The following is a 57,671-nucleotide window of genomic DNA, read 5'->3' as shown; positions in this document are numbered from 1 at the left end:
CCTCGCCCGCCTCGACGGCCTTGACCGCCACCCACGGATCGGCGGCCCGCAAGGTGACCACATCAAGCTTGAGCCCGGGATGCCCCCGCCAGTAGTCGTGCAACACCACAGCCTGGGCGCTCCGCAGCCCGAGAACATCGATCCGCAGCGCCCGCAAGCCCGGCCGGACCGCCGCCACAGCCCGATCGGCGCCGACCACGAGACCACGCGCGTGCGGAAGAAAGGCCTGGCCGTCCGGGGTCAGTTCAACCCCTCGGGCGGTACGGACGAAAAGCCGTACCCCCAGCTCCCGTTCCAGCGTCGCGATCCGCTTCGAAACCGCCTGCTGCGTCACGCCAAGCTCCGCCGCCACCCGCCGCAGCTGCCCGAGCTCAGCCGCCCGCACAAACGACCGCAGCCCCTCCGTGTCCACCGAAAGATCGTACGGACGTACAACCGATGATTGTCGCTCTTCGCGAAGCCGGTTGTCCTACGCGTCCCCATCCCGCTCGCCGGTGAGGTGGGAGCCGACGGGATCCACGTCGACGGGGAACACGGACCTGCGTCTGCCGTGGTACGGCCCGGGCTGCGCCGCGGTGCCGCGCGGGGTGGTCCGCTGGCGGTGAGTGACCAGCAGGTCGTGACCGGCGAAGCCGCTGCTGAGGCCGCGGGGCGGGATTTGGATGGCGGGAGCCGTCAGTTCTTCAAGTGGCGGTCCAGCCAGGCGTACGCGGCGTCCTGCATCTCGGCGGCGAAGACGTGGCCCAGGCCGGGCCAGGTTCGGGTGGCCAGGCGGTCGGTGGCCCCCTGGGAACGCCAGACGGCGCGCATCTTGTCGTAGGCGACGGCGACTCCGGCCGGGGTGAAGAGCGGGTCGTCGGCGCCGTCCGTCAGGAACATGGGCCGGGGTGCGGCGATCGAGGCGACGTCGGGGATGTCCAGGTGGCGCCAGAGGCCCGGGTGCAGCATGTAGAAGGCGGACTGGCCGCGCAGCGTGTTGTTGCCTGGGACCATCATCTCGCGGAGCCCGGTCATCCAGCAGGCCGAGACGGTGGCGGCGACATGGTCGGACAGGGCGGCCACCTGCCACGCCCGGAAGCCGCCCATCGAGAAGCCGACCGCGGCGACACGGCGGTGGTCCACCTCGGGGCGGGAGGAGAGAAAGGCCGCGGCCCGTACGTCCTCGCGCGCCACCAGGCCGGCCAGGGAGGAGCCGAGGTTGTAGAAGTTGCCGGCCAGGGCCTGCTGGTTCTCGTAGACGAGCCCGCCGCGGTCGCCCCAGCCGAGCGCGTCGACGGCCAGGACGGCGTAGCCGCGGGCGACCAGCTCGGCCCCGATGAACCGGCGGCTGAAGTACTTGTCGGCCCAGGCCTGCGCCGACACGCGCCGGGTCTCGTCGTACCAGGGCTCGATCAGCTTCTCCTTGCCGATGTCGAACCGGGCGCCGTGATCGTGCAGCAGCAGCGCCGCCGGGAAGGGTCCGCGGCCGTCCGGCACCAGCATCGACGCGCGCACCCGGCTGTGCCGCGTGACGTTGAACAGCAGCAGCCGCCGGCGATACCCGTCGGCCCGTTGCTCGTCGACGACTTCCGCCTCGAAGGGCGTGTCGTCCCGCGGCTGCCAGAGCAACTCCTCGACCTTCGCCCGCGCGGCCCGCCGCCACGCCCGGAAGTCCCCGCGGCCGCGCCAGGCCAGGGGAAAGGTCAGCTCACTCCGGAGCTGGTCGGCGAAGACCGGCAGGTTCCCGGCCTCCACTCCCGGACTCTCGAACCCGGCCGCCGCCCGCGCCTCGGGCAGCCCCACCAGGCGCGCCCCGAGCGCCGCCGCCGGTAACCCCATCACCGCCCGGCGCTTCATACATTCTCCTTCGTCGATGTCCCTGACGGTAGGAGCGCTCCCATCGGCTGTCAACGCGGGCGTCGACGTTAGGTTCGGTGCGAACGTTTCCGGGCGGTCGCGCGTCTGGGAGGCATGACAAGTGAAAGGGCCCTTCATGGGGCGCGGTGATGCGGAGTTCGCGGAGTTCGCGGCCGGGTGTTTTCACCGGCTCCGGCGGGCGGCGGTGCTGCTGACCGGGGATGCCGGGCAGGCGGAGGACGCCGCGCAGGCGGCGCTGGTGAAGACGTACGCCGCCTGGCGGAGGGTGCGCAGGCAGGACCCGTACGCGTACACGCGGCGGGTCATGATCAATCACCTCAAGGATCAGTGGCGGCGGCCGCTGAAGGAGGATCCGTACGAGCAGGAGCGGATCCCGGAGCGGCCGGCCGCGGCGGACGTGGCCGACGACGTCACGCGGCAGCAGTGGCTGATGGCGGCGCTGGGGAAGCTGGCGGCCCGGGAGCGGGCCGTGGTCGTGCTGCGGCACTACTTCGACCTCAGCGAGCAGCAGGTGGCCGCCGAGCTGGGCGTCGCGGTCGGCACCGTGAAGAGCCTCAACTCGCGCGCGCTGGGCAAGTTGCGCATCACCCTGGACCCGGCCGAGCCGGTGACGAACGGAGTTTCGCTGTGACCGACCTCGACACCTTCCGCGACGAGTTGCGCGGGCCCGCCGACGGCCGTCCGCCGGCGCTGGACGACATCATCGGCGCCGGTCGCCGGCTGCGGGCGCGGCGGCGGTTCGCGGGCGCGACGGTCGCCGCCGTGGTCGTGGCCGCGGTGGTCTCGACGGTGACCTGGTGGCCGGCCCAGACGCCGGCGCCGGGCGGGGCCTGGCCGGCGGCCGCGGTCGACGCCGAGGGATCGTGGGGCCAGGCGGTGAGCACCGGCATCCGCCAGGACGACCGGGAGATCGTGGTCACCGCCTTCCACAACGAGAACCCGGCCTACCCCGACATCAAGTTCGGCGTACGGGCGTGCGCGGCGGCGATCGACGGCAAGCTGGGCACCTGCGTCAACACCTTCGACGACGTGCCGCCGGACAACAGTCCCGGCTTCCACAGCATCGAGCTCCCGGCCAACGTCGAATACATCGACTTCCCGGCGTACGGCTATTACGTCGGGCCGGCCGAGACCATCACCGCCACCTCGCGCGGCCGGAAAGTCACGGCGAAGCTGGTCCCGTGGAGCGAGGACCCGAATGTGGTGCTGTTCTGGTTCCCGTTGGAGCAGGTCTACCAGAAGGCCGACAAGAACGACCCGGCCTACCAGGAGGGCAAGGTCACCAAGGGCCAACTGCCGGACCTGACCGGCCTGACCGCGCAGGACGCGGCCGGCCGGACCCTCCCGGTGGGCAAGCCCTTCATCATCGGCTGAGGACGGGCGGGCGGCTCGCCGGTCATGGGGCCACTCTCATGGTGCCGGCTAGCAGCGCTTCAACCCGGGTGAGCAGGTCGGCGGGCTGGAAAGGCTTGCCGAGGTAATCGTCGGCGCCGGCCTGGCCCGCGGCGTCGCGTTCGGCGGGGTACTGGTGCATACGTCGTGGTCCGCGCGGCGCAGGATGCGCACCAGCGCGTCTCGGATGTCGGTCACTTGCTCGGCGACGAGGATGTCGGCCATGGCGTTGTCTCCGTAGCGGTTATGGCGTCGCGGGCCGGCGTAGTGGGAAGCGGACGACAACCGCGGTACCGCGAGGCTGATGGTCGGTGACGGTGATGGAGCCGGCGTGCAGGTCCACGATGGCGCGGGCCAGGCTGAGACCCAGCCCGCTGCCGGGTGTGCCCTGGTGACGGACGTTGCTGGCCCGGTAGAAACGGTCGAACAGGTGGCCGAGCTCCGCCGGGGGCACGCCGATGCCCTCGTCGGTGATCGTCAGTTCGGCGGTGTCGCCGTCCGGGCGCAGCCGCAGGTGCACGGCGCCGCCGTCCGGGCTGTACTTGATCGCGTTGGCGAGCAGGTCGTCGACGAGCTGGCGAAGCCGGGCCGGGTCGCCCACGATGACCAGCCGATCGGGCCGGTCGGTGCTGAGCCGGACCCGGTTGGCGGCGGCGGCGGGCCCGGCGGCGGTCATGGCCTCGGCCACCAGATCGACCAGGTCGGTGTCGCCGAGAGTGAGGCCGAGGTGGCCGGACTCCAGGCCGGCGAGCTCGAGCAACGTGTCGACGATGCTCTGCAGGACGGCGGTGTTGCGTTCGATCGAGCGCACCATCTCCCGATCGTCGTCGGGCAGAGCCGCCGCATCCTCGCCGAGCATCGTGGCGTTGGCCATGATCGAGGTGAGCGGCGTCCGCATCTCGTGCCCGACCAGCTCCAGGAAGTCGTCGTGGGACCGTTCGAGTTGATGGGTTAGGTGGGCCGCCTGGCGCAGGGCCACGAAGACAGCGAACTGGGCGGCGACGCCTTCGAGCAGCACAGTGAGCACGTCCTCGTGCGGTTCCGGGGCGCCGGCGTAGCCGCTGAGCACGCCCAGCAGGGTGTCGCCGTCCTTGATCGGCACGGACAGCACGGTGCCGACGCCGCGCTGCCGCAGCGCTTCGACCCGGGAGCGGACCTGGGGCGGATGCGAGCGGTCCACGTTGAGATCCGGTACCCACATCGACTCTCCGGTGGCCCAGACCTGGCCGGTGATGCCGGCGCCCTTGACGACGTGGTGGTCGACGAGGCTCTCGAAGCCGGGCTCGGTCCAATGCCCGACCGACTCGAGCCGGGTGCCGCTCGGGTCGAGCAGCCACAGCTCCGCGTACGGCCAGTCCAGGTTGGCGGCCATCGTCCGCAGGACCGCCGGCGCCGCCTCGCTCGGCGAGGCCGCCTCGGCCAGGATCCGGGCCACGGCGGCATGGCAGCCGCGGAACCGTTCGACCCGGCGTACGGCGGTGACCTCGTGCGCCGCCACCACCGCGCCCAGCCGGCGCCCGTCCTCGGCGGTGATCGGCCGGGCGGTGGCCGCGAACGTCCGCAGCCGGTGGCCGGGAACCCGGACGAGGATGTCGGTGTCTTGGACGTGCTCGCCCCGCAGCGCACGCATCAACGGCGCCTGATCCCACGGGATCGGCGTCAGGTCGGGGCGCATCAGCAGACCCGAGGTGGTCTCGGCGAAGTCGGCCGGCACCGGGCCGCCCGGCGGCAGGCCACGCATCTCGCGCAGCACGCGATTGATCAGCACCACCTGCCCGTGCTCGTCGCAGGCGATCACGCCGACCGCGCGGCTGTCCAGCAGCGCGGCCAGGAACTGGCCGTTACGCTCGGCGGCGTTCTCGGCGGCGACCTGAGCGGACAGGTCGGTCACGAACACGGCCGCCAGCGGACCGGTCGCCGCCCGCACCACCGACAACGACACCCGGGCGGTGATCCGATGACCGTCGCGATGCCGCACGCTGACGGTTCGTGCGACCGGACGGTGCGGGGCCGCCGTGAACAGCCGGGCCAGCGCCGCCCCGACCGGCTCCCCGCCGTAGTCGGGCAGCAGGCTCGCGTGCAGGTGCCGGCCGCACACCTGCGAGCTGGTGAATCCGAGCAGTTCCTGCGCGGCCCGGTTGAAGCTCACCACCACGCCGTCGCGGTCCACCGCGAGGAACGCCTCCTGAATGCTGTCCAGCAGCGACAGGTCATCGATCCCGGTGGGCGCCGGGGCCGGCGACCCGGCGGGCAGACTCGGGCCCAGTAGTCCGGCCGCCTCGGCCAGGAGGGCCGTCTGCGCCTCGGACCAGGCCCGGACCTCGGTGTCGAGCACCGTGAGCGCCCCGACCGGGCGGCCGTCACCGTCGCGCAGGGGCGCCGCGAGGAACGCGCGTATCCCGTGCCCGGTGACCAGCGGGTGCTCGCGGAGACGGCGGTCATGGTCGCCGGGCATGTCGCCGCATTCGACCGGTCCGCCCGCGCTGACCACGTACTGGCCCAGCGCGGAGGCAAGCGCCACCCGGCCGGATCCCGTCGAGCCCGGCGGCAGGCGATGCGTACCGAGGAACGTCTCCCACTCATCGCCGACCACCGACACGGCCGCCATCGACGCCCCCGACAACTGGCCGGCCAGCGCGGCGATCGCATTCATGGCCCCGGCCGGCCGGGACAGCACCTCGCGAGCCCGCTCGACTGCGGCCAGCCGCGCCGAATCACCCAGCGCCGCCTCATCAACCGTGACCATCGACCCACCCAGAGCAAGACGCGCGCTTGGTCTCCCCACCCGGGAAGGCTGACGGGGTACCCGATATTGCGAATTTAACCCCTTTTGGGGGTGCGGGGCGGCCGTCAGGTCTGGATCGAAGGGTGGTAATCGTCGGAGGTCAGTCCGAAGGTCCAGGCGACGCCCTCGCGGGCGGTGCGGGTCTGTGGGGGCACGCGGAGCCAGTAGATGCGGCTGGTGCCGTCGGGTTCGGGGGTGGAGTTGACCACCTCGACCATGACCAGGGGCTCGTCGCCGTCGAGGTCGAGGCGCCACAGGGTGCCGGTCTCGTCGGAGCCGATGTCGCGGGCGCCGGCCTCGCGCAGGTAGCGCTCGTAGCCGAAGTGCTCGAGCATGACCCGGCGGAGCTCGGCGTTCTGCTCGCTCTGGATGCGGGCGACGGTCAGAGTGGGCAGCTCGGCGACCAAGCCGGGCGGGATTGGCATGCCGCGCCAGGCCCACAGGCCGTAGCCGTCCGGGAAGTCCATGGCCGGGCCCTCGCCGCGGTGCAGACGCCCGACGTTGTCTCGGGTCAGCGTGGTGGGCCGCTCGGTCAGGACGGCGAAGCGCTCGGTCACCCACCACCAGCCGGTCTGCCGGGAGACCAGGGCCAGGCCGGTCAGACCCGCGAGCAAGCCGGCCGAGGGCGCCAAGCGATCGGCCGCCTCGAAGGTGGCCAGCCAGGTGCCGTCGTGCTGGCCATAGATGGCATCGAGCACGGCCCTCCGCAGCGGCCGGGCAGCGTCGCCGGGGAAATCGGTGGCCAGGTCTTCGCTCAGCCGCGACCGAACCCGGCCGGCCACCAGATCCATCACCAGCGGCCAGGAACGCCGCCCGGCGGCGGCGCTGAGCTGGGCCCAGCCGTCGTTGCCGAGCGCCTCGACCACGGCCTTACGGGCCGCCGCCCACGGTTCCGTGCGCACCCGCCGCCGCAGCGACGGACCAGAGAGCTCACCGGGAACCCACCCCTGCCGGCGCAGCTCCGCCTCCACCTCCGCCACCCAGCTTGGCCACTGAGCCCCGGAGGAGGCGGCGCCGGAGGTGGGCACGGCGGCGGAGGAGGGGGCGGAGGAACGGGCGGCGGACGAGGAGACGCCGGAGGAGGAAGTGGTCGGTGGGAGGGCGCCGGAGAGCAGGGCGATGGCGGCGGCGCCGGCGCGGGGGGAGCCGAGCCAGAAGATGCGCTCGGGCGGGGTGGCGCCGGCCGAGCGGTAGGCCTGGCGGACGCCGGCCTCGGCCGTGGAACGGTCGGCCGGGGTGGTTTCGAGGGCGGCGGCGAGCCACTGGTCCTCGATCGCGGCGGCCATGGCTTCCTGGGCGGGGGTCAGCTGCATCGATCCTCTGCCTCTCAGTCCGCGACCGGGCGGAAGGCGCCGGGGATGTACTCCCGTTGGCGGACCACGCGGTAGTGGCCGGGTGGCAGGGAGATGGGGCCGTGCTCCTCGTGGCTCACCCGGCCGTGGGTGGGGACCTCGATGAACATCCGCTCGAGGTCGTCGACGTCGGCCAGCAGCTGCAGGCCGGGGCCGCCGACGACATGCGCGTGACCGGTGGCCTCGCCCCGGGCCAGGACCATGCGGCCACGGCGGTCCCGGGGGACGGGAGCGCAGACGGGCACGTCGGTCTCGGCCACCGAAATGATCAGCACATCACCTTGCCTGTACATCAAGCCTCCCCGTTCATCGACTCGGTGCGGGAACGCTATCGCCCGGGTACGACACTTCTCCGCGAGCCGGCGGCCAACCTGCTGGAATCCGCTCGAGCAGCCCCGCCCCGTACGTCTCACGCAGTCGCAGGGGCTCGAGATGCACATAGCCGATGTGGCAGTCGCAGAGCGAGTTGCTGCAGGCGCGCGGCCGCAGGCCGTCGCGCCACGAGCCGTCGTAGAGGTTGCCGATCGGCGCCGGGATGAAGTGGCAGCGCCGCACGGTCCCGTCGCCGATGACCGAGATGGCGTCCTCCCCGGCCCGGCACGGGCGGCCGAGCGAGGCGTGCGGCCGGACGCTGTCGCCGAAGCGCGGATCGATCGCCGTCCACCGCTCTTCCTCGGCCGGCGTGTACACGTGTCCCTCCGCCGCGTTGACCCATAGATACACGGAAGGCGACAGCTCGGCCCGCAGCGCCACGGCTTCGTCGTAGTGCGCGGGCAGCCCGACCACCCCGACCGAGTAGCGCACCCCGAGCGCGTCGAGCTCCCGGCACTTGGCCAGGAAGCGGGACCGCGTCACCTGGCCCGGATGATAGGTCGCCCACAAGGCGGCCGCGGGGGAAGCCTCAGCCAGCCAGCCCGTTCGCGCCGCCAGATTTGTCTGGACAGCCACCCGAGCCACGTGCGGCAGGTGGGAAAGCCGCACGATCGCGTCCCGGTACCAGGACCGGGTCAGTCCTTCGCCCCACGGTGTGAACAGCACCGACAGCCGCCGGTCGGTCGTCGCCGCGACCCAATCGGTGAAGCGCGCCAGATCGGCTCGATCGGCCCGCAGGAGTGCGGGCGGGTCGACCCGCTTGGCGAACGGGCAGTACGGGCAGTCGTAGTTGCACGAAGCAAGCGGCCCGCGGTAGAGCACGTACAGGTCATTCATCGCGTGACGTACGCTCCCATCGCCTCGCGGACCGTCCCGGAGACCAGCCACGGCCCGATGGCGTCGGAGTGCGCGAGGCCTTCCGCGGTCAGCGCGTCGCCGACGAGCCAGCCCCGCTCCACGAGCACGCGCAGCTGCGGAAAGTCCTCCGTGTACTCCGAAAAGAAGCGTTTTCGGTAGGCCGCGGCATCGACGCCTTCCGTACGCAGCAACGACTTCAGCAGCCACCGCCGCCGCTGCTCGGCCGCGTCGAGCCGGAAGCCGATCTCCGCGTAATCGAAGTCGGACGCCGGCCGGGCCAGGTAGTCGTCGATCACCGCCCGCACCTCGGAGACCGAAACGGCGTAGTCGAACGAGTAGTGCAGATCCGAGGTGTACGACCGGGCGCCGCACCCCAGCCCGACCGTCCCATCGTCCTGGCAGCAGTAGTCCGGCCCCTCCGGCACAGGCGCGCCCGCGAGCCGGAACTGGCGCATCGAATGCTGCTCGTACCCGGCGCCGGTCAGCACCTCGACCGCCTGCCTGTACAGGGCCAGACGCTGCTTGTCCCAGTCGGCGCGGGCGTGGGCCCGCCGCCCGAGCCCGGTCAGCGGCCGCACGTAGAGCGGATAGAGATAGAGCTCCTCGGGCCGCCGGCGCACCGCCTCGTCCAGGGAGTGCTGCCACGTCTCCGCCGTCTGCCCGTCGATGCCGTAGATCAGGTCGACGTTGAGCACCGGGATGCCCGCCTCCCGGATCGCGTCGAGCGCCCGCTCCACCTCGATCAGCCGCTGCGGCCGCCCGGCGGCGCGCGCCTCGGCCTCCAGGAAGCTCTGCACGCCGATGCTCACCCGGGTGGCGCCGTGCGCGGCGAGCACCGCCAGCCGATCCGGGGTGGCCGTCGCCGGCGAGGTCTCGACCGACATCGGGACCGTGACCGGGCCGAACACGTCGCCGACGATCCCGAACAGCTCCTCCAGCTCGGCCGGCGTCAGATACGTCGGCGTTCCGCCGCCGATCGCTATCCGCGAGAACGAGGCCGCGGGGGACAGGCTCTGCTTGACCGCTGCGGCCTGGCGTCGCAATTGGGAGAGGTACGCGGTGACCTGCTCGGCCGGCGGATTGGCGCGCGTGAACAGATTGCAGAAGCCGCAGCGCATCTCGCAGAACGGCAGATGCACATACCCGAAAAGCGAATCCTGGGGCTCGGCCGACCACACCTCGGCCAGCGTCGGCCGCGGTTCCAGCTTCCGGTACGCCGTCTTGTGCGGATACGCATACAGATAGCCCTGGTACGGCGAGTCGTCGAGGTTCATGCGGCGTCCAGCACGAAATCCGCGTACGGCACGGTCCACACGTCCTCGTGGGGGACCCGATGACCGACGTGGCCGTCCTCGCCGTACAGCGTGCCGTGATCCGAGCAGATGATCACCTGGCACGCCCGGCCGCGGCTCGTGACCAGCGCGAACAGCCGCCCGATCTCGCCGTCCACATACTCCAGGGCGGCGGCGTGGGTCTCCCGGCTGTCCTCGGCGGCGCCGGGCACGTAATGCTTGTTCGGCTGATGCAGCGCGGCCACGTTGATGAAGCTGAACAGCGGCCGCTCGGCCGGCAGCCCGGCGACGATCTCGCCGAGCCGGTCGATCTGCGCGCCGAAGCAGTCAGGATCGGTCACCCCGAAACCCCTTTCCCAGTACGCCTCGGCGAAGAGCCCCGGCAGTACGCGCCCCAGCGGCGCCCCCGGATTGAAGAAGCCCACCCCGCCCAGGCACACCGTGTGGTAGCCGTCGGCGGCCAGCCCGGACGGCAGGTCGGCGGCGTCGAAGACGTACGTCGCCGGGCCGCTGGTCTCACTGCCGGCGAACCGGGCCGCGAACAGCCGCTCGTGCCGGCCCGGCGTCACCGGTGTCGGCAGGAAACCGGCGAAGAACGCGTGATGCGCCGCGTAGGTGAAGGTGGCCGGGCTGTGCCGCCGCTCCCACACGCCGCCGGGCAGCACCTTGGCCAGCTCGGGGGTGCGCCCCCGCGCCAGACACTCGGCCGCGACGTCGTAGCGCAGCGTGTCCAGCGTGACGAAAAGCAGGTCGTGGCTGCCGATCAGGTCGCGCACGGCACACCCGCCCAGCCGTCGACGATCGCGGCCACCTGCGCCCCGTACGTGTCCAGGCCGTCGACCAGCACGCGCGGCAGCAGATCGCCGAACGCGTTGACCTCGGCCACCGCGTGGTCGCGCCACCCCACCCGGAACATCAGGTCGACGCCGACCTGCAAGCTCCCGGGGAAGCACGCGGCCACCCGCTCGCACGTCCGCATCGCGGCGGCCCAGGACTGCTCGCCGGCGACCGCCCGCACCGCCCCCACGTCACCGCGGGCGTTGCCGAGATGCAGGTTGGTCATCGGTGACCGGCTCGTCCGGACCACGACGTGCCGCGGCCGCCCGGCGATCACCACCACGCGCAGGTCGAGGACCCGGTCGTGCAGGGCGGCCTTCGGGAACCACCGCTCGACGTGCAGCCCGTCCGGGGCCAGACGGTCCACGATGGACGCGATGGCGGGTTCGCTGTCGTATCTGCGCACCCACAGGTTGTTGAAGAGGGACCCGCCGCTCAGCTCGGCCGAGGTGACCGCCGTGACCCGCCGCCCGGCCGCCGCGAGGGCGAGCACGCCCGAGGCGGAGGAGCCGAAAGCGGGCTTGACGAAGACCCGGGACCAGCCGGCGCCGGCCATCGCCGCCCGCAGCGACGCGTAGTCGTGCACCGGATCGAGGGCGGGCGGCACCGGGATCTTTCTGCCGCCGAGCAACGCGTGGCAGCGCGGTTTGGCCGTCATCGTCAGGATGTCGGCGGGCTGGTTGAGCAGGACGCCACCGCCGTCGGCGACCCGGCCGAGCGCCCGTTCCAGGCCCGTGAACGCCGCCGAAGCGCCGACGATCTCGCCGTGCCGGGCGGTCACCGCCGGCCGTCCGCTGCCGAGCTCGCGCAGCAGCCGGTCCACCTCGGCGTTCTCCCCCGGCGAGTCGACGCGCACCACCGTGCCCGGGCCCGGAACGCGCCCGTCGCGCAGCACGTCGAGCCAGGGAAAGATCTCCGGCGCGGGCAGCCCGGCCTGCTCCACGGCGGCGGTGAAAAGGGCGACCCGGCGGTTCTCCGGGTTGCCGACGACGGCGAGCCGCATTACTCGGCGACCACGGTGTAACGGCCCCACCGCGACTCGTCCTGCCGCTCGGAGACGTCGACCGTGACGCCGGTCAGCTCGTCGACCAGGCGCTGAGCCATTTCCTCGGACATGAAGTGGTGGTGAAGGTCGAGCGTCTCCAGATGGGTCAGCGGCTGACCGGCCAGCAGCGACTCGGCCCCCGCGTCGCCCAGCACGCCCAGCGACAGGTCGAGCCGTTCGAGCCGGGCCACCACGGGCGCGGCGGCGACGGCCGCGGCCAGCTCCTCGGCGATCTCGGCGTTGCACAGGCTCAGATGGTTCAGCGCCGGGAACGCCCGCCCGCTCAGGATCGGCGCGAGGTCGTCGGCCCGGGCGTCACCGCCGTAGTTGTCGACGCCCAGCCACAGCTCCAAGTGGGTGAGGTTCGGGAAATCGCAGGCGCCGACCGCTCGGACGATCGCGGCCGGCAGCCCGCCGGACTGGATGACGAACTCGCGCAGGCCCTCGTGGCGCAGCGGGGTCAGCTCGAGCCCCTGCGCGCCGCGCACCCAGAAGGTCTCCAGCGCCGGGAACGCCCGCAACACCGGCGTGATGTCGGTCTGATTGATCCAGGAGATCTCGCACTGCTCCGAGCTCAGCTCGCCCACGAACAGCGCCCGAAGCCCACCCAGCCGCGCGGCGTTGCGGATGAGCAGCTCGAACGGGAACGGCGTGTCATAGGCCGACCCCCACTCGCCGACGATCAGCGCGGTCGGCCCGCCCGGCCCGCTGCGTTTCATCATCTGCTCGAACGCGGCCTCGAACTCCTCGACCGGCGCCTCGAAATCCTCCATGTCGATCCGCCAGGCCACCGCCGCCGGATCGGCCGGATCATGGTCGTCCTCGAGCTCCACGACGGGCAGCCCGGCGAACGTCGTCAGGTGGTGGTTGATGGTCACAGGACTCCCTCGGCCGGCTTGGCGGATCAGTGCCGAGAAGGTAGCAACCGGGTACGACACTTACGCGGCCGATCACGGAAGGACGGCGCATCGCGGCGATGGTGTCCGGGCGGTATGCGTCCGGATGCTGGTCAGCACGTCCAGGACGGGGCGGCCACGATCTCCTCGAGGCCGCCCCGCCGTCGGGTCACACGGTCGGGACCGTGCCGCCGTCGATGACGTACTCGGCGCCCACGATGGCCGAGGCGCGGTCCGACACCAGGAACCCGACCAGGTCGGCGATCTCCTCGGGCTGGGCGAACCGCCCCAGGGGAACCCCGCCGAGGGAGTCGTAGATCGTCTGCTTGGCGGCCTCGCGGGTGAGCCCGTTGCCCTCGGCGATCCGGTCCACGAACCGCTCGTAGGCCTCCGTCTCGATGCCGCCGGGGCTGATCGCGTTGACCCGCACGCCGCGGGGTGCGAGCTCGTTGGCAAGGCCCTTGCTGTACGTGCGCAGCGCCGCCTTGGCTGCCGCGTACGCCAGTGACGCGTCGTACTGCGGTAGTTCCCGCTGGATCGAGGTGAAGTGCAGCACCACACCCGACCCGGCCCCGGCCATCGGCGGCAGGAGGGCCCGGTCGAGCCGCACCGCACCCAAGAAGTTCAGGTTCAGTTCAGTCAGCCACTGCTCTTCGGTGATAACCGCGAACCCACCGGAGGGCGTCGAGGCGCCCCCGACGACGTGCACGAGGATGTCGAGCGCGCCGACGGACTCGGCGATGCGGTCCGCCACCAGCTGCGCGCCCTCGACGGTCGACGTGTCCGCCTCGATGAACCGGTCGGGGCGGTCGTAGCCGTCGGGCATCGTCCGGGCCGTGGTCCACACGTCGGCGCCCATCTCCCGCAGGCGGGTGACCACGGCCTGGCCCGAACCCTTCGACCCGCCCGTGACGAGCGCGTGGCGGCCGTCGAGGCGGTCACGTTCCTTGCTGGACATTCTTCTCTTCCTTCCGACGGATGGGTGGTGTGCGGTCGGGCTCAGGCCTCGTGGTTGGCGATGACGAGCTCGGCCACGAGGTCGCCGCGGAGGGTGAAGCGGTAGTCCAGGTCGGCGACGCCGCCGGGGAAGGTGCCCTCGAGCCGCAGGGTCACCACCCAGTGGTTGTCGTCGATGCGGCGGGCGCCGATCTGCTCGGTGGTGTACTCGAACTCGGCGCCGGCGTCGCGCAGGAACGCATGCACCTCATCGCGGCCCCGAAAGGTCTCGTTCTGGTCGACGACCACGACGTCGTCGACGAGGAACGACGAGGCCGTGTCGGCGTCGTGCACGGTGCTGGCGGCGAGGAAGTCGCGGACGGTGGCCGGCAGGATGTCGGAGCGAAGGTCGCTGTTCGTCATGTCACCACCGTGCGGCCTCGCGCGGCCGGAGGGTCAAGTGCTGGACCCTCCCCCTGGGGGAAGGTCCAGACTGAAGGGGTGCTGACGATCGGGGAGTTCTCGCGTTTGACCCACCTGAGCGTGCGGACCCTGCGCCGTTACCACGAGGGGGAGCTGCTCGAGCCGGCCGTCGTGGACGGGGCGACCGGCTACCGCTACTACTCCGCCGAGCAGATCCCGACCGCGCAGGTCATCAACCGGCTCCGCGAGCTCGACGTCCCCTTGCGCGACGTGCAGCGGATCCTGCGGACGCCCGACCCTGGCGTCCGGTCGGCCCTGGTCGCGGATCACCTGCGGCGCTTGGAGGCCGAGCTTTCCCGCACCCGGGCCGCAGTCACCTCGCTGCGCCGCCTCCTGCAGCCCGACCCCGCGCCGATCGAGGTCGAGCTGCGGGACGAACCCGCCCGCGAGGTCGCGGCCATCGAGGCCGTGGTCGGCCACGCTGACGTCGAGGCGTGGTTCGCCGGCGCGATGGCCGAGCTGGAAGCGGCCGTGGGCGCGAGGGTGACCGGGCCGCCGGGGGGTAACTACGACAACTCCCTGTTCGAGGAGGGCCGCGGTCGGGTGCTGGTCTACCTGCCGACCTCCACCCCGCCGCGCACCGGACGGGTGCGCCCCGTGACCCTGCCCGCCGCGGAACTGGCGGTGACCACCCACGTCGGCGAGCACGACGGCGTAGACGTCACGTACGGCGAGCTCGGCGCGTGGGTCGTGGAGAATGCGATGTCGGTGGCTGGGCCCGTGCGGGAGGTATACCGCGTGGGGCCCCGGGATGTGAGCGACCCGGCCGCGTGGCGTACGGAGATCGGGTGGCCGGTGTTCCGCGTGACCTGAGAACTCGTGGACCAAGCGACCGACCCCGCGGTGAGCCAGTGGTGTCGAATCTCGCCGACACGAAACCGCATCGACGGGCCGGCCAAGTGGCTCGTCGATCTCCAGTGCCCCGGGCCCGGCTGGCCGCGGGTGCGGCTACGGGAATTCGCGCCGGCCTTGGGGGAGCGCGGCTTGACTGAGATCGAGAAGCGGGTCCAGGTCGCGGATCCGGAATCGTGGGGCGTTCGCGATCTGCGGGAACAGCTGGCCGAGCTGTCCGGCGATCCCGATCGGTATGTGGCGGTTCTGGCGGAGGATCTGAAGAGCCTCAAGCGGTACGAACGGATCGTTGTCGTGCTCCGCGACCCGGGCCGCCTACTTCGCCCTGGCCGTGATGCGTGACCGCGTCGCCCGCGATCCGGTGTTCAGCTCCGAGTTCATCGACGCGCTGCTAGCCCTCGGCCACGACAACGAGGCGTGGCAGACCGGCCGCACCCACCGGGAGTGGGTCGGCCAGAATCAATTGCTGACCCTGCGGGAACGCCGCCGCGCCACGTACCCGGCCGAGGTCATCGAGCCGTACGAGGACCTGATCGAGCGGCACATCCTGAACTCGGCGGACAAACAACGCCATCGGCACGCCCTTACCAAGTCACCGCGATCAGCCGGTGGCGACGGGGCACCACCAACCGCCGCCCAGGCGTTTCCGGCAGCTCGTCACCCGAGCGGTGAACGGTGATGTGCGGGTCCTCGCGACCCCAGGCGGCGATCAAGTTGATCATTCTCGCGGTCAGCTCGGCGGCGGCCGGGCCGAAGCCGTGGGCGCCGAGCTGCCACCGGCCGGCGTCGGCCTTGCGCATGGTCAGGTAGGCGAAGCTGTCCTCGGTGAGCAGAGTGGGGCAGACGAAACGGTCCTGCGGGTCCAGCAGCCCGGCGGTGCGCTCACGGTCGACGGCGAGCGCGCCGTACGGACCCGGCTGGCTGGCCAGCCACAAGTGCAACGACTCGAAGGACGTGGCGACGGTGACCGGCGACCAGAGCTCGATCCGCCCCATGGTGAGAGCGGCGGCCAGCGCGCCGGGGTCGACCTCGATCGGATCGTCCAGGATCAGGACGACGTCCTGACCGCGCACCGGCAACCGCCGGGCGGTGTTGCGGCCGTCGCCCTGCATCGGGACGAAGCCGCACTGCACAGCGGCGGAGGCGACGAGGTGATCGCCGTGCGCGCGCAGGGTCAGGCAACGGACATTGGCGCGGATTCGCAGCGGCGCCACCAGCACGCCGCCCGGTCGGAGCTGCTCGGTCCAGGCGGGTGGGATGTCGCCCGCCTCGGCGGTCACGACAATGGCGTCGTACGGGGCGCCGGCCGCCCATCCGTACTCCGCGTCGGCCTGCGCGACCCGCACCCGCCCGTACCCGGCCCGGTCCAGCGCCGAACGGGCGCACGCGACGACCACCGGGTCGATGTCGATGCTGGTCACCTCGCCGGTGGGACCGACAGTCTCAGCCAGCAGCGCCGCGTTGTAGCCACCCGAGCCGATCTCCAGGACGCGCGCTCCGGGGCGCAGCCCGGCCGCCTCCAGCATGTGGGCCTGCAGCCAGGGTGCCGAGATCGAGCTCGTCGCCTTCCCGTCCGGCCCGCGCCGAGTGATCACCACGTCGTCCGCATAAGCGTCGGCGAGAGACGTGCCCTCCGGCGCGAACAAATGCCGCGGCACCCGGCGAAACGCCGCCTCCACCCCGGGCGTGGTGATCCGGCCGCGGCACACCAGGTGGTCGGCCAGGGCCTCGCGCTCTCTCATCGCTTCCGACCAGGAGTCCATGTCAATCACAACGACGGAGCCGCCGACGCGCCCCGACAGATACGGATCGCAACTGTGCAAGATACGGAATCTAGACCCCTCAGGATACGGAAAATTGAACCTGCAGATACGGAACAAGACATAGCTCCGCACCAGCTCACGGCCGTTTGGCCGAGGAACCGGCGCGTGTTCTGAGCGGTCCACGAACCGGCGGCAAAAGCACTTCTCCTTCGCCCAGGATGATGCTGCCGCGCTGGGCGGGCGCGAAGGTGGGGAGATGGTTGGAGCTTTGCTTCTCGGGTTCGTCGCCGGCGTTGTCGCCCGGGTGCTCATGCCGGGTGATGTCTTCCGCAAGATGAGCGGGTCGGCGTCCTGGCTGGTCTCGCTGGGGCTGGGGCTGCTGGGCGCGCTGGTCGGCTACCTCATCTTCACCGTCGGCCTGGGCATCGGCGACGACGACATCTTCGACTGGGGCGGCATCCTGAGCGCGATCATCGGCACCCTCATCGTGTTGCCGATCGCCGGCTGGCTGCTCCGGAGAAGCCAGCGCGGCAGCATCGAGGGCTGAGGCATCAGGTTGATCAATCGGTCGACCATATGGCGCTGAAGTGGGTCGCAGACCGGCTCGCGCTTCTGATAGTCGTAGGACTATAGTCGCGCGCATGTTGGCCGAGTGGTTTGGTCCGGATGGCATGGAGCAAGACGGCATGGCGCAAGGTCGTCAGCTCATCGCGGCCGCGCGATCACGTGGCTCGGAGCCCGATCGCGACATGATCTCCAGACAAAGCCGTGCCCCGGGCGGCATGCAAGCAGAGGCGGACCCGGGGCGTACGCGAACTACGTTAGCACGGGCTTTCGGTCGGTCAGCCGGAGAATCGTGATGAGCGCCCCGGCCGCCGCATGGATGCGAAAGGCGTTCTCGGTTCCCCGACTGGACGCCTACGCCCGCGCCGCCGATCATGACTTTGCAGTGGCGGAGCGGCTCTACTGGTGGAACGTCGAAATTTCGGGAGCGTTCTACGGACCGTTGCATTGCTTGGAGGTGACTTTCCGCAACGCGCTCCACAACGAGCTGTGTGTCGCTTTCACCCGGAATGACTGGTGGGCTACCGCACCGTTGCAGTCGCATGGCTTGCGCATGGTCGTAGAGGCGCGCGACAAGTGCGCCAGGCGCGGCCGACGTCTTGTTTCGGAGGACGACATCGTCGCCGAACTGCCCTTCGGTTTTTGGACCTCGCTGTTGAGCAACAACCGCCATTCGCAGTACGACCGACGCCTTTGGGTGCCTTGTCTGCATCGCGCGTTTCCGCACTACAGAGGGCAGCGTCGTGACCTCCACGATCAGCTGGAGGCGATGCGGCTGCTTCGGAACCGGATCATGCATCACGAGCCAATCCACTACCGGGATCTGGCGGCGGACCATCGGAAGATCTACCGGTTGATCGGATTCATTGATACGACGGCGGCGAGAGAGGCGTTGGGTATGGATCGCGTGGCCGCCATACTGCGCAGGCGCGAAGCCGTTTGTGCGGGATCCCGGCGGCCGAGCTTCTGAGACAGCGCGAAGCTATCGGGTCTGGCTCACGGCTTGCCAAGCGGCGGTGATGGGGCCGAAGGCGAGCATCGGGTCGGTGGCCATCGTGTTCATCGCGTAGGCGTAGGTGGCGTGGGCGTCCATGTCGATGACGGCGAAGGAGCCGCCGGCGCCGCCCCAATAGAGGGTGTTGTCGCTGGGCATGAAGGGGCCGCCCACGGCGAAGCCCAAACCGAAGCGGACCGGTGTGCCGAGGATCAGGTCGGTGCCTTCGATCTGCACCTGCGCGGCGAGGCGGCAGGTGGTCTCGGAGAGCAAGCCCAGGCCGCCGTTGGCCAGGATGGTGTGGATCCGGGCGACCGAGCGCGCGTTCCCGGTGCCGCCGCCGGCGGGGATCTCGGCGGCGCGCCAGGCGCGGGAGTTGGCCACGGTGGTGTCGAGGCGCGGGTTGTGGGCGGCGTTGTCCTGCAGGGCGGTCAGGTTGTCGGAGAAAGGCTCCTGGCTGTACGGAATCAGCTCGGCGACCCGGGGCTCCTCCGACTCGGGCAGTCCGATATGGAAGTCCGCCCCGAGCGGCGTGGCGATCTCCTCGTGGAAGACGGTGCCCAGCGAGCGCCCGGTGATCCGGCGGATGATCTCGCCGATCAGGAAGCCCTGCGTGACCACGTGATAGCCGGAAGCCGTGCCCGGTTTCCAGAACGGCTCCTGGACAGCCAGCAGCGCCGTGACCTTCTCCCAGTCGTAGAGGTCCTCGGGGTGCAGCGACGCCCGCCACCCCGACAGGCCGGCCGAGTGGCCCATCACCTGGGCCACCGTGACCTCGCCCTTGCCGCCGGCCGCGAACTCGGGCCAGTAGCGGGCCACCGGCGCGCCGAAGTCGAGCTCGCCCCGGTCGGCGACCAGCAGTGCGGTCAGCGCCGCCATCGTCTTGGTGGTCGAGTAGACGTTGACGATCGTGTCGCGCTCCCACGGCCGCGTGCGTGCCGCGTCGGCGTACCCGCCGTAGAGGTCGACGATCGCCTCGCCGTCGACCGTGGCGCAGAAGCAGGCGCCCACTTCACCGTCGATGAGGTTGCGCTCGAACGCGTCTCGCACGCCGGTCATGTCCACCACGGGCCGCATTCTTCGCCGGAACCGCAAATCTCGGCCAGGCATTTATGGTGGGACCTTGTGACCGAGAACGACTGGCATGACCCGCAGTGGCGGCAGGCCGCGCACGCCTGGATCACCGCGCACCTGGACGCGCCCGCCACCGGCCCGATCGAGGAGGTCCGGGTCCGGCCGTGGTCGGTCACCCACCGGGTGATGACGGCGGCGGGTCCCCGGTGGTTCAAGGCCAACATCACCGGGTGTCGCTACGAGGCCGCGCTGGCCGAGGCCCTCGCCGGGTGGGTGCCCGGCCGGACCTTGGCGCCCCTCGCGGTGGAGAGGGCCAACGGCTGGCTCCTCACCGCGGACGCCGGTCCCACGCTGCGTGATTCCGGTGACGGCAGCGACTGGGTCGGGCTGCTTCAGGCGTACGCCCGGTTGCAGCGCGACGTCACTCCCCAGGCCGACCGGATGATCGAGCTGGGCGTGCCCGACCTGCGCCTGTCCCGGCTCCCGTCCCTCGCCGACGGCGTCCGGCAGTGGTGCGACGAGCTGGCGGGCGACGGCATCCCGGCCACGCTGCAGCACGACGACCTGCACGACAACAACGTGTTCACCGGCTTCCGCTTCTTCGACTGGGGCGACGCCAGCGTCGGCCACCCCTTCGGGTCCCTGCTGGTCGCGCTGGGCGTGGCCGGCACGCACGATGCGGTACGCCTCCGCGACGCGTACCTCGAAGTGTGGTCGGACCTGGCCCCGCCCAAGACCTTGCGCCGCTCCGCCTCGCTGGCCTTCCGCCTGGCCCGCGTGTCCCGCGCGCTGGCCTGGCGCCGCGCGATCGCCGACGCGGCCCTGCCCGTCGACGAGGACTTCCGCACCGCGGCCGATTGGTGGCTCGCCGAGCTCCCGAAGCCGACGCTGATCTAGGGTCGGCCGAAGGCGTAGACGACCTGCGCGGTGAGGAGACGGTCCGGGTCGGTGCGGAGCAGGCCGGCCAGCGTGCCGGTGTACTCGGCGCGGAAGGCCTCCGTCTGCTCGGCGGTGAGCGCGGCGACGGCCTCGTGGTGCGGGCCCTGGGTGTGGGCCGTCCAGGCATGCTCGAGATCGGCGCGGGCGAAGCGGATCGGCTCGGTGATGATGTCGGTGGGGGTGAAGCCGGCTTGGCGGAGCTCGTGCCGGCACCGGTCCGGGGATCCGAGCGGCGTGGCGGGGTCGGCGAGGGTCAGGCCGTAGCGGCGGGCCTGGTCGCGGAAGATCCGGGCGGCGACCGGGGAACCCTCGCACATCGTGGAGAAGCCGACCAGACCGCCGGGCTTCAGCAGCCGCCGCCATTCTCGCAACGCGGTCTGGACGGGCAGGTAAAGCAGACCGGCGGAGCAGAGGACGAGGTCGAACGTGCCGTCCGGGAAGTTCGGCAAGGCGGTGGCGTCGGCCTTGATCAGCTCGATGGAGGACAGGCCCAGCGCAGCCACCGATTGCCGGGCCCGCGCGAGCATGTTCTCGGAGACGTCCACGCCGATCACGTGCCCGGCGGCCCGGGCGGCGGCGATCGCCGCGAAGCCGGTTCCGGTGGCGGCGTCCAGCACACGCTGACCGGCGGTGGGCCGGGCCAGCTGGACGAGCCGTTCGGCGTAGCGGCGGTGCCAGTCGTTGTCATCGTAGGTGGCGGCCCGCTGGTCGAAGGCCGACTCGGTGGTTCTGTCGCGCTTCACAGTTCACCCGCGTATCTGGGACGGATTCCGCGGCTCCGACTTTACGAAGGAGGCGCCATGTCTACTCACGACGGTCGCTGATGTGGGCCGTGACCCGCATCGGCACGTCGTTCGACATCCGCCCCACCGTCGTCACGGCCGCAAGCTCGGCTTCACGTAGCCCTGTCCGGCCGCTCAGCGAAGCCAGATCAGGGCGGCGATGAGCAGCAGTGCACAGCGACGTCGGTGAGCGGTGAGACACGGCGATAGGCACCGCGCGCGGCACTCTCCAGCCATAACTGTCCCCGGCTGCGCCGGTAGCAGCGGCTCGATCACTGCCCACGCCGGCGGTGCTGCTGCTGATGACGGCGGCCTCATTCCTCAGCTCACCACGCCCCACCTCTGATCAAGCGATCGGCAGGACACGGCCTGAGCCCTGCGCACGTTCGCGTTGGGCGCGGCCCATGAAAAGCGCGAGCCGCGACGGCCCGGCGGCGGGCCGCAAAGGGCGGCCACCGCACCGTGGGGTCTGGGGGTCGCCCCCAGGTCAGATCAAGCGCAGCTCGGTCAGGGCGTCCGTCAAGCGGGTGACGTCTTCGGGGGTGGAGCCGAGGCCGAAGCTGGCGCGGAGCAGGCCGGGGGCCGTTTCGCAGGATTCGGTGGTGGTGTTGGCGGTCAGGCGGCGGACCAGGGGGTGGGCGCAGAACTGGCCGGCGCGCACGCCGATGCCGTAGTCGCTGGCCAGGAGGGCCGCCACGCCGGAGGGGTCCTGGAGGGCGAAGGAGACGATGCCGACTCGGGGGGCGGCGCCGCCGAAGAGGGAGACGCCGTTGAGGCCGGCGAGGAGGCTCTGCTCGTGTTCGAGGAGGGCGGCCCGGTCGGCGCGGAGCAGGGCGTCGCAGACGGCGCCGAGGGCTACGGCGCCGATGAGGTTGGGGGTGCCGCCCTCGTGGCGGGCGGGGCCGGTGGCCCAGGTGACGTCGCCGGTGAAGTCGCCGACGGCCGCGCTTGCGCCGCCGCCGTACAGGTAGGGGTCGGCCTGGTCGAGCCAGTCCTGGCGGCCGGCGAGGACGCCGGCGCCGAACGGGGCGTACAGCTTGTGGCCCGAGAGGGCGAGGTAGTCGGCGCCGAGGTCGTCCAGGGAGACCGGCACGTGCGGGGCGAGCTGGGCGGCGTCGACGACGACGCGGGCGCCGTGGGCGTGGGCGATGTCGGCCAGCTGGCGTACGGGCCAGATCTCGCCGGTGACGTTGCTGGCGCCGGTCACGGCGAGGAGTGCGGGGCCTTGTACGGCGGCGAGGGCCGAGGACACGGCCGCGACAGCCTCGGAAGGGGAGGCGGGGGCGGGCAGGCGCACGGGGGAGGGCCAGGGGAGCAGGTTGGCGTGGTGCTCGCCGTCGAAGACGATCGTGGTGGTGCCGGCCGGCAGGGAGCGGGCGAGCAGGTTGAGCGAGTCGGTGGTGTTGCGGGTGAAGATGACCTCGTCGCCGGGGCGACAGCCGACGAATTCGGCCACGATGTCGCGGGCCCGCTCGTACTCGAGGGTCGACTTCTGGGAGCGGCGGCCGGTGCCGCGGTGCACGCTGCCGTAAAGCGGGAGCAGGTCGCGGACGGCGTCGGCGGCCACCTTCACCGCGGGGGCGGAGGCGGCGTAGTCGAGGTGGGCGAAGCGGACCGTACGGCCGCCGGGCAGGTCGACGGTGAGGTCGGCGCCGATGATGTCGAGCTCGTCGGACATGGAGATGCCTCCGTGGGTCGGGGACCCACTGCGGGCCCGCGCTTGCCCGCGTCGTCCTCGACGCGAGCCTGGTCCTCACCCGGGGCACCCCATCGCGAACGCAAGGGTTGCCGGCCAGCGAGCCGGGGCTTGACGCTGGCGCTCATGACCTGTGACCGAGACTAACATCCCCTATCTCCTATCGCACAAGTAGGCTTATGGTCGTTGCATGACGAAGCAGAATTGGGACGCCTGGCACGCCGAGCACGAGCGCAACCGGGCCGACCGCCACGGCTTCCTGGCCGTGACCAGCCTGAACTTCCTCAACGAGATTCCGCAGCGCTTCCCCGACGCCCCGGGCGAGTGGAGCACCGGGCCGGACGGCGTGGTGGTCGCGCTCGCCGACGGTGAGTCGCTGACGGTCGACGGCACCGAGGTGACCGGGCGTCACCAGTTCGACGTGCTGCCCGAGCGCGGGGGCATCACCGTCGGCTACGGGGACGCGGTGATCGAGGTGGCCAAGCGCGGCGGCTTCGACATCGTCCGGCCCCGGCACCCCGACAACCCGCTGCTGGTCGGCTATCAGGGCACGCCCGCCTACGAGCCGACCGAGAAGTGGGAGCTGACCGGCCGCTACGTGCCGTTCGAGGCGCCGCGGCAGGTCACGGTGGGTGCGGCCGTGGAGGGTCTGGAGCACGTGTACGAGTCGCCGGGCCGGGTCGAGTTCGAGGCGCTGGGCAGCCCGCTCGCGCTGACCGTGTTCAACGGGCACACGCCGGGCACCTTCTTCGCGCTGTTCACCGACGAGACCTCGGGCGTGACCACGTACGCGGCCAATCGCAGCCTCGCCATCGGGGCGCCCGCGGCCGACGGGACGGTGGTGCTCGATTTCAACAAGGCGACCAACCTGCCCTGCGCCTACACGGAGTTCGCGACCTGCCCGCTGCCGCCGGCCGAGAACAAGCTGCCGGTCGCCGTGGAGGCCGGCGAGAAAACTCCGGTCTAGCGTCTAACCCTTCTTCGCCTATAGGATTTAGGGGTGAGCATTCATCTGGCGTTGGAGATCGGCGGGGGCGCACTGCCCGACACCGAGGCCGTCGCGGTGGCCGAGGCCGCCGGGTGCGCCCTGGTCACCATCAACGACTCACCCCTTTCTCCCTCCCCGGAGGCGGGCGTCCGGGCGGGCTTCCTCGCCCGGCGCACCCGCCGGGTCGGCCTCGCGCCGACCCTGCATCCGGCTTTGACCGAGCCGTTCCACCTGGCCACGCAACTGGCCGCGCTGGATCACGCCTCGCAGGGGCGAGGCGCGTGGGTGGTCGGCACGGAGAACAGCGCGGCGGCCCAGGCCACCATTGGCGGTACGCCCGTGAGCGACCTCGAGCAGGAGATCGCGGACGTCATCGACGTGGCGCGGCTGCTCTGGGACTCGTGGGAGGACGACGCCGTCGTCCGCGACGTCGCGAGCGGGCGGTTCCTCGACCCGGACCGCGTCCATCACGTCAACTTTACCGGCGAACGCTTCTCGGTGGTCGGCCCGCTGATCACCCCGCGCCCGCCGCAGGGCCAGCTGGTCGTCCTGGCCCCCGACACCCTGACCGACAAATCCGACATCGCCCTGGTTGCGGCGCCGACATTGGATGAGGTGGCGGCCCGAGCTGAGGCGGCCAGAGCCGCGAACATCCCGCTGGCCTTCGCCGAGCTCGATGTGGCGCTCGGCCCGGCCGACCGTGGTGGAAGCGGCCGTGCCGAGAGCTTCTTCGGGGGTGGCCGGGCCGGCGTCGGCGGCGCTGAGGGTGACCGCATTGACGGCGGCGGCGCTGAGGCCGACCGCGCCGATCGCGACGCGAGGTTGCGCTTCGCGGGCGGCGAGGACGAGTTCCGTGCCCTGCTGAACAGGCTCGAGGGCATCGTCGACGGCGTCCGGATCCACCCGGTCGACCTCGCGATCGACCTGCCCCGCCTCGCCGTGGCCACACGCCGTGGTCCGGTCAGCGGGCCCACCCTGCGCGACACCCTCGGCCTGCCCCGTCCCGCCAACGTCTTCGCTGGGGAGCCCCGATGACGACGCACCGCCTGCATCTCGGCCTGTTCTTCACCGGGGTCGGCCCGCAGCTGCTCTGGTCGCAGCCCGACTTCGCCAACCACACCCACATCGACACCTTCATCCAGACCGTGCGGACCCTGGAGCGCGGCCTCTTCGACGCGTTCTTCCTCGGTGAGGGCCTGCGTGTGCGGGAGAACCGCGGCCGCGTCTACGACCTCGATGTGGCCGGCCGCCCCGACGCGATCACCCAGCTGGCCGCGCTGGCCGCCGAGACCGAGCGGATCGGCCTGGTCGCCACGCAGAACACGACCTACAACTTCCCGTTCGACCTGGCCCGGCGGCTGGCCTCGCTCGACCACGTCTCCGGGGGGCGGGCCGGCTGGAACATCGTCACCACCGACAACGCCTGGACCGGCGAGAATTTCCGGTACGGGGGCTGGCTGCCGCACGAGCGCCGCTACGAGCGCGCCGCCGAGTTCGTGGCGACCGCCCGCAGCCTGTGGGGTGGCGACAGTGTCGACACGCACAGCGATCTGGTCAACGTCACGGGGTCGCTCGGAGTGACCGGAAACCCCGTGTTGTTCCAGGCCGGCGACTCACCCGGCGGCCGCGACCTGGCCGCCCGGTTGGCCGACGCGGTCTTCTCGGCCAACACCGACTACGACAAGGCCCAGGCCTACGCGGCCGATTTGACCGCGCGCCTGAAGGCGTACGGCCGCAGCCGTGACCAGATCCGGATCCTGCCCGGCGCCCAGGTGGTCCTGGGTGACACCGAGAAGGAGGCGGCCGAGAAGGCCGACTGGATCCAGCGCGAGCAGACCACCGGGCCGCGCGCGATCGCCTTCCTCGAGCAGTACTGGAACAAGGATCTCTCCGGCTACGACCCGGACGGCCCGCTGCCCGACATCGAGCCGGCCGAGGGCGAGCTCGACCCGTCCCGCGGCACCATCTCGATCGAGCACCGCACCGGCAAGCTCGAGCGCATCGCGGAGTGGCGCTCCCTCGGCCTCTCCATCCGCGAGCTGGTCCTGCACGTCACCCCCAGGCACAACACCTTTGTCGGTACGCCCGGCGGGGTGGCCGACGAGTGGGCGCGTTACGTGCGCACCCGGGCCGTCGACGGCTTCAACCTCGTGCCGCAGCTGCTGCCGGGCAGCATCGAGGACATCGTCGACAGGCTCGTGCCGGAGCTGCAGGAGCGGGGCGTCTACCGTACGGAGTACGAGGGCCGTACGCTCCGTGAGCACCTGGATCTCGCGTGACGCGGCGTACGCTCGCCACCGTCACCGCGGCGGGTGGGCACCCGGGCCCGTACGAGTTGTCCTTGAACAAAAGGTCCACTCTGGAGACGGCCAGGCTGGTGGCCCGGCGCGCGGAGGACGCCCGGATCGACGCCCTGTTCGTGCCGGATCTGCTGGTCTTCGGCGCGCAGGGGACGATCGGGGCCCAGGAGCCGCTGGTCTTCGTCTCGGCCCTGAGCCAGGTCACCTCGCAGACCGGGCTGATCGCCACGGTCTCGACGACGTTCCACCACCCGTTCAACCTGGCCCGGCTGTTCGGCACGCTCGACCACGTCAGCAACGGCCGGGCGGCCTGGAACCTGGTGACCTCCTCGATCGGCGAGGAGAACTACGGGCCGGGCGAGCTGCCTTCGCCCGAGGAGAGGTACGCGCGGGCAGCAGAGACGCTCGATGTGGTGAACGCGCTGTGGGACAGCTGGAAACCCGGATCGCTGCGGGCCGGCCCGGACGGGAAGGCGGTGCTGGACCCGTCGCTGATCGCGCCGATCGATCACCGCGGCTCGTATTTCAGCGTGCGGGGGCCGCTCAACATCCCGCCGCTGCCGCAGGGCCGGCCGGTGCTGATCCAGGCCGGGCAGTCGGCGGCGGGGATCGCGCTGGGCGCGAAGTACGCCGAGATCGTCTTCACCGCGTTGCCGACGCTGGCGGACGCGCAGGCGTTCACCCGGACGATTCGGGCGCAGTCGACGCGGCCGGGTCTCCCGTTGATCTTCAGCTCCTTCCACGCGACCTATGGAGCCACCGAAGCGGAAGCGCAGCGGTTGGTGCGCGAGCGGCTGGAGGCCATCGATTACGAGGCGGGACGATCGCTGGTCGCGGACATGCTGGGCGGCGGCGTCGATTTGTCCGAAGCGAAGCTCGATGAACCGCTGCCCGCGTCGCTCCTGCCGGAGATTTCCGACATCCGGCGCCGGCGCGGCCGGGCGGAGATCTTCAGCAAGCTGATCCGCGAGGGCCGTACGCTGCGCGAGCTCATCCAGGCCGCCCAGGACACCGGGCACTGGTCGGTCGCGGGCACACCGGAGCAGCTGGCCGACGCCGTGCAGGAGCGGTTCGAGGCCGGCGTGCTCGACGTATTGTCGATCAACGGCCTGGCCGACGACCGCACGCACGACTTCGTGGTCAACGGCCTGCTGACCGAGTTGCGCCGGCGCGGGATCGTCAAGGAGGACTACCGCGGCCACACTCTCCGCGACAATCTGGGGCTCACGCTATGACACTGGACGCGATCGTCGTCGGCGGCGGCGCGATGGGTTCGGCCGCCGCCTGGCAGCTCGCCCGCCGCGGCGCCGACGTCGTGCTGCTGGAGCGCTTCGAGCCCGGCCACACGCACGGGGCCTCGCACGGAGCATCGCGGATCTTCCGCTTCGCCTACGCCGAGCCCGACTACATCGCGCTGGCCCGCGAGGCCCTCTCCCTGTGGCAGGAACTCGACCCGTCGCTGCTCGAGCTGACCGGTGGCGTCGACCACGGCGACCGCGCGTCGATCGAGCCGATCGCGAACGCCCTGGCCGCGGCCGGGGTGCCCGGTCAGTGGCGGCCGCGCGAGGAGGCGGCCGAGCGCTGGCCCGGGCTGCGCTTCACCGGGCCCGTCTTCTTCCATCCCTCCAGCGGCCGCGTCCACGCCGACCACGCGGTCGCCGCCCTGCAGGCCGCCGCCTCCGCTCTAGGCGCCAAGATCCAGCACAGGACCCAGGTCACAGCCATTGCCGTACGCGGTGACGACAGCGCCGAAGTCGTCACGGCGAGCGAGACCCTGCGGGCGCGGAGGGTGATCGTGGCCGCCGGGGCGTGGACCTCGAAGCTGCTGCCCGGGCTGCTCCCGCTGCGGGTGACCCAGGAGCAACCGGCACATTTCACGCCGCTCGACCCGGCCGTGCCATGGCCCAGCTTCATCCACCACGACGGCCAGCACGGGGTGTACGGCCTGCTCACGCCGGGCGAGGGAGTGAAGGTCGGCTTCCACGGGAACGGACCGGTGGTGGATCCCGACCGCCGCGACTACGCCGCCGAGCCCCGACGGGCGGAACGCCTTCGTGACTACGTACGGCAATGGGTCCCCGGGGTTGATCCGGAGAGTGACGCGCCGATCAGCTGCACCTACACGACCACCCCGACGTCGGACTTCGTCGTCGACCGACGGGGACCGCTCGTGATTGCCGCCGGCTTTTCCGGGCATGGATTCAAGTTCACGCCGGCCATCGGCCGGTTGGCCGCCGACCTCGCCCTGACCGACCTCGCTCCGATCCCACGATTCGCCATCCCGCGGATGTGACCCTTTTCCCTCGACTTGGCGGGGGGCTCCACCCCTACCTAGATTCAAGAATGAACCTGCGAACAGGAGAGCCCATGACCATGCAGTCGGCGCTGGAACCGCTGCGCCTGCGGCGCGTCTTCGGTTCGTTCCCCACCGGCGTGACCGTGGTGGCCGCGCTCGTCGACGGCCGCCCCACCGGACTGGCCGCCAACTCGTTCGTCTCGGTCTCGCTCGACCCGCCCATGGTGTCACTCTGCGTGGCCCACACCTCGACCACGTGGCCTACGCTGCGCCGGGCCGGCCGTCTCGGCGTCAGCGTGCTCGGCGCCCACCAGGAGCAGGCCGGCCGCCAGCTCAGCGCCCGCGACGCCGACCGGTTCGCCGCCCTCGAGTGGCGCCCCACCTCCGACGGCGCCGTCTTCCTCGACGGTTCCAGCGCCTGGCTCGACTGCAGCATCGAACGCGAGATCCCGGCCGGCGACCACGACATCATCCTGCTCCGCGTCCACGACCTGGACGACGACCCGTCCGTACAGCCGCTGGTCTTCCACGGCAGCACGTACAAGTCCCTAGCCTTCTGACAACATCCAGTCCAGCGCCGCCTCCACGTGCAGCAACGTCGTGTCGTACACCCTGAGCGGACTCTGACTCTGGTCGAGCAGCAGCCCGATCTCGGTACACCCGAAGATCACCGCCTCCGCCGGGAGCCCGTCCAGAATCTCGACGTACGCCGCCCGTGACGCCTCCTCGACCCGCCCCAGACAGAGCTCGTCGAAGATGATCCGGTGCACCGTCGCCCGCTCGGCTTCGCCGGGGACGACGACGTTCAGCCCGCTCTCCTCGAGCCGCTTCCGATAGAAGTCCTGCTCCATCGTGTACCGCGTCCCCAGCAGCGCCACATCTTTGACCCCATCGTCCACCAGCGCCTTCGCCGTCCCATCGGCGATATGCAGCACCGGAATGTCAATGGCCGCCTGAACGTCATCGACCACCCGGTGCATCGTGTTCGTGCAGAGGACCAGCCCTTGCGCCCCGGCCCTTTCCAGCTTCCGCGCGCACTCCCCGAGATACGCACCGGCCTCGTCCCAGGCCCCCGCCACCTGCATCCGCTCGATCTCGGCAAAGTCCACCGTGTAGGTGACACTGTGCGCCGAATGCAGCCCCCCGAGCCGCTCCCGCACCCCCTCGTTGAGCCGCCGGTAGTAGTAGTCAGTCGATTCCCAGCTCATCCCGCCGAGCAGCCCTAGAACGCGCATGACCCCATCGTGCCCGTCGTCGCCGACCCCACCCACAGCCAATCCCCGAACCGTGGCCGCCAGCGATACCCGACCGGGCTTCGTTTTCGAAGGCCGTCGCCGAACTCGCGCCTAGCGGCCGCTCACGAACCCGTTCACGCTCCGCGCAAGCGACCATGAAGCCTTGCGGGAAGCGAGCGCACATTTTCGCGAATCGAGCCCGCCGACTCCATAACTGAAGTCTTTTCTTCGGAAGTGCTCGTGCCGGTTTCTTCGAGGGGCGCGTGCCAACTCGTTCTGGACAGAAATCCGATTCAGTGTTCCTTGATGGTGTGATCGGGGTGCAGTCCCTTCTGCCGCCGAGTCCCTTTTGGTTGCGGGGTGGCGTCGGCGGGGGTGGGGAAGGCTCGCGTGAATAGGCGATAGCGTTGCGCTTTTCCCGCGACCGCGGGCCGTGCCTTTGAAAAGGCCCGTTCCGCTTGGTCCGGCGGTTGGCGGGCCGGGTGTGATCACCGTGCCGGCGGCCGGCTCCGGAATGGCGGCCCCACCGACCGCGGACGCGGTCACGGCCGGCGCCGATTCGATCGCCTGGGGTGTGAGCTCGGGTGCTGCTGGCTGCCGGCGGTTGCGGTGCGGGCTCGGGGGCTGCCGGTTCGATCGCTGCTGGTGCGGGGGATGTCGGTGTGGGTGCTGCCGGGTGTGATGTGCCCGGGTTCGAGGCGAGTGCCGCTCGCGTCGTGGTGGTGTTTGCTGCGGCAGGCTCGGTGGCGGTGGCGGTGGTCAAGCCGTCCGGGAGTTGCGGCATGCGCCGCTCGCGGGCGCACCGGGCGAACTCAGCCCGGGCCGCCTCCACGGATCCATACATGCGGCGCTGCTTCTCGGCGTACCGTTGCGCTAATCCCCAATCGCGGCGCTTCTTCTGGGCACGCCGGAATTCCTCGCGCTCGGCAGAATAGTTTTTCGCCCTGGTCCGATCGCGCATCGCTGCCGTCTCGGCCCGGCCGAACAATGACATCTGCCCTCGCATCTAAGAATTGTCCCGCATCCGAGTAGGTAACGTCAGTAGAGGATCATGCCAACCTCAAGGAACTTAGGTTCCCGGCGCCCGCGCCGGGCCATTTCGCCATTCGTGAATAAGCCTTATCGCACCATGGTAGCGGCCGCGGTAAAGTGCTGTAGGCAACGGAATTCCGCCCACGTAGAGCGCGTCCTGGGTGACGGCACGGCGGATTGCAAGGCGCAGTGTTCGGCCCACTGCGTGTCCGGGGGCGGCCCCCGGACGTGCGGTGTCGTGGTCGCCCTATCGGGCTTGAGGTCGGCGTGCTCGGCGGCGGCTGGTGGCGGTCTGGTTCCTGCAGGGGTGGGAGCGTCGCCTGGCGTCGCTGCGGGCGCTGCGGGGGTGGGAGCGTCCGTTGGTGGCGGTCTGGGTCCTGCGGGGGTGGGAGCGTCCGTTGGTGGCGGTCTGGGTCCTGCGGGGGTGGCAGCGTCTGCCGGTGGGGGTCTGGGTCCTGTGGCGGCGGGAGCGGCGGCTGGTGGCGGTCCGGGCTCCGGGGCGGCCGGGCTTGGCCTGCGGGCACCCGGTTGGCGGGCCGTGCCGGCGCGGAGAGGCCGGCCCCAGGTCGGCTTGACGCGGTCCGGCGCGGGGACAGCCGGCAAACCGGGAAGCCTCCCAAGCGCTGCGTGATCTGCCGGAGGTGTCCTCTGACCTGCAAGAGCGGTGGGGGCTGTGGCCATCATGCGGTCGGGTCCGTCGGAGCTTCGACCGGGGACGGAGCCGAGCCACCCCCGTATTTCATGGCCCGGCCCCCGTCCGCGGTTCCGGCTCGGAGCGATCGTCTTGCGGTCCAGGGTGGACCCGTACTGTTAATGAAGTGTTGTCGCCGGGGGCGGTGACGGTTGAGGGACGGGAGACCGGAGTGGAGGTCCGCCTGCTGGGGCCGGTGGAGATCTGGGCGGACGGGCGACCGGTCGAGATCGGTCCGCCGCAGCGGCGGCACACGCTCGCGGCTCTGGCGGTCGACGCGGGGCGGCCGGTCACCATCGAGGCTCTGGCCGCGCGGGTGTGGGATGAGCCGCCGCCGACGGCGGGGCGGGTTCTGCAGGTGCACATCACTCACCTTCGGCGGCTGGTGGCGCCGGTCCGGCTGCTGCGCCGGTCCAGTGGCTATGTCCTCGATGTGGCGCCTGAGCGGGTGGACGCGCACCGGTTCGCCGACCTGATCCGGCAGGCCCGCGACGCCGATCCGGACACCGCGCTGACGCTGCTGCGTACGGCCCGCGGGTTGTGGCGGGCCGAGCCGCTCGACGGGCTGAAGGGGAGCTGGGTGGAGCGCTCCCGGCACGCGTACCGGGAGCAGTATCTCGCCGCCACGGTGGCGTGGGGGCTGGCCGAGTTGCGGGCCGGTCACCCGCTTGCGGTGCTGGGGCCGCTGACCGAGCTGGCCGCTGAGCATCCGCTGACGGAGCCGCTGGCCGATGTGGTGATCCGTGCTTACGCCGCGGCCGGGCGGCCCGCCGACGCGCTGGCCTACTACGCCGAGTTCCGCCGGCGGCTCGCGGAGGAGCTGGGTGTCGATCCGAGCGCGCCGCTGCAGGCGCTGCACCAGGCCGTTCTGCGCGGTGAGACGACGGCCCCGGCGCAGGTCACCGCTGTCGTGCCGGCCCAGCTGCCGGCGGACGTGCCCGGTTTCGCCGGCCGGGGACCGGCGCTGCGGGCCCTGGACGATCTGCTCACCGAGACGGCGATGGCCGTCGCTGTGGTGTCCGGCACCGCGGGGGTGGGCAAGACCGCTCTCGCCGTGCACTGGTCCCATACGGTGCGGTCCCGCTTCCCGGACGGCCAGATCTTCCTGAGCCTGCGCGGCTTCGACCCGACCGGGCAGGTCGTCTCCCCGCAGGAGGCGCTGCGCAGCCTGCTCGACGCGCTGGGCGTCGCCCCCGAGCGGGTGCCGCCCACCCTCGACGCGCAGGTCGCCCTCTACCGCAGCGTGGTGGCCGGCCGCCGGCTGCTCCTGGTGCTGGACAACGCCCGTGACGTCGAGCAGGTCCGGCCGCTGCTGCCGGGCACCGCGACCGTGGTCGTCGTGGTGACCAGCCGGGCGCATCTCACCGGTCTGCTGGCCGGCGGCGCGAACTCCGTACCGCTGGGTCTGCTGTCCAAGCTGGAGGCCGAGGAGCTCATGGTCAACCGGCTCGGACCGGAGGTTGTCGCGCACCGCGACGCGCTCGATCAGGTCATCGCGGCCTGCGCCCGGCTGCCGCTGGCGTTGGCGATCGCCGTGGCCCGGACCCGGCAGACGAACTTTCCGCTGGCCGCGCTCGCGGCCGAGCTCGGCGAGGCCAGCGACCGGCTGACCGCGCTGGAGGTCGGCGACCCGGCCAGTGACGTCCGGGCGGTGCTCTCGTGGTCGTACGCCGCGCTGAGCGAACCCGCCGCCCGGCTGTTCCGGCTGCTCGGGCTCGCGGTCGGACCCGACGTCGACGTCCCCGCGTTGTGCAGCCTGGCCGGCCGGCCGAAGCTGGACCTGCGCGAGCTGACCCGGGCGAGCCTGGTGACCGAGTACCTCCCCGGCCGCTACAGCCAGCATGACCTGCTGCGCGAGTACGCCGCCGAGCTCTCCCGGCGCGATGATCCGGAGGAGGACCGCCGGGCGGCCACCGTCCGTCTGCTCGATCACTACCTGCACACCGCGTACGCGGCGGATCAGCTGCTCAACCCGACCCGCGAACCGATCGTGCTGCCCCTCGGCGAGCCGGCCGCCGGCGCGTCTCCGGAGCGCCCCGAGGATCTCGATGCCGCCATGGCCTGGTACGGCGAGCACCGGGCCGTCCTGATGGCCGCGCTGCGGGAGGCCGCCGCGATCGGGCTCGACCGGATCGCCTGGCAGCTGGCCTGGGCGCTGGACACCTACTCCGCCCGGAAGGGTCATCTGCACGATCAGGTCGAGGCCTGGCAGATCGCCATCGAGGCCGCGGGCCGCCTGGGCGAGCTGCCGGCGCGCGCCTACGGGCACCGCAACCTGTCCCAGGCCGACACCCGGCTCGGCCGCTTCGGCGAGGCGAACGACAACCTGACGCGCGCGCTGGAGCTCTTCACGACGGTCGGCGACCGCATCGGCCAGGCCCGCACCCAGCACCACCTCGCGTACCTCTCCGGCCAGCAGAAGCAGCACGCGACCGCTCTCGAGCATGCCCGGCTGGCCTTGGCGCTCTACGCCGGCACCGACGACCGGACCGGGCAGGCCGAGGCGCTGAACGCGATCGGGTGGTACCACGCGCTGAACGGCGAGTTCGAGCAGACTCTGTCGCCCTGCCGGCAGGCGCTGGAGCTCTTCGAGGCGGACGACGACCTGCACGGCGCCGCCGGCGCCTGGGACAGTCTGGGATACGCCCACCACCACCTCGGTCAGCTGGCCGAGGCCATCGACTGCTACGAGCACGGCCTCGCCCTGGCCCGGACCCTGCATCACGACGGGTTCATCGCCGATCTGCTGGTGCACCTCGGCGAGTCCCACCACGCGGCCGGGCAGCCCGCCGCCGCCCGCACCGCCTGGACGGAGGCGGAACAACTGCTGAAGGCGCTCGACCACCCGGGCCTGGCCGGTGTCCAGGAGTCGCTCCGCCGCCTCGAATAACGGATTTCCCGGGAAGGAATCCCGAAGAGGCAGGGTCGGCGGCCCTTTGTTACCGGGATATTGACGGGCCGCAACATGGGGGAAACACTCCGGAAAGCGCTCTCTTTCCCCCAAGAAGGCAGGCACATGACATCCCCCATGCCTCAGACCCGTAGACGCCGCCGTGGGCTGGTCGCGCTGAGCGCGGTCCTCGCCGCGGGCCTCGGCGTCACCTTCGTCACCGTGGCCGGCAACGCCAGCGCCGCCGAGATCCCGTTGTCGCAGGGCAAGGCGGCCACCGCCTCGTCCGTCGAGAGTGGCGCCTTCCCCGCGTCCGCGGCGGTCGACGGCAACGCCGGCACCCGCTGGTCGAGCACGTTCGCCGACCCGCAGTGGCTGCAGGTCGACCTCGGCAGCACCCAGAGCATCAGCCGCGTCGTGCTGAACTGGGAGGCGGCCTACGCCTCGGCGTTCACCATCCAGACCTCGGCCAACGGCACCACCTGGACCACCATCTCCCCGACGACGACGGGCAAGGCCGGTGAGCAGACCCTGACCGTCTCCGGCAGCGGCCGGTACGTGCGGATGAACGGCACGACCCGGGCCACCCCGTACGGCTACTCGCTCTGGGAGTTCCAGGTCTTCGGCAGCGGCACCACCCCGACGACGCCCCCGCCGACCACCAGCGGTCCCGGGCTGCCGACCTCCGACACCCCGGACCTGGGCCCGAACGTACGGATCTTCGACCCGTCCACGCCCGCGGCGACCATCCAGTCGGCCGTGGACCAGGCGTTCAACGCCCAGCTGCGCAGCCCGACCGCGCAGTTCGGCACCCAGCGCAACGTGTTCCTGTTCAAGCCCGGCACGTACGGGCGGGTGTGGGCCAACGTCGGTTTCTACACGACGGTCGCCGGTCTGGGCCTCAACCCGGACGACGTGACGATCAACGGCGCGGTCAACGTCGACTCCGGGTGGAACTACGGCGACGAGAAGAACGCGACCCAGAACTTCTGGCGCAGCATGGAGAACCTGTCGATCGTGCCCGAGGGCGGCACCAACCGGTGGGCCGTCTCCCAGGCCGCCCCGATGCGCCGCGTGCACATCAAGGGCAACCTGACCCTCGCCCCCTCCAACCAGGACAACGGGCAGGGCTACTCCAGCGGTGGCTACCTGGCCGACTCCGTGGTCGACGGCGTCGTGTCCTCCGGCTCGCAGCAGCAGTGGTACACCCGGGACAGCAAGATCGCGCGCTGGGACGGCGGCGTCTGGAACATGGTGTTCTCCGGCGTGCAGGGCGGCCCGGCCAACGCGTTCCCGAACCCGCCCCACACCACCCTGGCGACCACCCCGGTCAGCCGCGAGAAGCCGTTCCTGTACGTCGACAGCGCCGGCAAGTACAGCGTCTTCGTGCCGAACCTGCGGCGTAACTCGGCCGGCGCCAACTGGCCCAACACGGCCGGCACGTCGATCCCGATGCGGCAGTTCTACGTGGCCAAGCCCGGTGACAGCGCCGCCCGGATCAACTCGGCTCTGGCCCAGGGCCTGAACCTGTTCTTCACCCCGGGCACGTACTCACTGAGCGAGACCATCCGGGTCACCCGCCCCAACACCGTGGTGACCGGCATCGGCTTCCCGACCCTGATCCCGACCGGCGGGGTCGAGGCCCTCAACGTCGCCGACGTGGACGGGGTCAAGGTCAGCGGCCTGACCTTCGACGCCGGGACGACCAACAGCCCGACGCTGATGAGCGTCGGACAGGCCGGCGTGCACACCGATCACTCGGCCAACCCGATCAGCCTGCAGGACGTCTTCTTCCGCATCGGCAGCAGCGTCCAGGGCAAGGCCACCACCACCCTCGCCGTGCACAGCGACGACACGATCATCGACCACATCTGGGCCTGGCGGGCCGACCACGGTGGCGCGCCGACCGGCTGGACGGTCAACACCGGTGACACCGGTCTGCTGGTGAACGGCGACGACGTCCTCGCCACAGGGCTGTTCGTCGAGCACTACCAGAAGTACGAGGTCATCTGGAACGGCAACCGCGGCAAGACGATCTTCTTCCAGAACGAGAAGCCGTACGACGTGCCCAACCAGGCGGCCTGGATCGGGCCCCGCGGCAACGGGTACGCCGCCTACAAGGTCGCGGACACCGTCACCGATCACGAGCTCTGGGGTGGCGGCTCGTACGCCTACTTCAACGTGAACCCGAGCGTCCGGGTGGATCGCGCCTTCGAGGTGCCGAACCGGTCCGGCGTCCGGCTCCGCAGCGTGCTCACCGTGTCGCTGGGTGACGTCGGCACCATCGCCAACGTCGTCAACGACACCGGTGGCGCCGTCCCCAACCCGGCCGGCAACACCACCCCGCGCCAGGTCGTGGCCTACCCCTGAGGCAGGAGCAAGAGCCCCTGAGGCAGTAGCACGAGGCGGCCACCGGTGCGAGAAGCACCGGTGGCCGCCGCCGTCAGCCGATAGTGACGACCTGGTTGGTCAGCGTGCCGAGGCCGGGCGACGTGATCTCGATGGTGTCGCCGGCGTGGATGGTGAAGTCGGCGTCCGGCACGACACCGGTGCCGGTCAGCAGGATCACCCCGGCCGGGAAGCTCAGCGCGCGGAACAGCCAGCCGGCCAGATCCTTGAAGTCACGGGCCATGGCCGAGGTGGAGGTCGTCGCGGTGTACGCCTCGCGGCCGTCACGCACGACCCGCAGCCCGATCTCGAACGGGCCCGGGCCGGCCACCCAGGCCGGGATGATGGCCGGGCCCAGGGCGCAGGACCGGTCGTAGACCTTGGCTTGCGGCAGGTAGAGCGGATTGTCGCCCTCGATCGACCGGCTGCTCATGTCGTTGCCGAGGGTGTAGCCGAACAGTTCCCCGGCCGAGTTGAGCACCAGGCCCACCTCCGCCTCGGGCACGTCCCAGCCGGAGTCGGCGCGGATGCCGACCGCCTCGCCGTCGCCGACGACCCGCCAGGGACTGGCCTTGAAGAACAGCTCGGGGCGCTCGTTGTCGTAGACGTGGTCGTAGAGGGCGCCGTGCCCGGACTCCTCCTTGCGCCCGTCGCGGCTGCGCAGGTACGTCACACCGGCCGCCCACACCTCCTGCCGGTCGACCGGGGGAAGCGGCGTGCCGGCGGCCGAGCCGGCCGGGGCGGCCTCGATCGTGGCCCGGGCCTGATCCAGCGGTACGGCGAGCAGGTCGGCCAGCGTACCGTCGAGCTCACGCCATGTGCCGTTCTCGTGCACCGCCCAGCGCGATGTATTGCCAGTTCGCAGGTGGTGGAGCGATATTGCCATTTGATCATCCTAGGCCTGGGTGATGCGGGAAGGGACTCTTCGACAATGCCCCGTGTGGTTCCGGCGGTCGTGCGCGCGCTCGACATCCTCGAGCTGTTCCTGGAGCGTCCTCAGCTGTCGGCCCGGGAGGTGATGGAGCGGCTCGACCTGCCCCGCACCACCGTCCACGAGCTGCTCGTCACACTCGTGGAGCGCTCCTATCTGATCCCCGTGCCGGGCCAGCCGGTGCAGTACCGGCTGGGTATGCCGCTGTTCCAGCTCGGCGCGGCCTTCTCGGGGCGGCTCGACCTGGTCCGCGAGGCGCAGAGCGTCACGCGGGACGTGGCCGCCGCGTGCAACGAGGCGGTGCACGTGGCCGTGCTCGACGGCGCCGACGTCATCTACCTGGTCAAAGTGGACAGCACGCATCCCGTGCGGATGGTCTCGGCGGTCGGCCGGCGGCTGCCGGCGCACTGCACGGCGGTCGGCAAGATCCTGCTGGCCGGTCTGGACGCGGCGGCGCTGGACGCCGTGCTGGCCAAGGGCGACCTGGCCGGCATGACGCCCGAGAGCATCACGGACCCCGACCGGCTGCGGGCGCAGCTCGACGGCGTGCGGGCCGAGGGCATCGCGGCCGACGTCGGCGAGTCCGACAGCGCCATGCGCTGCGTCGCCGCCCCGGTCCGCGACCACACCGGCGCCGTCATCGCCGGGATGAGCGTCTCGGCGCCGATCATCCGCTGGACCGCGCCGGCGCCGGCGGAGTGGACCGAGCTGGTCCGCGAGGGGGCGGCCACGCTGTCGGCCCGCATGGGGTACTCGAGGTAGCCGGCTTACCGCTCCGGGCCAGAAACCGCATCGAAACATTGACACTCCTGAAGGACCTCCTCTAGCGTCGCGACCACTCGATACGAAATATCGAACACGGTTCGGCATATCGAACACTAGAGGAGGAAGGTCCATGGGGGAAACAAGGATCTGGTCCCGGCGGGACGTTCTGGGGCTGGGGGCGGGGGTGCTGGGGGCGGCCGGTCTGGCCGCGTGCGGGGGTACGTCCTCGGCGCCGGCCACGGTGCAGCCGGAGGTGCCCAAGGAGCTGCTCGACGCCGCGGCGTCGCTGAAGGGCACGTCGATGGGCCTGCTGTCGCAGAAGCTCTACTCGACGGCGGCCAACGACGCCCTCGACAGCTCGGTCAAGAAGTTCGCCGACGCCACCGGCTCGAAGATCGAGAACAGCCTGGTCCAGGCCGACGCGGGCGACGTCGTGGCCAAGATCGACGCCGAGGTCAAGGGCGGCGTGGCCCGCGACCTGGCGTTCATGACCGACTCGCGGTTCATCGCGCAGTTCCACGCGCTCGGCGACCTCGAGGACGTGACCGACGTCGTCAAGACGCTCACCGCCACCTACGGCGAGCCCTGCGCCGAAGCCAAGAACTTCTGCGTCTTCGACGGCAAGTGGTACGCGATCCCCTACCACTTCATCGGGATCGGGTCGTTCCTGCGCAAGGACTGGATGCAGGAGAAGGGCATCGCTCCCAAGCCGGGCTACACCTGGGAGGAGCTGCGCGATGTCTGTCTGGAGATCTCCGATCCGGGTAAGCGGCGGTTCGGCTGGGGCATGACGGTGAACCGCTCCGGTGACGGCAACGGCATGATCGAGGCCCTGATCAACGCGTACGGCGGGGCGATCGCCGACAACGACGGCCGCAAGGTCACCTTCGACTCGCCCGAGACGGTGCAGGCGGTGACCTTCCTGGGCGACATCTACACCAACCCCAAGTACAAGCCGATGCTGCCGCCGGGCGTGGCCAGCTGGACCGACACCAGCAACAACGAGAACTGGCTGGCCGGGATCCTGGGCTACACCCGCAACAGCTTCAGCGTCTACGCGGACTCCAAGACCAAGAAGAACCCCGTCTTCGACAACACCCATGTCTTCTCCGACTGCACCGGGCCGGCCACCGACAAGTCCCTTCTGCTCGGTCAGTCCCAAGGCTTCGTCGTCTTCAAGGGCGCCAAGAACGCGGCGCTGGCCAAGCTCCTGGCCCAGTACCTGATCACCGCGCCGGCCCTCGTCGGCGTGGCCAAGCAGGCGCCCGGCCTGGTGATGCCGGCCTGGGACAAGGTCTGGGACGCCGACCCCTACTTCACCGGCGGCGACCCGGCGTTCCCCATGGTGCGGGAGATGTCGCAGCAGACGCTGCCGCTGACCACCAAGAACGGGCTCAAGTTCCCGCAGAAGGCCAGCGCCGGCCAGCAGGCGGTGGTCGCGGCCTACGTCCTGACCGACATGATGCAGCAGGTCGTGCAGGGCACGGCGCCCGCCCAGGCGGTGACGGCGGCCCACGCGAAGATGGTGCAGATCTTCAACCAGCAGGGTCTGCCGCAGTGAGCGCGGTTCGCGAGAAACCGGCCCCGGTGCGGCGGGCCACCGCTCCGCCGGGGCCCGGATCCCTCACGAGGGCCCAGCGGCGGCTGGGCCGCGACTGGCGGCTGGCGACGCTGTTCCTGGCCCCGACCGCGGTGCTGGTCGGTGTGCTCGTGCTCGTGCCCATCGTCCGGTCGATGATCACCAGCACCACGGAACGGCACGGGTCGGAGAGCGTCTTCGTCGGGCTGGGCAATTACCTCGCGCTGGCCGGGGACGACCAGTTCCGTACGGGCGTGGTCAACTCGTTCGTCTTCACCGCGTACGCCGAGATCTTCAAGGTCGTGCTGGGGCTGGCCGCGGCCCTGCTGCTGCACAACCTGCGCCGGGGGCGGGCCCTGCTGACCGGGCTCCTGCTGGTGCCGTGGGTGGTGCCGACGGTGGTGACGGCGTTCAGCTGGCGGGCGCTGCTCGACCCGATCTTCGGCAGCGTCAACAACCTGCTGACCTCCTCGGGGATCGGGCCGTTGCTGGCCGACGTCCATCTGGTCGACAGCTGGCCCGCGGGCTGGCTGTCCGACGCGTCGCTGGCCATGCCCTCCGTGATCCTGGTCAACGTGTGGAAGGGGGTGCCGTTCTTCACGGTCTGCTTCCTGGCCGGGCTCAAGGCCATTCCCACCGACCAGTACGAGGCGGCGACGATCGACGGCGCTTCCGCGTGGCAGCGGTTCGCCCACGTCACGCTGCCCGGCCTGCGCCACGTGATCACGGTGACGGTGACGCTGTCGTCGATCTGGACGTTCAACAACTTCGACCTCATCTGGCTGCTGACCCAGGGCGGGCCGGGCGACGTGACCGCGCCGTACGTGCTCGTCGCCTACTCCAAGGCGATCCTGCAGCTGCAGTACGGGGCCGGGGCGGCGGTCACGCTGGTCATGCTGCCGATCATCGGCGCCCTGGTGTTCTACCTGGTCCGGTTGTTGCGGCCGGATCTCGGGAACCGGGCCGGCCGGCCACCCCGGCTGTCACCGGCGGTGCGCAAGGCGCTGCCGTGGGCCGTCGCGGCCGTGGTCACCGGTCTGCTGGCGTGGGCGTCGCCGCAGATCTTCTGGCGGGCGGCGGTGGTTCTCGCCGTGATCGTGCTGATCGCGGTGGGGGTGGGCCGGGTGATGTCGGGTGGCCGGCGCCGGTCGCGCCCGGTGTCCTGGGTGGCGATGGCCGGGTTGCTGTTCTTCGTGCTGGGCCCGCTCTACTGGATCGCCGTCACGGCCTTCAAGACCGAGGGGCAGGTCGTCACCCGGACCAGCGATCTGTGGCCGACGCCGTGGACGCTCGAGCAGTTCGGCGCGCTGTTCACCAACCAGCCGTTCGGCCGGTGGTACCTCAACACCCTGCTGGTGTCGGCCGCGTCCACTGTGGTCGCTCTGATCTGCGCTGTCCTGGCCGGGTACGCGCTGGCCCGGCTGCGGTTCCGCGGCGCGCAGGGCTTCACCGTGACGGTGCTGCTCACCTATGTGATGCCCGGGGCGCTGCTGTTCATCCCGCTCTATCAACTGCTCATCGGCGTGCGGCTCACCGATTCGCTGTGGTCGCTCGTGGTGACGTACCCGACCTTCACCATCCCGTTCGCCACCTGGCTGCTGGCCGGGTACTTCTCGTCGATCCCGGCCGAACTGGAGGAGGCCGCGCTGGTCGACGGCTGCTCGCGGGTCCAGGCGTTCGGCCGGGTGGTGCTGCCGCTGGCCAAGCCGGGGCTGCTCGCGGTCGCGCTGTTCACCCTGACCAACGCCTGGAACGAGTTCCTCTTCGCGTTCGTCTTCATCACCAAGGACGAGTACAAGACCCTGCCGGTCGGGATGCAGTCGATGATCGCGGGGGATGTCGTGCCCCAGGGGCAGCTCGCGGCGGCGTCGCTGCTGGTCAGCATCCCGGTGGTCGTCATGTACGCCTTCGGGCAGCGCTTCCTGACCGAGGGCCTCACGGCTGGTGCGGTAAAGGGGTGAAGAGGGCAGACCCACCTCTTCCCACTTCTAAGCTATAGCGGAGATGGGGGCTTGCCACAAGACCCGGGTGGGCGCGCAGAATCGGCCGGTCGCGGCGAGTGGAGCCGTGGAAAGCGGCGGGTGCAGCCGTGGAAAGCGGCGGGTGCAGCCGTGGAAAGCGGAGTTGCCGCCGGAAACGGCGGTTGCCGCCGTGGGCCGAAGATGTCGAGCGCGAGGGGACTTGGGCCGTGAGTGGCTATGTCGTGGGGCTGGACGAGATCGACCGGACGTGGGTCGCGCTCGTCGGGGGCAAGGGCGCGCAACTGGGGGAGCTCGCGCGGATCGGCGGAGTGCGGGTGCCGTCCGGGTTCTGCGTGACGACCGAGGCCTTCGAGCGGGTGGTGACGGCGTCGCCGGTGATCTCGGAGCTGCTGGATCGGCTGGGGGAGGACGACGACAAGGTCGGCGCGGAGCTGCGCCGCGCGGTGGAGACCGTTGCCGTGCCGGACGATCTGGTGGCGGCGATCACCGCCCGGATCGACGAGCGCGGGGCGTACGCGGTGCGGTCGAGCGGGACCGCGGAGGACTCGGCCGGGGCGTCGTTCGCCGGGCAGCACGACACCTACCTGAACGTGGTGGGGACGCCGGCGGTCCTCGATCACGTGCGGCGGTGCTGGGCGTCGCTGTTCACCGAGCGGGCGGTGGCCTATCGGCGGCGGGGCGGGATCGGCCGGCACGAGGCGCGGATGGCCGTCGTGGTGCAGCGGATGGTCTTCCCGCGGGCGGCCGGGATCATGTTCACCGCCGACCCGGTGACCGGCAACCGGAAGGTGACCTCGATCGACGCCGGGTTCGGGCTGGGTGAGGCGCTGGTGTCGGGGCTGGTCAACGCCGACGTCTATCAGGTGCGCGACGGCGCGGTGGTCAGCGCCCGGATCGGCGACAAGCGGCTGGCGATCGAGGCCACGGCCGGTGGTGGAACCGTACGGCATGAGGTTGACCTGGAGCGGCGGAAGCGGCCGGCGCTGAGCGACGACGAGGCCGTGCGGCTGGCCGATCTGGGACGGAAGATCGAGGCGCACTTCCACCGGCCGCAGGACGTCGAGTGGTGTCTGGACGACGACGGGTTCGCCATCGTGCAGAGCCGGCCGATCACCACGCTGTTCCCGATCCCGGTGGCCCCGGACGACCAGAACCACGTCTACGTCTCCGTCGGGCACCAGCAGATGATGACCGAGGCGATGAAGCCGCTCGGCTTGTCGGTGTGGAAGCTGACCTCGCCGGGGCACATGGTCGACGCCGGTGGTCGGCTGTTCGTCGACGTCACCGCGCGGCTGGCCTCGGAGACGGCCGGGCCGGCGCTGATGAAGGCCCTGGGACAGTCGGATCCGCTGCTCGGGGACGCGCTGCGGACCGTGGCCGGCCGGGCCGGTTTCGTCACGGCGGCGCCGGACGAGAGCCCGCACGTGACCAACACCCGCCAGGAGCAGCTGGCGGCCGACCCGGGCATCGTGGCCGGCCTGATCGAGCGGCGGCAGGCGGCCCTGGAGGTCCTCAAGCGCGACATCGCGGGCAGGACCGGGCCGGAGCTGCTGGACTTCGTCATCACCGACATCCGGGAGATGCGGAACATCCTGTTCGAGCCGGCCAACCTGCCCGCCATCATGGCCGGGATGGAGGCCACCTGGTGGCTCAACGATCACGTGCGGGAGTGGCTGGGCGAGGTCAACGTGGCCGACACGCTGACGCTGGCCGCCCCGGGCAACGTCACCTCGGAGATGGGGTTGGCGCTGCTCGACGTGGCGGACGCGATCCGGCCGTACCGCCAAGTGGTTGATCTTCTCCAGGAGGACGACTTCCTCGAGCGGCTGCCGGAGGTGCCCGGTGGGACAGACGCCCGTGACGCTATAAACGCCTATCTGGAGACCTACGGCATGAGGTGTGTCGGTGAAATCGACATCACCCGGCCCCGGTGGAGCGAGCAGCCCGCCACGCTCGTGCCGATGATCCTGAGCAACGTCCGCAATGCCGAGCCCGGAGCGCACGCGCGCCGGGTCGACCAGGGGCGGCGGACGGCCGAGGCCAAGGAGCGGGAGGTGCTGGCCCGGCTGCGCGAGCTGCCCGACGGGGAGGCGAAGGCGGTCGAGGCCGAGCGGATGATCCGTCAGCTGCGGACCTTCATCGGCTACCGCGAGTACCCGAAATACCACCTGGTCAGCCGGTATTTCGTCTACAAGCAGGCGCTGATGGCCGAGGCGCGGCGGCAGGTCGAGGCCGGCGTTCTCACGGACGCCGAGGACGTCTTCTTCCTGACGCTGGAGGAGTTCCACGCCTTGACGCGGCAGGAGTTGCCGGCCGGTGAGGAGTTGATCGAGCGGCGCCGGGCGGAGTTCACGAGCTATGTGCCGCTGACCGCGCCGCGCGTGCTCACCTCCGAGGGGGAGGCGCTCACCGGGGCGTACCGCCGGGGTGATCTGCCGCCCGGCGCCCTGGCCGGGCTGGCGGTCTCGGCCGGGACCGTCGAGGGGCGGGCCCGGGTCGCGTTCGACATGGGGGAGGCCGAGCTGGCGCCGGGCGACATCCTGGTCACGCCGTTCACCGATCCGAGTTGGACGCCGGCCTTCGTCACCATCGCCGGGCTGGTCACCGAGGTCGGTGGGCAGATGACGCACGGCGCGGTGATCGCCCGGGAGTACGGCCTGCCGGCCGTCGTCGGTGTCGAGAACGCCACCTCGCTGATCAAGGACGGGCAGCGCATCCGCGTGCACGGCACCGACGGCTTCGTGGAACTCATCTGACGGCGCGCGGCCGGTCGCCGCGAGCCGTCATGAGAGCCAGACGACGATGCCGGTCAGGTCGGTCAGGACGGCGGCCGCGCCGGCTCGGATGGCATCCGCGCAGCGGGCCTCGGTGAACGAGTTCGCGTCGTAGGCGGAGGACATGCCGAGGCCCTCGCCGCGGAAGGACGCGCCCTTCCAGTCGACGGCCGTCACGTTGTGGGTGGGCTCGGCCAGCTCGGCCCCGACGACCAGGAACCGCTGGTCCAGGTGGCTGGCGCTCACCGTGGTCAGGGCGTCGATCAGCGGGTTGCCGGCGCTGACGATCAGCTCCGGCTTCAGGTCCATGGCCCGCACGATGCCGGGGATCGGGTTGCCGGTGTCGGCCGGGACCTCACGCAGGTCGACGTCCTCGTCCTCGGCCCAGTCACGCACGCCCTTCATCAGGGCCTTGGTGGGGGCGTCGTCGCCGGAGTGCAGCAGGACCACCCGGTAACCGCGGGCCGGGTGGACGTCGTCCCACGAGCCGGGGGCGGGGGTGACCGTGCCCTCGGGCGTGGGCGGCGACGCCGGGTCGGTGAAGCCGGCGCCCAGGCTGCCCACCGGGGTGGGGTGCGGGCGGGGCTGCGACCAGTCGCTGCCGTGGCCGCAGCCGGCGACGGACAGCAGGGCGGCGGTGGCCACGGCGCAGATCAGGCGGCGCAAGACGGACGTCCTCTCGGGGGGTGCCGGTCTTTTGTAGCCGAGATGCGGCGCGGAAAAAGGGTTGTCGCCATCGGTTCGCCAGCGTTTTTGATCTTGTTAACCCGGACGGTGCACGGTGCCACCATGAAACGCATCGCCCTGATGGCCGCCGCGATGGCGGCGGTTCTGCTGGGGGCCGCACCGGCGTACGCGCACGGGTTCAGCTCGAACGTGTACACCGACGTCAGCTCGGGTGGCGACGGCCACGTCCGGACCCGGCTGGAGCTCGAGTACGACCTGCTCGTCGTGTCCGCGGCCGACATGGAGAAGGACGATCCGCTGTTCCGGGCGGGCACGGCCGCCTTCGACGACGGCGACAGCGACGCCCAGGCCGCCGCGCTCAACAGCCACTCGGCCACGGTGATGCGCTACGTGACCCGGCGCTACACGATCACCGCCGGCGGGGACGACTGCCGGGCCGCTCAGCAGGGCGGGTTCACGATCGGCGAGCGCGAGGGCGTGCCGTACGCCGACGTCACGCTCGACTGGGCCTGCGGAGGCGGCGGGCCGGCGCTGCGCAGCACGCTCTTCCCGGATGACGAGGGCTACGTCAAGAGCACCAAGACCCTGGTGACGTACGACGTCGGCGGGCGCACCGGGAGCGCGACGCTCGACGCCGCGAATCCGTCGCTGTCGACCGGGCGCTCCTGGCCGGTGCTCCCGATCGTCGCCGGGGTGGTCGTGCTCGCGCTAGCCGTGGCAGTAGTCATCGTGCTGCGCCGGCGGCGTGGAAAAGCCTGACGTTTGCCACCGGGTTTCTTGATCTTGTTCACAGCCGGTTCACCGGCAACCACCAGCTTGAGCATGCATTTCGCACCCCCCTCTCATCTGGATTGAGGAAAAACGATGAGATCCAGCAGGCACCACCGCCTCGGCGCCACAGCCGGCGCGGCGGTACTAGGCCTTGCCATCGCCCTCGGCGGCGGCCTGGCCACCCCGGCCAGCGCGGCCGACACGGCCACGCTCAGCGCCGTCATCCTGGGCGTGGGCGCCGACGAGACCCAGCGCATCGTCACCTGGTACTCCTCGGCCGACACGGCCCAGCAGGTCCAGCTCGCGCCCACCGCCGCCATCGTCAACGGCGAGTTCCCGGCCGGCTCGGCGACGTTCGCCGCGGTCGGCGCGGCGAACATCGCGACCAGCGGTGGCTTCAACCGGCACGCGACGATCACCGGCCTGAAGGAGAACACCGGGTACTCGTACCGGGTGGGCTCCGAGGGCAACTGGTCGCCGGCGTACACCTTCAAGACGCAGGACTTCGAGGGCGACTACGACTTCCTGTTCTACGGCGACCCGCAGATCGGCTCCTCCGGCAACCTGGCCAAGGACGAGGCCGGCTGGGTGGACACCGTGAACGTGTCGCTCGCGGCCAACCCGAACGCCGAGCTCCTGGTCTCCGGTGGCGACCAGGTCGAGACGGCCAACACCGAGGCGCAGTGGAACTCGTTCCTCGCGCCTCAGCAGCTCAAGTCGTACCCGTGGGCGGCCACCATCGGTAACCACGACGTCGGCGGCAAGGCGTACGAGCAGCACCTGTTCACCCCGAACACGGACCGCTCGGGCGCCTACTACGCCAACGGCCAGCCGACCTCGAACACGTCGGGTGGCGACTACTGGTACATCTACAAGGACACGCTGTTCATCGACCTGAACAGCAACTCCTACGCCACCTCGCAGGGTGGCGGCGGCGACGCGGCCCACCTGTCGTACGTCCAGGACGTCATCAACAAGCACGGTGGCGACGCGAAGTGGAAGGTGCTGGTCTACCACCACGCCATCTACTCGCCGGCCTCGCACGCCAAGGACAGCGACAACAAGGTCCGCCGGACCGACTTCCCGACCGCGTTCTCCAAGCTGGGCGTGGACCTGGTCCTGCAGGGTCACGACCACAGCTACTCGCGCAGCTACGAGATCAAGAACGGCGCGAAGGCGAACCCGGACGAGAAGCCCGGTCAGGCCGACGTCTACCCGGGTCCGGGCGGCGTCATCTACGTGACCGCCAACTCGGCGTCCGGCTCGAAGTACTACGACATCACCAAGCCCGACAGCAGCGGCACCAGCGGCGCCGGCAACGGCGCCGACCCGCTGAACCCGGACAGCTACTGGTACAACTCGGCGCAGAACCAGGAGCACGTGCGCAGCTACGTCAAGGTGGCTGTGCGCAACGACAAGCTCCAGGTCGAGAACATTCGCAGCGGCACCTGCGCCGCTCCGAACGCCTCGGTCGAGGGTGGCCTGTCCTGCACCAACACCGAGAGCGGCCAGCCGGTCGGCTCGATCGTGGACAAGGTGACCATCCACCCGTACCACGGTGACGGTCAGAAGATCCAGGTCGCGGTCCCGACCGCCGCCCCCGGCGAGTTCGGCTGGACGATCGACGGCTACAACGGCCTGGTCGACCTCGGCACGGCCAAGGAGGCCGCGAACGGCGAGTACTTCGCCGCCACCGGTGAGATCAACCCGATCGTCGTGTCGGACACCCGTCGTACGCTCTCGCCCTGGTCCGTCGCGGCCAGCGTGGGCGACTTCAAGGACGCCGACAAGTCGTTCTCGGGGGCCAACCTCGGCTGGACCCCGGGCGTCATCGCCAACGGCGCCGGCGCCAAGCCCGGTGCGGCCGTGCCCTCGGGCTACGGCGACAACGGCGAGGGTCTGTCGGTCTCGCGCGGTCTCGCGTCGGCCGATCAGGGCCACGCCCGCGGCACCGCCAAGGTCGGCGCCGGCCTGGACCTGAAGGTCCCGGGCGACGCGGCCAAGGGCACCTACCGCACCACCCTGACGATCACCGCGCTCAGCAGCTGATCGAGTTCTACCGCGGGGCGGCATCTGCGGGTGCCGCCCCGTTTCCCACGAAGGAAGCACCGATGAAGACCAAACTTGCCCTGCTCGCCGCGGCGGCTCTGTGTGTGATCGGCGCGGCGCCGGCGCCCGCCCGGGCCGACGAGGGCGACGTCACCTGGACCGTGCGCACCGAGTCGAACAGCTTCGGGGCCACCCGCTCCAGCTACAGCTACGCGGTCAACCCGGGCGCGGAGACCAAGGACGGGCTGGTCGTCGCCAACCGTGGTAAGACCGCGCTCAAGCTCGGCGTCTACGCCGCGGACGGGTTCACCACCGACACCGGCACGCTCGACCTGCAGGGCGCGGACACCAAGGGCAAGGGCATCGGGGCCTGGGTGCAGGCGGCCCGGAAGGCGGTCACCGTTCCGGCCGGCAAGACGGTCACCGTGCCGTTCACCGTCAAGATCCCGTCGAACGCCACGCCCGGCGACTACGTCGGCGGCATCATCACCTCGCTCACCCAGGCCGACGCCACCGCGCAGGTCAACGTCGACCGCCGGCTCGGCATCAAGATCAAGCTGCGGGTCGGCGGCGACCTCACCCCGGCCCTGAGGATCGAGAACACCCACATCTCGTACGACGGCACCGCGAACCCGTTCGGCCGGGGCGCCGCGACGATCGACTACACGATCCACAATGTCGGCAACGCGGTCGAGACGGCCCAGCAGGGCGTGCAGATCACCGGCCCGTTCGGCCTGTTCAAGGCCGAGGCCGCGAAGATCGCCAACCCGCCCGAGCTGCTGCCCGGCGAGAGCTGGAAGGTCTCCGTCCCGGTCACCGGCGTCACTCCGGCCATCCTGCTCGACGCGACCGTCACGCTCGTCCCCCAGATGACCGACGCCTCGGGCTCCACCTCGTCCCTCGACAAGGTCAGCGCCACCGCGCACGGCTTCGCCTGGCCGTGGACCCTGCTGGCCCTGCTTCTGCTCGTCATCGCCCTCATCGCGGCGGCCGTCGTCATCTCCCGCCGCCGCCGCGCCGGCCGCAAGGCACGCGAGGACGCCCGGGTCCGCGAGGCCGTCGCCGACGCTCTGCGCGACAAGGCCGCCGCCAGCTGACCCAGAGACAACCGGGCCCGGCCGCGGCCACGCCCGGCCGTTCGCCGGCCCGGCCACGGCGGCTCAGCTCCCGGCGGAGATCACCGTCGGGGTGGTGAGCAGCCACGACGCGGTGGTGCGGGCCTCGGGGGGCATGCGGGCGTCCTCGCGGACGCGGTGGAGCAGGCCGCGGTGGCTGTCGGTGCCGATGCCGTAGGTGACGCCGTGCAGGATCTCGCGGCCGAGGCCGTCCGGGGTGCGCTGCCAGGCGGCCAGTTGCCGGGCCAGGATGCGGCTCCACGTCGGCTCGGGAAACGAACCGGCGCAGTGCGGGGTGGCCCAGGCGGCGGCGTAGCGGGCGCGCTCGCCGAACTCGCGCTCGGTCAGGATCTGGCCGATCAGCGGGCGGTGCACGGCCGAGCCGAGGTTGGTCAGGGTGCGCAGCGCCGCGTCGAGGTCGGTGTCGCGCCGGCCGCGCAGGTCGGTGACGACCCGGTCCAGGATGGCCGCGGCGACCGGCTCGCGCAGCGGGGTGGCGGCCACGAACATCGAGGAGAGCAGGCGTTCGTCCGGGTTGTCGCTCTCCAGGCACTCGCCGACCAGCTCGGCCAGGGTGAGCTCGGCCGGCCGGTCGACCGGGGCCTGGGAGAAGGCCCGGCTGGCGATCATTCGCGCGCCCGGGGTGACCGGCAGCCGGCGTACCTCCGTGGTCTGGCCGGCGAGGGCGCGGCCGATCTGGACCGCGAGGGGGCGCAGCGGGCCGGCCAGGCCGGGGTCGCCGAGCAGGCCGGTCACCGAGCGGCCGATGCCGCCCAGCTCGTCCGGGGTGAAGTGCCGGACCCGGATCTTGCGGACGGCGGCCAGCAGGGCCCCGTACGTCGCCCGGTCGTCACCGGCGGCGGCGATGGTCCGCAGGATGTGGCTGTTGGCGTCGGGGTGGGCCGTGGTGTCCAGCAGGGACAGCGGCTCGACGACGACCGGGTTGCCGGTGTCGGCGGCGAGCCGGATGCAGGCGTCGACCGCGTGCACCCCGGCGTCGGGGTGGCCCAGCAGCCTACTCATCGATTCCTGGCGCTGGAGCCAGGCGCTGTCCTCGGCGACGGCCAGCTCCGTCAGCAGGCGCTGGGACAGCTGCTGCCAGAGCCGGGGCGGGTGCAGGACCAGCCCGGGCCGGGCCCGGACCAGCTCGGTCAGCTCGTCCCACTCCGGGCCGGTGATCGGGCCGGCGCCGGTGGCCACCTCGAGCAGGCTGTGCAGCCGCCCCGGGTCGCCCTGGTCGGCGCTGACGACCGGGGCGCCGGTGGCCCGGTCGAGGGCGTCCTTCAGGGTGGTCAGCGAGTGCGGGGCGAGGCCGAGCAGATCCTCGTAGCGGCGGATCGCGGCCCGCGGGGCGCTGGTGCTGCCGTTCTCCCAGCGGGTGATCTGGGACTCGGCCAGCGGGCGGTCGCCCGACGGGCGGAAGGCGGCGGCGAAGACCTTGCCGGTGCGCCAGCGGGCGTCGCGGGCCAGCCGGCGGTTGACCCGGAGCAGCCAGCCGATCCGTTCGCGTGGGAGGGCTGCCGGCACTCGATCGAACTTACCGGCGGTAACTAGATCAACTCAATCGAGCGGGTTGCACAGCTGCGCGCCCGATGCAATTGATCTACGACCGGCGCCGCCACCTGGGTAGCCTCGCGCCCAGGCACCCTCGAAGAGCTCGCTGGCGGGCGAGCTTCGTGGCCGCGCGGTGGCGGCAAACACCGCGCCGGCCGGTGCGCCGGCGTCCCTCGGGGGGAGGGGCGCCGGCGCACCGCTTCATCGAGGGTTCGCCATCTCGACTCTTATTGATCAAGTCGGCTGGGACGCAAAGTTCTCAGGAGATCTCCAGGATCTTCGTCCGTGCACCACCTCGGACGCCGGCTCACGGCCCTGCTTCTGCTCCTCGTCGTGGGGGCGCTCCTGCCCGCGCGGCCGGCGGCGGCCCACCCCTTCGGCGATCCGCAGACCGTCACCGTCGCGCTCGACCCGGCCCGCCCCGACGTCGTCCGGATCCGCTGGAAGGTGGGCGGGCTCGACGATCTGACCCTGCTCGGGGTGGCGCTGGGCGTGCTGCCCGGGGACCGGGTCCTCCTCGACGGGGCGGTCTTCTACCGGCCGTCCGACGCGGCCGCGATCGGGCCGTCGGCGCAGCTGGCCGCGTACCTCCTCAAGCAGATCACCGTGACCGGCTGCACCGGCGCCGTGCGAACCCCGGGCGATCTCGCCCGCGAGGGCGTGACCGTCGACTATGCCTGCCCGGCGCCGGTCGGCCGGGCCGCCGTCACCGTGCGCACGCTGACCGACCTCAACCCGGCCTACCAGACCCTGGCCACCGGGCCGGGCGATCAGCACGCGGTCTACCGCGACGGCGAGGCGACCCACGACTGGGTCCTGGGCGACGTCGCGGCGGACGAATCGAAGCTCGGGCGCAGCGCCGCCGTACAGATCGGCGGGGTCGCCCTCGGGGTGCTCCTGGTCGTGATTGTGCTGGTCGTCGCCGTGCGCCGCCGAGGCACCACCCACCCCACCTAAGGAGACACCCTCCATGAACCGCAGGGCCCTGTGGCCTGTGCTCATGGTCGCCGTCACCGCCGCCGTGGTCGCGCCCGCGACCGCCGGGGCCGAGACGGTGGCCGCGGGCAGTCCGCCCACGCTCAACGTGAGCAGTGGCCGGACGCTCGACGGCACCACCCGGATCACGGCCGACCCGACCACCGAGGGCGACGCCGTCGCCACCCTCACGGTCGACGGCAAGGACTTCGGCGCCGCCCAGACGGCCGGGACCGCCCACCTCAGCTTCGACATGGGCGGCAACGGCACCGAGGCGCGCTACCACAACTACCTGGTCGTCAACGATCACACGGCCGAGGCCGACCGGCTCTACCTGCCGGACATCGCCGGCGGCGTGCGCGGCACGGTCGACATCCCCGGCGAGTGGCTGCACACCGGGGTCAACACGGTCACCGTCAACGCCGGCGCCAACTGGGTCGACACGACCAGCACCACCGCCACCGGGGTGGAGACCCTGCCGTACGGCGAAGGGCTGCGCTGCCCCAACTACGACGACTTCACCATCAGCAGCGTCGGCCTGGGCCTGCTCGGCGTGGTGGCCGACAGCGAGCAGAACGCGTTCAGCTACACCTTCGGCGACGGCACCTGTGGCACCTCCAAGCGCCTGCTCACCCAGCCGCTGACCTTCGTGACCTCCGGTGCGCCGGGCAGCACGGCCGGGCTCGGGGGCGATCTGGACACCACCGAGCTGAGCAACGGGACGCACACGATCGCGGCCACCACCGTGACCGGGGCGGCCGCGAGCGCGACGGTCGAGGTCAACAACGACCCGGCCGGCGCCGCGAAGATCACCCCGGCCGACGGCGTGCTCGTCCGCGGCGAGCAGCGGGTCATCGCGGCCCCGGCCACCGGCGGCACGGAGGCGGTCTCGCGGCTGGCCGTCGACGGCGACGCCGCCGAGGACGAGGAGACGCTGGCCGGCAGCTCGGCCACGTTCGGCCTGACCATCGAGGCCGGCAACTCGGCCGAGGCCAAGTACCACAACTACGTGCTGGTCAACGACAACCGGGTCGACCTCGGCGGCGACTGGGGCGTGGCCGGGGCGGAGACGGTCAGCCTGCCGTTCCCGGCCCGGTTCCTGCACCCCGGCGACAACGTGATCGAGCTGCGCACCGGCACCTACAACGGCACGTCGGGCGGCGTCACCTGCGCCAACCACGACGACTTCAAGGTCACTCGCAGCTCGGCCCGGCTCGGGCTGAGCACGGCGGGGACGGTCACTCCGGGGCCGGCGTACGTGGTCACGGGCGCGACCAGGACGGCCGTCACGACCGAGTCGATCGCGCTGGGCGACGGCACCTGCGCGGCCAACAAGGACCTCGAGCTGCACTTCGACGTCGCGGGCGCGCCCACGACGCGGACCACCGGGACCCTCGGCAGTGGGGGTGACGCGCACCTGAAGGTCTTCGTCGGCGGCAACGGCTCCGACGGCGGCTACGACAACAAGGTGCTGATCAACGGCATCCCGCGCGACCTCGGCCTGTGGGAGAAGGAGGTCGCCGATCTCGCGTTCCCGAACGAGTGGCTCGTGCCGGGGATGAACACGGTGCAGTTCCGGGCCGGCAGCGACCACGGCAGCGCCAAGCCCGGCGGCTGCGACAACTACGACGACTTCACGCTGCGGGACTTCGCGCTGACCCCGGCCGGTGGGAAGGCGACCCTGGTGACCCGCGAGATCGCGGGCACGGTCGTCACCATCGGATCGGCCAGCTACCCGGTGGGCGCGCCGGTCACCGTCTCGGTCGGCGACGGCACCTGCGGGAGCAGCCACAACGGCACGCTCGAGGCCACGATGACGTTCTACGTGACCGCGCCCGACGGCAGTCCGCTGCCGGTGCTGGGCCGGCGGGCCGATCTCGACACCACCAAGCTGGCCGACGGCCGGCACACCGTCACCGCCGTGGTCGGCGACAAGACCTCGACCCGCCGGATCACGGTCGACAACACGGCGCCCGTGGTCACCGGCAGCACGCCGGCCGAGGGGCAGCGGCTCACCTCGACCGTCGCGCTCACGGTGGACGTGAAGGACGACTCGGGCGTGGCCGGGACGCCGGTCATCACGCTGGACGGCGCGGCGGTCAAGGAGGGCGACGAGATCGGGCACGGGTTGCCGGCCGGGTCGCACACCCTCGCCGTGACCGCCACTGACGTGCTCGGTAACTCGGCTGTCCGGAAGATCAACTTCACCAGCGCCTTCATTCCGTCGGTGCCCGCTGATCTCGCGTCCGAATCGTCGGATACGACAGCCAAGCTCTCCGCCAAGATCGACGGGCCGGCCACGGCGACCTTCACCGCGGCCGACGTGGTGCTGCCGACCGGGGGCTACCAGGGAGTCGCGGGAGCCGTCCCGACCACGTTGGACGTGGCGCACGACGCGACCGTCGACGTGGCCTCGCTGCGGCCGCTCGACGGGAAGACAGTGGACACGCCGTCCGGGCGGGACGTGGTGTTCCAGCGCTACGACCTGGCCGTGGGCAACCCGGCCCAGACGCCGACGCTGCGCTGGGAGGGCGCCATCGACCCGGCCCGGGTCGTCGCCCTGCGGGTGTGGGACGCGGCCGCCTCGAAGTGGGTCGTGCTGACCAGCGCCCGCGGTCAGGCCGGGAAGAACACGGTGCTGACGGCTCCGCTGGCCAACTCCTACCGCCCCGGCGGCGCCGTGCACGTGCTGGTCACCGGCGAGGACCCGTTCGCCGACGACCTGTCGCCGCGCGACTCGACGGCGCAGAACGACAAGGACCGCTTCGAGGACCCGGCGTCGTACGACTTCTCGCTCGCCCACTTCACCGACACGCAGTACATCACCGAGGGCGCGGCCGGCGGCACGTACAACGACTGGGACGGCGTCGACGAGGCGTCCGACGTCGAGACGGCCGAGGAGCAGGCGATCTGGCAGAACGCGTACCGGGCCGAGACCCAGTGGATCGCCGACAACGCCGCCTCCCGCAAGATCGCGTACACCGCGCACACGGGTGACGTGATCGAGAACGACTACTACGACCCGCTGGCCCGCAAACCCGACGGGACTCTGCAGCGCCCGGGCCTCAACGAGCAGGTCGACAAGGAGCTCGCGGTCTCCTCGGGCAACCAGAAGGTGCTCGACGACCACGGCGTGGTCAACCAGGTCATCGCCGGCAACCACGACAACCAGCTCGGCGCCGAGACCGGGCCGGACTCGCGGTTCAGCAAGACGTTCAGCGCCGACCGCTACTACAAGGTCGCCCAGTCGTGGCCGGCCGGGGCCGAGTACCACGCCTGGGACGAGGCCGGCGCCACGCCGGGTCGCGACAACCAGAACAACTACGTGCTGTTCAGCGCGGGCGGTCTCGACTTCGTCGCGGTCGGCCTGTCGTACGGGGTCACCCGCGACGAGGCGCAATGGGCCGACACGATCTTCAAGAAGTACCAGGACCGCAACGGCATCCTGCTCTCGCACGACTACCTGAAGCCGTCGACCAGCGCCGACGGCCGCGGGGCGGCGTTCTCCGAGCCGGACGGGTCGGCCCTCTACAAGCAGGTCGTGGAGAACAACCCGAACGTCTTCCTCGTGCTGGCCGGGCACGAGCACGGCGTCGGCACCAACCTGAAGTCGAACATCGGCGTGACCAAGACCCACGACGTGGTCGAGCTGCTGGCCGACTACCAGTTCTACACGGTGGCCAGCTCCGAGCTGTGGCCCGACAAGGTCGACGCCGCCGGCAACATCGACGTCAACGGCGACGGCAAGATCGACCACAAGGCGACCGACCGGCTGCAGTTCGGCGCCAGCTTCCTGCGGCTGCTGCAGTTCGACGTCAAGCGGGCCGAGCTGCACATCGACACGTACTCGCCGTTCCTGAAGAACTTCGGGGCCACCGAGTACGACATCCGGCAGGACGGCAGCCAGACCAAGCCGCGCTACAACGGCGCCGAGGACAACCTCACCCTGCCGGTCGACCTGACCAGCCGGAAGACGTCGTTCAGCACGGACTCGCTGGCCGCCTACGTGCCCGGCGCGGTGATCGGCACGGACACGCTGACCGAGGCGGGCCCGGCGTCCGTCACGTGGGCCGGGTTGCAGCCCGTGACCTCGTACGCCTGGGTCGTCTCGGCCCGGAGCGCGGACGGCGGCGAGTCGACCGCCCAGCCCGCGGTGTTCCGTACCGCCAAAGCGAAACCGGCGATCAGCGTGACCACCACGCCGGTCGATTGGGGGACGGCGGCGTCGGTGCCAGTCAAGGTCGCCGGCGGTACGGGGACTGTGCAGGTGGCCGAGGGCACGAAGGTGCTCGGGTCGGCCGCCCTCTCCGCCGGCGCGGCGGTGATCGGGTTGCCGAAGGGGCTCGCCGGTGGCAACCACGAGCTGACGGTGACCTACTCGGGTGACGACACCCTGCTCGCCGGCTCCGCCAGCGCTGTTCAGGTGGTCAAGCTGCCGGCGTCCTGGAGCGCGACGGTGGCCTACCAGGCCGGCAACCGGGTCAGCTATCAGGGCAAGGTGTACGTCGCGTCCTACTACGCCCGCGGAGGCGCGCCGGGCGACCCGAACGGGGCGTGGCAGGAACTCGCCATGAACGAGGCCGGCGAGGCGCTGTGGACGGCGTCGCGGATCTTCCAGGCGGGGGACACGGCGCTGTACGAGGGCAAGACGTTCAAGGCGCGCTGGTACACCCGCAACCAGAAGCCGGGCGACGTGAACGGGCCGTGGGCCGAGGTGGCGCCGCCGAAGCCGGACAACAGCCCGGCCGACTGGACCCCGACCACGGTCTATGTGGCCGGGGACCGGGTGACGTTCGAACAGCACGTGTACGAGGCGAAGTGGTGGACCCGCAACCAGGAACCGGGCACGTCGTCCGGCCCCTGGAAGTCGATCAGCTAGGTCGCCTTACGTCCTGGCGCGCCCCACCCTCGCGGTGGGGCGCGTCTCGTCATGCGGTGAAGGCCGCGGCGTGCTCGCGGGCGAACGTGCCGATGTCACGGGCCGGGCGGCCGGTGATCGCCTCGACGTGATCGGTGGTGTGCTCGAAGCCGCCGGCCCGGATGAGGGCGAAGACGCCGGCCAGGTGCGCGGCGAGCCAGTCGGGCAGACCCGCCCCCTCGAAACGGGGGCGGGCCTGTTCCGCGGTCAGGTCGAGGGCGCGGACTTCCCGGCCGGTGGCCCTCGCGAGGGCCGCGGCAACCTCGGCGAAAGTGATCGCGGACGGGCCGGTGAGGTCGTACGACTGCCCATCGTGGCCGTCACCGAGGAGAACGGCGGCGGCGGTGGCGGCCACGTCGCGGATGTCGATCATCGCGACCCGGCGGCCCGCGGTGGGGGCGGGCAGCAGGCCGGTTTGCCGGACGCCGTCGGCCACCATGAACAGGTTGGTCATGAAGAAGGCCGGGCGAAGGACCACGGCCCTGTTGCCCACTCGCTTGAGGTGATCCTCGATCTCGCCGTGCCACCGGTAGGCGGGCAGCGGTGAGGTGGGGTCGGCGTGCAGGGCCGAGAGCTTCACGATGCGTTCCACGCCGGCCTCGGCGGCGGCGTCGATCAGCGCGGTCTCGTGGGCGATCTTGCGCGGGCCGTCGGGGGCACTGACGTAGACGCGGTCGATGTCCTTGAGGGCGTCCTTGATGGACGTCGCGTCGTCGAAGTCGCCGGGGATGTCGGCTCGGCGGGAGAAGCAGCGGACCTCGGCGCCGCGGGCTCGCAGCTCGCGGACCACGTGGGCGCCGACGGTTCCGGTGGCGGCGGTGACCAGAACGCGGGTCATGGGATTACCTCCGGTGGGATGTTGTGGCCTAGGTGGAAGACGTTGTCCGGGTCCCAGGCGCGCTTGATCTCGGTCAGGCGGGCGTAGTGGCCGGGGGTGAAGGCGGAGCGGGTTCGCGACGGGTCCATGAGCAGGGAGAGGAAG

At 71.2% G+C, this 57,671-nt stretch carries 48 protein-coding genes and 1 riboswitch (2 of these 49 running past the window's edge); of the genes, 24 read left to right on the top strand and 24 right to left on the bottom strand.

What is annotated here, in order from left to right; all coding sequences use genetic code 11:
• Together AB0J66_RS16280 and AB0J66_RS16275 are read right to left on the bottom strand one after the other, a co-directional pair.
• Positions 1-412, bottom strand: the 5' portion of a protein-coding gene (locus AB0J66_RS16280; RefSeq protein ID WP_364660544.1) for a LysR family transcriptional regulator. It extends 521 nt beyond the left edge of the window; 412 of the gene's 933 nt are visible here — the first part of the coding sequence; the start codon lies at positions 410-412; the stop codon falls past the left edge of the window.
• A 263-nt stretch (positions 413-675) separates the two neighbouring features.
• The gene (locus AB0J66_RS16275) at positions 676-1,836 is read right to left on the bottom strand and encodes an alpha/beta fold hydrolase (RefSeq protein WP_364660542.1); all 1,161 of its coding nucleotides are present in this window, start codon (positions 1,834-1,836) and stop codon (positions 676-678) included.
• 136 nt (positions 1,837-1,972) lie between these two features.
• Between AB0J66_RS16275 and AB0J66_RS16270 the strand changes: the two genes are divergently transcribed.
• On the top strand, positions 1,973-2,488 hold the full coding sequence (locus tag AB0J66_RS16270) for a SigE family RNA polymerase sigma factor (protein ID WP_364660540.1): 516 nt from the start codon (positions 1,973-1,975) through the stop codon (positions 2,486-2,488).
• Positions 2,485-3,231 (top strand): hypothetical protein, encoded by a 747-nt coding sequence (locus AB0J66_RS16265; protein WP_364660538.1) that lies wholly within the window; start codon positions 2,485-2,487, stop codon positions 3,229-3,231. The genes AB0J66_RS16270 and AB0J66_RS16265 overlap by 4 nt, the downstream gene beginning before the upstream one ends.
• 48 nt (positions 3,232-3,279) lie before the next feature.
• On the opposite strand, the gene AB0J66_RS16260 is transcribed toward AB0J66_RS16265, so the two are convergent.
• From AB0J66_RS16260 to AB0J66_RS16210, 11 genes are all read right to left on the bottom strand, one after another.
• Positions 3,280-3,474, bottom strand: coding sequence for a hypothetical protein (locus AB0J66_RS16260; protein WP_364660536.1), 195 nt, complete (start codon positions 3,472-3,474; stop codon positions 3,280-3,282).
• Positions 3,475-3,493: 19 nt separating this feature from the next.
• On the bottom strand, positions 3,494-5,995 hold the full coding sequence (locus AB0J66_RS16255) for an ATP-binding protein (protein WP_364660534.1): 2,502 nt from the start codon (positions 5,993-5,995) through the stop codon (positions 3,494-3,496).
• A gap of 104 nt (positions 5,996-6,099) precedes the next feature.
• Positions 6,100-7,347 (bottom strand): DUF6745 domain-containing protein, encoded by a 1,248-nt coding sequence (locus AB0J66_RS16250; protein ID WP_364660532.1) that lies wholly within the window; start codon positions 7,345-7,347, stop codon positions 6,100-6,102.
• A 14-nt stretch (positions 7,348-7,361) separates the two neighbouring features.
• Positions 7,362-7,679 (bottom strand): hypothetical protein, encoded by a 318-nt coding sequence (locus AB0J66_RS16245; RefSeq protein WP_364660530.1) that lies wholly within the window; start codon positions 7,677-7,679, stop codon positions 7,362-7,364.
• A gap of 13 nt (positions 7,680-7,692) precedes the next feature.
• Positions 7,693-8,595, bottom strand: coding sequence for an STM4011 family radical SAM protein (locus tag AB0J66_RS16240; RefSeq protein ID WP_364660528.1), 903 nt, complete (start codon positions 8,593-8,595; stop codon positions 7,693-7,695).
• A complete protein-coding gene (locus AB0J66_RS16235) occupies positions 8,592-9,890 on the bottom strand; it encodes an STM4012 family radical SAM protein (protein ID WP_364660526.1) in 1,299 nt (432 codons plus the stop codon). Before AB0J66_RS16235 ends, AB0J66_RS16240 begins: the two co-directional genes overlap by 4 nt.
• Positions 9,887-10,684: an STM4013/SEN3800 family hydrolase gene (locus AB0J66_RS16230; RefSeq protein ID WP_364660524.1), complete on the bottom strand. Its 798-nt coding sequence runs from the start codon at positions 10,682-10,684 to the stop codon at positions 9,887-9,889. Before AB0J66_RS16230 ends, AB0J66_RS16235 begins: the two co-directional genes overlap by 4 nt.
• Complete coding sequence (locus AB0J66_RS16225; RefSeq protein WP_364660522.1) at positions 10,672-11,748, bottom strand: STM4014 family protein; 1,077 nt, start codon at positions 11,746-11,748, stop codon at positions 10,672-10,674. Before AB0J66_RS16225 ends, AB0J66_RS16230 begins: the two co-directional genes overlap by 13 nt.
• Entirely contained in the window at positions 11,748-12,668 is a 921-nt protein-coding gene (locus AB0J66_RS16220; RefSeq protein ID WP_364660520.1) for an STM4015 family protein, read from the bottom strand. Before AB0J66_RS16220 ends, AB0J66_RS16225 begins: the two co-directional genes overlap by 1 nt.
• 187 nt (positions 12,669-12,855) lie before the next feature.
• Complete coding sequence (locus AB0J66_RS16215) at positions 12,856-13,644, bottom strand: SDR family oxidoreductase (protein WP_364660518.1); 789 nt, start codon at positions 13,642-13,644, stop codon at positions 12,856-12,858.
• Between the two features lie 41 nt (positions 13,645-13,685).
• Positions 13,686-14,045, bottom strand: coding sequence for a nuclear transport factor 2 family protein (locus tag AB0J66_RS16210; RefSeq protein WP_364660516.1), 360 nt, complete (start codon positions 14,043-14,045; stop codon positions 13,686-13,688).
• Positions 14,046-14,123: 78 nt separating this feature from the next.
• Between AB0J66_RS16210 and AB0J66_RS16205 the strand changes: the two genes are divergently transcribed.
• The gene (locus tag AB0J66_RS16205) at positions 14,124-14,918 is read left to right on the top strand and encodes a MerR family transcriptional regulator (protein WP_364660514.1); all 795 of its coding nucleotides are present in this window, start codon (positions 14,124-14,126) and stop codon (positions 14,916-14,918) included.
• Between the two features lie 6 nt (positions 14,919-14,924).
• Positions 14,925-15,299 carry a hypothetical protein gene (locus tag AB0J66_RS16200; RefSeq protein WP_364660512.1) on the top strand — a complete coding sequence of 125 codons (375 nt, stop codon included), beginning with the start codon at positions 14,925-14,927 and terminating at the stop codon, positions 15,297-15,299.
• Positions 15,300-15,348: 49 nt separating this feature from the next.
• Here the strand turns inward: AB0J66_RS16200 and AB0J66_RS16195 are convergent, their stop codons facing one another.
• Together AB0J66_RS16195 and fxlM are read right to left on the bottom strand one after the other, a co-directional pair.
• A complete protein-coding gene (locus tag AB0J66_RS16195; protein ID WP_364660510.1) occupies positions 15,349-15,531 on the bottom strand; it encodes a hypothetical protein in 183 nt (60 codons plus the stop codon).
• 10 nt (positions 15,532-15,541) lie between these two features.
• Entirely contained in the window at positions 15,542-16,699 is a 1,158-nt protein-coding gene (gene fxlM / locus AB0J66_RS16190) for a methyltransferase, FxLD system (protein WP_364660508.1), read from the bottom strand.
• Positions 16,700-16,976: 277 nt separating this feature from the next.
• Here fxlM and AB0J66_RS16185 point away from each other — a divergent pair, with 277 nt between their 5' ends.
• Both AB0J66_RS16185 and AB0J66_RS16180 read left to right on the top strand, forming a co-directional pair.
• Positions 16,977-17,267, top strand: a complete 291-nt coding sequence (locus AB0J66_RS16185; protein ID WP_364660506.1) for a GlsB/YeaQ/YmgE family stress response membrane protein — start codon at positions 16,977-16,979, stop codon at positions 17,265-17,267.
• A gap of 312 nt (positions 17,268-17,579) precedes the next feature.
• The gene (locus AB0J66_RS16180; RefSeq protein WP_364660504.1) at positions 17,580-18,254 is read left to right on the top strand and encodes a hypothetical protein; all 675 of its coding nucleotides are present in this window, start codon (positions 17,580-17,582) and stop codon (positions 18,252-18,254) included.
• A 12-nt stretch (positions 18,255-18,266) separates the two neighbouring features.
• Here the strand turns inward: AB0J66_RS16180 and AB0J66_RS16175 are convergent, their stop codons facing one another.
• The gene (locus AB0J66_RS16175) at positions 18,267-19,337 is read right to left on the bottom strand and encodes a serine hydrolase domain-containing protein (RefSeq protein WP_364661190.1); all 1,071 of its coding nucleotides are present in this window, start codon (positions 19,335-19,337) and stop codon (positions 18,267-18,269) included.
• Between the two features lie 66 nt (positions 19,338-19,403).
• Between AB0J66_RS16175 and AB0J66_RS16170 the strand changes: the two genes are divergently transcribed.
• Entirely contained in the window at positions 19,404-20,249 is an 846-nt protein-coding gene (locus AB0J66_RS16170; RefSeq protein WP_364660502.1) for a phosphotransferase, read from the top strand.
• Here AB0J66_RS16170 and AB0J66_RS16165 read toward each other — a convergent pair.
• Both AB0J66_RS16165 and AB0J66_RS16160 read right to left on the bottom strand, forming a co-directional pair.
• The gene (locus AB0J66_RS16165) at positions 20,246-21,034 is read right to left on the bottom strand and encodes a methyltransferase domain-containing protein (protein WP_364660500.1); all 789 of its coding nucleotides are present in this window, start codon (positions 21,032-21,034) and stop codon (positions 20,246-20,248) included. The two genes, AB0J66_RS16170 and AB0J66_RS16165, sit on opposite strands and share 4 nt — an antisense overlap.
• 526 nt (positions 21,035-21,560) lie before the next feature.
• Positions 21,561-22,751, bottom strand: a complete 1,191-nt coding sequence (locus AB0J66_RS16160) for an aminotransferase class V-fold PLP-dependent enzyme (RefSeq protein WP_364660498.1) — start codon at positions 22,749-22,751, stop codon at positions 21,561-21,563.
• Positions 22,752-22,784: 33 nt separating this feature from the next.
• A riboswitch (SAM riboswitch) is annotated at positions 22,785-22,901 on the bottom strand.
• 58 nt (positions 22,902-22,959) lie between these two features.
• On the opposite strand from AB0J66_RS16160, the gene AB0J66_RS16155 reads away from it, so the two are divergent.
• The 6 genes from AB0J66_RS16155 to AB0J66_RS16130 all read left to right on the top strand — a co-directional run bounded on the left by AB0J66_RS16155 (position 22,960) and on the right by AB0J66_RS16130 (position 28,913).
• Positions 22,960-23,736, top strand: coding sequence for a DUF1684 domain-containing protein (locus AB0J66_RS16155; RefSeq protein ID WP_364660496.1), 777 nt, complete (start codon positions 22,960-22,962; stop codon positions 23,734-23,736).
• A gap of 33 nt (positions 23,737-23,769) precedes the next feature.
• Positions 23,770-24,792 carry an LLM class flavin-dependent oxidoreductase gene (locus AB0J66_RS16150; protein WP_364660495.1) on the top strand — a complete coding sequence of 341 codons (1,023 nt, stop codon included), beginning with the start codon at positions 23,770-23,772 and terminating at the stop codon, positions 24,790-24,792.
• Entirely contained in the window at positions 24,789-26,036 is a 1,248-nt protein-coding gene (locus AB0J66_RS16145; protein ID WP_364660493.1) for an LLM class flavin-dependent oxidoreductase, read from the top strand. The genes AB0J66_RS16150 and AB0J66_RS16145 overlap by 4 nt, the downstream gene beginning before the upstream one ends.
• A complete protein-coding gene (locus AB0J66_RS16140; protein WP_364660491.1) occupies positions 26,033-27,292 on the top strand; it encodes an NtaA/DmoA family FMN-dependent monooxygenase in 1,260 nt (419 codons plus the stop codon). The genes AB0J66_RS16145 and AB0J66_RS16140 overlap by 4 nt, the downstream gene beginning before the upstream one ends.
• Entirely contained in the window at positions 27,289-28,350 is a 1,062-nt protein-coding gene (locus tag AB0J66_RS16135) for an FAD-dependent oxidoreductase (RefSeq protein ID WP_364660489.1), read from the top strand. The genes AB0J66_RS16140 and AB0J66_RS16135 overlap by 4 nt, the downstream gene beginning before the upstream one ends.
• A gap of 74 nt (positions 28,351-28,424) precedes the next feature.
• Positions 28,425-28,913, top strand: a complete 489-nt coding sequence (locus AB0J66_RS16130) for a flavin reductase family protein (RefSeq protein ID WP_364660487.1) — start codon at positions 28,425-28,427, stop codon at positions 28,911-28,913.
• On the opposite strand, the gene AB0J66_RS16125 is transcribed toward AB0J66_RS16130, so the two are convergent.
• Positions 28,902-29,588, bottom strand: coding sequence for an aspartate/glutamate racemase family protein (locus AB0J66_RS16125; protein WP_364660485.1), 687 nt, complete (start codon positions 29,586-29,588; stop codon positions 28,902-28,904). The two genes, AB0J66_RS16130 and AB0J66_RS16125, sit on opposite strands and share 12 nt — an antisense overlap.
• A gap of 1,850 nt (positions 29,589-31,438) precedes the next feature.
• Between AB0J66_RS16125 and AB0J66_RS16120 the strand changes: the two genes are divergently transcribed.
• Together AB0J66_RS16120 and AB0J66_RS16115 are read left to right on the top strand one after the other, a co-directional pair.
• The gene (locus tag AB0J66_RS16120) at positions 31,439-34,201 is read left to right on the top strand and encodes a BTAD domain-containing putative transcriptional regulator (RefSeq protein WP_364660483.1); all 2,763 of its coding nucleotides are present in this window, start codon (positions 31,439-31,441) and stop codon (positions 34,199-34,201) included.
• Positions 34,202-34,339: 138 nt separating this feature from the next.
• Positions 34,340-36,571, top strand: coding sequence for a discoidin domain-containing protein (locus AB0J66_RS16115; RefSeq protein ID WP_364660481.1), 2,232 nt, complete (start codon positions 34,340-34,342; stop codon positions 36,569-36,571).
• A gap of 73 nt (positions 36,572-36,644) precedes the next feature.
• Here AB0J66_RS16115 and AB0J66_RS16110 read toward each other — a convergent pair whose 3' ends face one another.
• Entirely contained in the window at positions 36,645-37,475 is an 831-nt protein-coding gene (locus AB0J66_RS16110) for a fumarylacetoacetate hydrolase family protein (RefSeq protein WP_364660479.1), read from the bottom strand.
• A gap of 45 nt (positions 37,476-37,520) precedes the next feature.
• Here AB0J66_RS16110 and AB0J66_RS16105 point away from each other — a divergent pair, with 45 nt between their 5' ends.
• From AB0J66_RS16105 to rph, 4 genes are all read left to right on the top strand, one after another.
• Positions 37,521-38,282, top strand: coding sequence for an IclR family transcriptional regulator (locus AB0J66_RS16105; protein ID WP_364660477.1), 762 nt, complete (start codon positions 37,521-37,523; stop codon positions 38,280-38,282).
• Positions 38,283-38,415: 133 nt separating this feature from the next.
• Positions 38,416-39,846 (top strand): extracellular solute-binding protein, encoded by a 1,431-nt coding sequence (locus tag AB0J66_RS16100; protein ID WP_364660475.1) that lies wholly within the window; start codon positions 38,416-38,418, stop codon positions 39,844-39,846.
• Positions 39,843-41,825: an ABC transporter permease subunit gene (locus AB0J66_RS16095; protein WP_364660473.1), complete on the top strand. Its 1,983-nt coding sequence runs from the start codon at positions 39,843-39,845 to the stop codon at positions 41,823-41,825. The genes AB0J66_RS16100 and AB0J66_RS16095 overlap by 4 nt, the downstream gene beginning before the upstream one ends.
• Positions 41,826-42,052: 227 nt before the next feature.
• On the top strand, positions 42,053-44,602 hold the full coding sequence (rph, locus tag AB0J66_RS16090) for a rifamycin-inactivating phosphotransferase (protein WP_364660471.1): 2,550 nt from the start codon (positions 42,053-42,055) through the stop codon (positions 44,600-44,602).
• Between the two features lie 27 nt (positions 44,603-44,629).
• Here the strand turns inward: rph and AB0J66_RS16085 are convergent, their stop codons facing one another.
• Positions 44,630-45,286 (bottom strand): hypothetical protein, encoded by a 657-nt coding sequence (locus AB0J66_RS16085; protein ID WP_364660469.1) that lies wholly within the window; start codon positions 45,284-45,286, stop codon positions 44,630-44,632.
• A 123-nt stretch (positions 45,287-45,409) separates the two neighbouring features.
• Here AB0J66_RS16085 and AB0J66_RS16080 point away from each other — a divergent pair, with 123 nt between their 5' ends.
• From AB0J66_RS16080 to AB0J66_RS16070, 3 genes are all read left to right on the top strand, one after another.
• The gene (locus tag AB0J66_RS16080; RefSeq protein WP_364660468.1) at positions 45,410-46,066 is read left to right on the top strand and encodes a hypothetical protein; all 657 of its coding nucleotides are present in this window, start codon (positions 45,410-45,412) and stop codon (positions 46,064-46,066) included.
• Positions 46,067-46,171: 105 nt separating this feature from the next.
• On the top strand, positions 46,172-48,127 hold the full coding sequence (locus tag AB0J66_RS16075; RefSeq protein WP_364660466.1) for a fibronectin type III domain-containing protein: 1,956 nt from the start codon (positions 46,172-46,174) through the stop codon (positions 48,125-48,127).
• Between the two features lie 62 nt (positions 48,128-48,189).
• Positions 48,190-49,224 carry a DUF916 domain-containing protein gene (locus tag AB0J66_RS16070; RefSeq protein WP_364660464.1) on the top strand — a complete coding sequence of 345 codons (1,035 nt, stop codon included), beginning with the start codon at positions 48,190-48,192 and terminating at the stop codon, positions 49,222-49,224.
• A 63-nt stretch (positions 49,225-49,287) separates the two neighbouring features.
• Here AB0J66_RS16070 and AB0J66_RS16065 read toward each other — a convergent pair whose 3' ends face one another.
• Entirely contained in the window at positions 49,288-50,769 is a 1,482-nt protein-coding gene (locus AB0J66_RS16065) for a hypothetical protein (protein ID WP_364660462.1), read from the bottom strand.
• A 312-nt stretch (positions 50,770-51,081) separates the two neighbouring features.
• Between AB0J66_RS16065 and AB0J66_RS16060 the strand changes: the two genes are divergently transcribed.
• Positions 51,082-51,753, top strand: coding sequence for a hypothetical protein (locus tag AB0J66_RS16060; protein WP_364660461.1), 672 nt, complete (start codon positions 51,082-51,084; stop codon positions 51,751-51,753).
• 13 nt (positions 51,754-51,766) lie between these two features.
• On the top strand, positions 51,767-56,650 hold the full coding sequence (locus tag AB0J66_RS16055) for a carbohydrate-binding protein (RefSeq protein WP_364660459.1): 4,884 nt from the start codon (positions 51,767-51,769) through the stop codon (positions 56,648-56,650).
• Between the two features lie 49 nt (positions 56,651-56,699).
• Here the strand turns inward: AB0J66_RS16055 and AB0J66_RS16050 are convergent, their stop codons facing one another.
• Together AB0J66_RS16050 and AB0J66_RS16045 are read right to left on the bottom strand one after the other, a co-directional pair.
• Positions 56,700-57,527, bottom strand: coding sequence for an NmrA family NAD(P)-binding protein (locus tag AB0J66_RS16050; protein ID WP_364660457.1), 828 nt, complete (start codon positions 57,525-57,527; stop codon positions 56,700-56,702).
• A protein-coding gene (locus AB0J66_RS16045; protein WP_364660455.1) for an FAD-binding oxidoreductase crosses the window boundary here: on the bottom strand, positions 57,524-57,671 show its final stretch. It continues 1,220 nt past the right edge of the window; the window shows 148 of its 1,368 coding nt (coding positions 1,221-1,368); the start codon falls outside the window, past its right edge — the gene reads right to left on this strand; its stop codon occupies positions 57,524-57,526. Before AB0J66_RS16045 ends, AB0J66_RS16050 begins: the two co-directional genes overlap by 4 nt.

Origin of the sequence: Actinoplanes sp. NPDC049598 (assembly GCF_040675435.1) — a bacterium.
Taxonomy (GTDB): domain Bacteria; phylum Actinomycetota; class Actinomycetes; order Mycobacteriales; family Micromonosporaceae; genus Actinoplanes.
This window is presented reverse-complemented; position numbering and strand designations above follow the sequence as displayed.

What these genes read in the sequence shown, in the direction of transcription:
- AB0J66_RS16210 (WP_364660516.1), bottom strand. Translation starts at nt 14,045, where the DNA reads ATGACGAACAGCGACCTTCGCTCCGACATCCTGCCGGCCACCGTCCGC.
- AB0J66_RS16225 (WP_364660522.1), bottom strand. Translation starts at nt 11,748, where the DNA reads ATGCGGCTCGCCGTCGTCGGCAACCCGGAGAACCGCCGGGTCGCCCTT.
- AB0J66_RS16160 (WP_364660498.1), bottom strand. Translation starts at nt 22,751, where the DNA reads ATGTCCGACGAGCTCGACATCATCGGCGCCGACCTCACCGTCGACCTG.
- AB0J66_RS16080 (WP_364660468.1), top strand. Translation starts at nt 45,410, where the DNA reads ATGAAACGCATCGCCCTGATGGCCGCCGCGATGGCGGCGGTTCTGCTG.
- AB0J66_RS16215 (WP_364660518.1), bottom strand. Translation starts at nt 13,644, where the DNA reads ATGTCCAGCAAGGAACGTGACCGCCTCGACGGCCGCCACGCGCTCGTC.
- AB0J66_RS16155 (WP_364660496.1), top strand. Translation starts at nt 22,960, where the DNA reads ATGACGAAGCAGAATTGGGACGCCTGGCACGCCGAGCACGAGCGCAAC.
- AB0J66_RS16175 (WP_364661190.1), bottom strand. Translation starts at nt 19,337, where the DNA reads ATGACCGGCGTGCGAGACGCGTTCGAGCGCAACCTCATCGACGGTGAA.
- AB0J66_RS16100 (WP_364660475.1), top strand. Translation starts at nt 38,416, where the DNA reads ATGGGGGAAACAAGGATCTGGTCCCGGCGGGACGTTCTGGGGCTGGGG.
- AB0J66_RS16180 (WP_364660504.1), top strand. Translation starts at nt 17,580, where the DNA reads ATGAGCGCCCCGGCCGCCGCATGGATGCGAAAGGCGTTCTCGGTTCCC.
- AB0J66_RS16055 (WP_364660459.1), top strand. Translation starts at nt 51,767, where the DNA reads ATGAACCGCAGGGCCCTGTGGCCTGTGCTCATGGTCGCCGTCACCGCC.
- AB0J66_RS16125 (WP_364660485.1), bottom strand. Translation starts at nt 29,588, where the DNA reads ATGCGCGTTCTAGGGCTGCTCGGCGGGATGAGCTGGGAATCGACTGAC.
- AB0J66_RS16115 (WP_364660481.1), top strand. Translation starts at nt 34,340, where the DNA reads ATGCCTCAGACCCGTAGACGCCGCCGTGGGCTGGTCGCGCTGAGCGCG.
- AB0J66_RS16135 (WP_364660489.1), top strand. Translation starts at nt 27,289, where the DNA reads ATGACACTGGACGCGATCGTCGTCGGCGGCGGCGCGATGGGTTCGGCC.
- AB0J66_RS16110 (WP_364660479.1), bottom strand. Translation starts at nt 37,475, where the DNA reads ATGGCAATATCGCTCCACCACCTGCGAACTGGCAATACATCGCGCTGG.
- AB0J66_RS16050 (WP_364660457.1), bottom strand. Translation starts at nt 57,527, where the DNA reads ATGACCCGCGTTCTGGTCACCGCCGCCACCGGAACCGTCGGCGCCCAC.
- AB0J66_RS16070 (WP_364660464.1), top strand. Translation starts at nt 48,190, where the DNA reads ATGAAGACCAAACTTGCCCTGCTCGCCGCGGCGGCTCTGTGTGTGATC.
- AB0J66_RS16240 (WP_364660528.1), bottom strand. Translation starts at nt 8,595, where the DNA reads ATGAATGACCTGTACGTGCTCTACCGCGGGCCGCTTGCTTCGTGCAAC.
- AB0J66_RS16245 (WP_364660530.1), bottom strand. Translation starts at nt 7,679, where the DNA reads ATGTACAGGCAAGGTGATGTGCTGATCATTTCGGTGGCCGAGACCGAC.
- AB0J66_RS16255 (WP_364660534.1), bottom strand. Translation starts at nt 5,995, where the DNA reads ATGGTCACGGTTGATGAGGCGGCGCTGGGTGATTCGGCGCGGCTGGCC.
- AB0J66_RS16130 (WP_364660487.1), top strand. Translation starts at nt 28,425, where the DNA reads ATGACCATGCAGTCGGCGCTGGAACCGCTGCGCCTGCGGCGCGTCTTC.
- AB0J66_RS16145 (WP_364660493.1), top strand. Translation starts at nt 24,789, where the DNA reads ATGACGACGCACCGCCTGCATCTCGGCCTGTTCTTCACCGGGGTCGGC.
- AB0J66_RS16270 (WP_364660540.1), top strand. Translation starts at nt 1,973, where the DNA reads ATGGGGCGCGGTGATGCGGAGTTCGCGGAGTTCGCGGCCGGGTGTTTT.
- AB0J66_RS16275 (WP_364660542.1), bottom strand. Translation starts at nt 1,836, where the DNA reads ATGAAGCGCCGGGCGGTGATGGGGTTACCGGCGGCGGCGCTCGGGGCG.
- AB0J66_RS16105 (WP_364660477.1), top strand. Translation starts at nt 37,521, where the DNA reads ATGCCCCGTGTGGTTCCGGCGGTCGTGCGCGCGCTCGACATCCTCGAG.
- AB0J66_RS16075 (WP_364660466.1), top strand. Translation starts at nt 46,172, where the DNA reads ATGAGATCCAGCAGGCACCACCGCCTCGGCGCCACAGCCGGCGCGGCG.
- AB0J66_RS16235 (WP_364660526.1), bottom strand. Translation starts at nt 9,890, where the DNA reads ATGAACCTCGACGACTCGCCGTACCAGGGCTATCTGTATGCGTATCCG.
- AB0J66_RS16185 (WP_364660506.1), top strand. Translation starts at nt 16,977, where the DNA reads ATGGTTGGAGCTTTGCTTCTCGGGTTCGTCGCCGGCGTTGTCGCCCGG.
- AB0J66_RS16250 (WP_364660532.1), bottom strand. Translation starts at nt 7,347, where the DNA reads ATGCAGCTGACCCCCGCCCAGGAAGCCATGGCCGCCGCGATCGAGGAC.
- AB0J66_RS16260 (WP_364660536.1), bottom strand. Translation starts at nt 3,474, where the DNA reads ATGGCCGACATCCTCGTCGCCGAGCAAGTGACCGACATCCGAGACGCG.
- AB0J66_RS16195 (WP_364660510.1), bottom strand. Translation starts at nt 15,531, where the DNA reads ATGGCGTTGTTTGTCCGCCGAGTTCAGGATGTGCCGCTCGATCAGGTC.
- fxlM (WP_364660508.1), bottom strand. Translation starts at nt 16,699, where the DNA reads ATGAGAGAGCGCGAGGCCCTGGCCGACCACCTGGTGTGCCGCGGCCGG.